This is a genomic window from Glycomyces xiaoerkulensis (assembly GCF_002798405.1).
Lineage (GTDB): Bacteria > Actinomycetota > Actinomycetes > Mycobacteriales > Micromonosporaceae > Glycomyces > Glycomyces xiaoerkulensis.
Genome location: NZ_PGGV01000033.1, coordinates 227,472 through 285,142, shown reverse-complemented (window position 1 = coordinate 285,142; position 57,671 = coordinate 227,472). Strand labels below are relative to the sequence as shown.

The window sequence follows — 57,671 nt, the reverse complement described above, 5'->3', positions numbered from 1 at the left end:
AGGGCAGGACCGCTTCGGCCGGTTCGGGATTGTAGAGGCCGACCACCAGGAGCCCGAGCGCTACCGCCAGCAGGGCCCCGCCGACGAAGTCGACCCGCTCCCGGCCGCGTCCGGCGGTGTCCCGGGGGACGGTGAAGTGGATGGCGAGGGCGGCGAGGACGGCGAGCGGGAGGTTGATCCAGAAGATGCCGCGCCAGCCGATCAGGAACGCGACCCCGGCTCCGAACACCGGGCCGATGACGGCGCCCAGCTCCTGGGCGGCGCCGACCCAGCCGAGGACGACCGCGCGGCTGCGGGTGGAGAACAGGTCGGCGGCGAGGGCCATGGTCACCGGCAGGAGCGCGCCGCCGGCGAGGCCTTGGAGGGCGCGGCCGGCGATGAGCGGGGTGAGGTCGGTCGCGGTGGCGCTGATGAGCGAGCCGACGGCGAACCCGGCCAGGCACAGGTGGATGACGCCGCGCCGTCCGAAGCGGTCCGAGAGCCGCCCGAGCAGCGGCATGCCCGCGACGTAGCCGAGAAGGTAGCCGGTGACCAGGGGGGTGGCGCGTTCGAGGTGGTTGGCGGGGATGCCGAATTCCCGGATCATGTCGACCAGGACCGACACCAGGACGTAGGCGTCGATCGACCCGATGAGGACGGTGGCGCCGGCCGCGCCGATCGCCACCCGCCGCCGGGTGGGGCCGGCCTGCCTAAGGCGCCTCAATCGTCACCGGTTCGTCGTAGTCGGACAGGTGGATGGTGACCGCGGCGTCGCCCTCGGTGAACTCGGCCTTGACCACGCGCAGGTGCTCCTGGTCGAACCAGACGGTGGCCTCGTTCCAGTCTCCTTCCGCGGGAATGAAATCGGAGAAGACCTCGGGGTCGAAGACGATGCGGTAGCGGAAGGCGTCGACGCCGTCGACCTCTTCGGTCCCCTCGGCCTCGGCCTCGTCGTAGGCCGACAGCAGGGTCGCGATCCCGCCGTCGCCGGCGAGGATGATCGTGGGGTTGTACGGCAGCTCGTCGCCGCCGACGGGGACCTGCTGGTAGTCGCCGGTGAAGCCCTTGACGTAGGCGTCCTCGCCGAGGATGACGTAGGACACCTCAACGTCCATGCCCATGGCGGTGATGACGCCGCTGCCCTCGGCGTCGCCGGCGGCGGTGACGGTCCCGTCGGCGGCGCCGATGTCGAGCCCGTCGACCTCGCCGTCCACTTCGAGGGTGAAGAACACGCTCTCGGCCTCGGCCATGGTCTCGGCCGCGTCCGGAATCGTCTCGTCGGCGGCCGGAGCGTCGCCCGATCCGGAGCAGGCGCCGAGTGCCAGGAGCGCGGCGCCGCCGAGGGCGAGGGGAATCTGTCTCATGGCGCCATCTTAGGGTCGGCGGTGCAACGCCGACCCCCGCCGACGCCGCGGGGTGAGGCACGCGGCGTTGCGGTCCGGGGCGTCGGCGGGGTCCGGCGGTCAGCCGAGGGCGTCGAGGAGCTCCCGGCAGGCCTGCTCGCAGTTGCGGCATTCGAAGGCGCAGCTCGCACAGTGGTCCATGGCCTCGTGCTCCCGGCAGACGTCGGCGCAGGACTTGCAGGCCGTGGCGCAGGCTTCGAGGACCGCGCGGGTGAGGTTGGCGTCGTATCCGGTGTGGCGCGAGAGGACCTGGCCGGTGGCGAAGCACACGTCGGCGCAGTCGAGATTGGTGCGGATGCACTTGGCCAGGGCTGCGACGTCCTGCTCGCTGAGGCACGAGTCGGCGCAGGCGGTGCACGCCTGCGCGCACGCGAAGCATTCCTTGATGCAGTCGGCGAGTTTCCGGCGGTCGACGTTGCCGAGGTCGGCCGGGTAGGTCCGGATCATGTCGTCCACGAGCGTCATGAAGGTCTCCTTGTCGGATCGCGATGCGCCGGCGGCGCGGTGCGCGTCGCCGGTTCGGTCTTCACGAGGGCGGGCGAGTCGGCCGGCCCGGTTCCGCGCACGGCGCGGCGTACTGCGGGGCCGTGCGGTGAACCGGAGCGAGCTCCGTAGAAGCCCACGCTATTCGCTCCCGAGGGCGTCTGTATGCGATTCGCCCGAACCCGGCCTCCGGGGCCTCCTGCGCCGGGGAGGGCGCGGCACCGGATGCGACGCCGAGTCCTGCTCAGGCCATGCCGCCGTTGGTGAATATCGTCTGGCCGTTGACCCAGCGGGCGGGCCCGGCGAGGAACGCGACGGCCTCGGCGACGTCCTCGGGCGTGCCGAGCCGGTTCATCGGGTTCATGGAGGCGATCTGGTCGATGAGCTCTTCGCTCTTGCCCTCCAGGAACAGGGGCGTGGCGGTGGGGCCGGGGGCCACGGTGTTCGCGGTGATGTCCTTGCCGCGCAGCTCGCGGGCGAGAACGAGGGTGAGGCCCTCGACGGCGGCCTTCGAAGCGGCGTAGGCGCCGTAGGTCGGAAGCTGCGCGCGCGTGACCGACGTGGAGAAGTTGATGATCGCCCCGCCGGAGCGCACCCGGTTGGCGGCGAGCTGGGAGACGACGAAGGCGCCGCGGATGTTCGTGCGGTGCATCCGATCGAGTTCGGCCAGGTCCATGGTGGCGACGGGCGACAGGACCATGACGCCCGCGGTGTTCACCACGACGTCGAGACCGCCGAAGGCGGACTCGACCGCGTCGAACACGGCGGCCATGGCGTTCTCTTCGGCGACGTCGCCGCCGACGGCGATCGCGCGGCCGCCCTCGCCAGTGATCCCGGTCGCGAGGGTCTCGGCCCCGTCCCGGTTGCCGGCGAAGTGGACCGCGACCGCGTACCCGTCGGCGGCGAGCTTCTCCACGACGGCCTTGCCGATGCCGCCGGAACCGCCCGTGACCAGGGCGACGCGCGTGTCATTGGTGTCCATGTCCGTCTCCTTCGCGATGTGGATCGTGGTGCGCCCGGAAGAGCGACCGGTGGCGCCACCGGCACGGGAGGACCCATCGCCTCCACGACTGCTTCCGGATCAATGGAATCAGCATCTCGATATCAACGATAACACAAGTGCGAACCATTGCACCCCAATATTCGTTATCGTCGATAACATCGGATGGAGCCCGGCGCGGAGCGTGAGGTGCGGAGCCGGGGAGACCGTGGCCGGTGGGCTTCCGCCGAAGGCCGCGCCGCGACCCCGGAGGCTGCGGCAGGTCGGAACAGCCGGCTCCCGCACCCCGTCCACCGAGAGGCTACTTCTCGTTCATTCGGCGAGGTCGTGGAGCAGTTGCCGGGCGGCCAGCAGCAGCGCGCCGCGCATCTCGGCGTCGGGGACACGGTCGACCACCCCGTCGAGCACGGCCTCGAGTTCGCCGAACGCCGACATGACCTCCTGTGACATCGACGGGTCGTACTCGCCGAAGACCGCGTCCGGAATCGCGTCCGCCAGCAGGTCAAGGAACCGCGCGTAGCGCTCGGCGAACTCCCGGCCCAGCGCGTGGTCGGGCATGTCGTCGCGGCTGGCATTGCCGAGGATGTCGGTGATGGTCTGGACTGACTCGGCGGCCAGGCTCAGCCGGTCGGCGGCGTGGAAATCGCTGTCGACTGCGTCCCCGTGGCGCCGGTACGGCCATCGTGGGTTCAACCACAGGCTCCGGCGGCCCTCACGCAGGGTCGCGCGCAGGTTCGAGATCCGGTCGTCCAGCTCCGATGCGCGGGTGACCCACTCCAGGGCCCACTCGCGGCCGAAGCCCTCGCGCAGGCCGGCCGCGAGGTCGCGGAGGATTCCGGCGGTCGATGCGGCGACGTGGCGACGGTGCGACTTGCCCTTGCCGATGTGCACCGGCGGCAGCACCGACAGGTTCACCAGGGTGCCGATGCCTGCCCCCAGCACGGTCTCGAGCAGCCGCCATCGCAGGTATTCCTGTTCGGGCTGGTTGAGCGTGAGCAGGAACAGGGCGGCGAACGGCGCGTAGATGCCTTGGTCGTCCAGTCGGTAGGACCGGCCGATCAGCAGCGTGAGAGGCAGCGCCAAGGCCAGCGCCGCCGTGGTCGACTCGGTCAGGGCCAGTGCGCCGTATGCAAACGTCAGGCCGATCGCCACGGCCGCCACCTGCTGGAGACCCGACAGTATCGACCAGTAGACGGTGTCGCGGACCATGATCATCGCCACCAGCGGGGCGACGTACGGCATCGTCAACTCGAGCGCTTCGGCGGCGATCCACCAGGCCAGGATCGCCGCACCGGTGGCCTTGAGCGTCTGGGCCAGCGTGCGGCGGGCCGAACCGTCGGATCGCGCCAGCTCGCGGACCCAAGAGCCGGCGCGGCGCACCTCGTCGAAAAGAGCCTCGAACGCGCGCCGCGGCAGGCGCAGCATGCGAGATTCCACCACGATCGGTTACCCACCGGCGACAACACCCATGCTCGCCCGACGGGAGGTGCCGACGAGGACGCAAATAGGTACACCCCAGATTGACTGCGACCGCCTTGCCGGCTAGAACACTCCCGCTCGGCGAGCACGACTCCTGAGGAACGGGGCCGCCCGTTTGCAACCGGGAGCCGAGCATCTCTGGCCCGTCGCCGGATTCGGCTCCAGGTTGACCGGCTGTGCGCGGGCGGCGGCGTCGAAGCCCGCTTCGCCGCCACGGCCTGTCCCATCGCTGCCGACGGAGTCGGCGAGAATCTGGCCGAGGAGTGCTTCGATGCCTCGACCGCCGAGATCCCCCGGCACCGCTGTTGGGAGCGGGCCGTGGCAGGCGTTCCCGCATAGCCCCGCGAGGTTTCCACCGCCCCGACCGGGGAACGCTTCTAGCAGGCAGTCCGTTCCAGGAGCGGCCCTCAACCGGAGGTGACAGGCCATGCCACGGCGGAATCCGCGGGACCAGTGGTCGAAGAAGGAAGAGCGGCAGTACGAGAGCATCAGGGACCAGTCCATCGAGCGGGGCACCTCGCGCGAGCGGGCCGAGGAGATCGCCGCGCGCACCGTGAACAAGCAGCGCGCCCAGGCCGGCGAGTCCCGGCGGGCCAGCGAGACCTCGACCGAGGACCGGTCCGCCTACAAGCGCGGCGGTCGGCGCTCGGGCAAGCGGACCGGACCGCAGGGCCGCACCAAGGAGCAGCTCTACGAGGACGCCAAGCGCAAAGGCGTCACGGGTCGCTCGAAGATGAATAAGGATGAGCTCGAACGCGCCCTCAGACGGGCCTGAAGCGAGCGGGGCGGTCGGTCGGACCGCCTGCACCTTCGGGGGGCTCGACGGGACGCTCACCGTGGATACCCGGCGCCGACCCGGCCCTGACTGATTCCCGCAGCAGGCGCTCGGCGGGGCGCGGCGGCCGCGCACAAGGGCACAGAGCGGCAAGAGGACTACAGTATCGACAAGCGGTCCTGGTTCCGCCATCGATTTTGGGGTTCGGCATCGTGGCGGCCTTCCCCAATGCGGCGTCCCGCTCCATTACTCAATCGCTCTCCCCTCGGCTTGGAGCCTGAGCCGCGAACAGCGTCCCGCTGCGGAGCGCTCCCACAGCCAGTCCGGCCGGCTGCCTCCGGTGGTTCACAAGGATCGGCCGCGGGTAGTCAAGGCCGACGAGGCGAAGACGGTGGCCACCGGGAAGGATGACGGATGCGCAAAATGCCGCGTGAGCGGGTTCCCGATAGCACATTGGCGTTGATGCGCGACCCGTACGGTTATATCTCCCAGCACTGTCGCCGTCACCGCTCGGATCTGTTCGAGACCAGATTCCTGCTTCGGCAGGCGATCTGCATGACCGGACCTGAGGCCGCCGGTTGCTTCTACGATCGCGATCGGTTCGTGCGTGCCGGCTCGGCCCCGTCCAGGCTTCAGAGGACGCTGTTCGGGAAAGGCGGCGTCCAGAGCCTGGACGGCCCCGCGCATCGCCACCGCAAGCAGATGTTCCGCTCGCTGACAACCGCGGAAGAGATCGATCGGCTCTCGGATGCGGTAATCGGCCGCTGGTCCGACGAGGCCGCACGGTGGGCGTCGAATGGGCCCGTTGTCCTCTACGTGGACCGACGCACATCGGAGCTGGTTGCGATGTTCCAACACGCCGGGTCGATCGGGATCTTGCATCGCCGGTCACGTCGCGCTCGGAACTCGGCGGAGCGGTGGATCGAGAGCCTGGTTGAGGCGATCCGCACCGGTCGTCTCGACCCGCCGCCCGGATCCGCCGTCGACGTCATCGCCCGACATCGCGAGCTGGACGGCAAGCTGTTGCCGCCGACCGTGGCGGCGGTGGAGGTGTTGAATCTGCTACGGCCAACCGTGGCCATCGCGGTCTACCTCGTCCTCGTCGCTCATGCGCTGCATAACCATCCGGTATGGCAGCGTCGCCTCCGGGAGGGCACCGATGCGGAGCCGTTCGTCCAAGAGGTACGGCGGTACTACCCGTTCTTTCCGTTCCTGCTCGCCCGGGCTCGAGCCGAGAGCGAATGGCACGGCCATCGGTTCCCGGCGGGCCGGTGGGTCCTGCTCGACCTGTACGGCACCAATCACGATCCGCGGATCTGGAAGGAACCCGATCGCCCAGCCGTTCCACCGTTCCCCCGTGCGTCGCCAGATCGCCCGGACGCCGCCATCTGGGGTGATTCGACCTCGCAACGGTCACGACACCGCACGGAGAGCGGCGAGTTCGGCTCGATCACCCGCGGCGGCGAGGCGACGAGGGTCCGATGTCCTCCTGCCATCGGCAATGGAGGTCCACGTTGGGCGGCCTGACCGCAGTCGCGGCACGCGTTCCTAGCCCGCCGGCGTATTCGGGCGCCTCAGTACTCCGGTCAGCACCGAAGCGCCGTTCATGTCGAATCCGGGCCGACAGATGCCTTATAGGCTAAGCAACATCCAGGACGGTCTTGAGCCAGCCGTCTTGGCGCCGGTCGAACGTCTCGTATGCCTCGATGGCGTCGGTGGGCCGCTCGTGCTGAGTGATGAACGCGGTCGGGTCAACCGTGCCGGTCAGCACGAGGTCGAGTAGCCCAGGCAGGTAGCGGCGGTGGTTGCAGTTGCCCATCTTCACGGTGAGGTTCTTGTTCATCGCCGCGCCGATCGGGAAACTCTTGAAACCGGGAGGGAAGACGCCGACGATACCGATGCTGCCGGCCTTGGCCACCGCCTCTACGGCCCATTCGACGGACAGGCTTGGCGCGTCGCCGGGCACCCACCGGTCTCCGCTGGGATCCGCGTCGGGCGCAGCCTGTCGCCGCTCCTCCTCGAAGCGCTCCACCTCGTGGCCGACCTGCGCGGCGGCCGGTCCCGACTTCGGGCGCTGTGCGTCGATGCCCACGGCCTCGATAACACGATCGACGCCGATCCCACCGGTGAGTTCCTTGATCACCGCCACCGGGTCCTCATGGTTGAAATCGATCGCCTCGGCGTTCTGCTCTCGCGCCCTGTCCAGGCGGGAGGCGATCCCATCGACGGCGAACACCCGCCCGGCGCCCTGCCGCTTGGCCGAGGCGATGGCGAACTGGCCCACCGCCCCCGCACCCAGCACCAGCACGCTGTCCCCGTCGCCGACTTCGGCGAGCTTCGAACCGAACCAGGCGGTGGGGAAGATGTCGGACACCAGGATCGCCTGGTCGTCGGTCACCGCGTCCGGGATCCGTACCAGACTGGTCATCGCATACGGCACGCGCGCGTACTCGGCCTGCAACCCGTCCACCGGTCCGGTCGATTTCGGCCCGCCGAAGAAGCACGTGCCCGCGGACGGGCCATTCGGGTTGGAGGCGTCGCACTGCGCGTAGTAGCCGGCCCGGCAGTACGCACACGTACCACAACCGATCGTGGAGGGCACCACCACACGGTCACCAGGCCTGTACCCCCGCACCTCCCGCCCGACTTCCTCGACTACACCGACCGCCTCGTGACCGAGAATCGTGCCCTCGACCATGCCAGGCATGGCACCACGCACCATGTGCAGGTCCGTACCGCAAATCGCGCTGCGCACGATCCGGATGATCGCATCACTCGGTTCCAGAATCTTCGGATCGGGCACCTCATCCAAGCGGATGTCCCCGACCCCGTGCCACACAACAGCCTTCATCGCACTCGCCTCTCGCCTCGATCGTCACCGCCAGGTGCCCGGGTCACCGCCCCCCTAAACACCCGACTGACCGGGAACTCCTCGTTCAGCAGGTCGCCTCGATCGCAGCAGGCATCTGCCGTCGGCCGAGCTCTGAGGCTGGGCTAGGGCCCTGTATGAGCCGAGACGCCGCCCCAGCACAGAGGGCAATCGCTTGATCACCAAGGACGACCGCTTCAAGAAGAGCCGAGCACGATCTGGGATGGCGGCTCGTGGGAGGTCGGCGTCGCGCCTTGGAACGCAGTCCCCAGAGGAGCGAGGCTGTCGAACCATTGGGTCACAATGAGCCCGTTTCAATCTGAGTTGTGCTCGTAGCTGTTGAGGACTTTGGATGGCTTTGGCGATCTGGGTGACCAGTGCGGGTCGCAGCGGACGCGGTCGAAGATCGACCAGGTTTTGAGCTGGGCGAACATTCGCTCGCCGGGTCCGCAGAGGCGGGAATGCAGGCGGTTGTAGGCCTTTTGCCACTCGGGCTTGTCGTTGCCCTTGATCAGTGTGATCACCAGGTCGTGGTCGAGTCCGCCGTAGCCTTTGTCGCCCAATGCGAACAGGCCATACTCGGCCAGCAGCCGGGGGATCTGCCGGATTCCGGCGGCGGTGTCGTGGGTGCGCATTGCACCTGAACGGCGCCTCACGACAGGGCCCGAGTCGAGGATCGAGGTTCGCCCATGGGCCGATCATGCCCATTCGCATTCGGTGCTCTCCGTGGGGCCGCGACCAAGGTCGGAACCCGGTATCGCCGCGCAGACCGAGGCCGGCCGACTCCGGCTGTGATGGGAACCGAGCTCGACGCGCTCCGCGACGCGGCGGCACGAGGCTCGCGCATCACGTCGATCTGCGGGGGCGCGTTCACTCACGCCGAAAAGCATGTCCACTGTGAAGCAGGACGTGCCGCGGACCCAGACCGAACCGGGCCTAAACGACCGGACTCAGATCGCGCCCTCGTGGCACTTGACTCCGTCCTGAACGACCCGGCATGACCCGCTCCTCAGCCGCCCGGCTCCCGCAGCCATTCCAGGACGATCCTCGCGGTCTCGTCGGGGCGGTCCAGGTGCATGAAGTGCCCCGCCTCCGGCAGGATCTCGACCCGGGAACCGGGCGCGAGGCCGACCTCGGCGTCGGCGAAGGACGGCGGCGGGATGCATCCGTCATCCTCCCCGGCGAGCACCAGCATGGGGATGGACGCAGGCGCCTCGGCGGTGGCGGCCAGCTCGGTGAGTTCCGGGTCGTGCAGCGAGGTGTCGAAATTGGCGCGGTAGATCCGCAGAGCGTTGGCCACCAGGGCAGGGTCTTCGTACAGGGCGTGGACGCGCTCGCGGTGCTCACCCGGATCCAGGCCCGGAGACCAGTTCGCCCACAGGTAGTCGACGAGTTTCAGATTCAGCGTCGCCTCACCGATCCCGGGGACATGGAACAGGAACATGTAGAACAACCGCTGCAACTGGGCCGGATCTTCTACCAGACCGGGCAGGGCCGCAGGCGGCGGCACTGCCATGGTGACGGCGTTTCGGACCAGCTCCGGCCACGCGGCGGCCGCGCGGCCCACCATTCCGGCTCCGATGTCGTGCCCGATCATGTCGACGCCGTCGGTGTCCAGCACACGGGCCACCGCGGCGGCGTCTGCGGCCAGAGTGAGACCGTCGGCGTAGGTCATGGCGTCGGCGTGCACTCGATGATGGCCGCGTAGGAACGGGGCCACGACACGTCGCCCGGCGGCCACCAGGCGCTCGGCCAGCGGCCCGAAGGTGGCCGGATGATCAGGGAATCCGTGCCAGCACACCACGACCGGGCCCTCTCCGACCGCCAGCGCAGGGAATTCCAGTCGGTCCGTGGCGATGGCGATCTCCTCGAACTCCATCACGTCACCATATGATTCGGCCCGGTCCTCAGCAATGAGCCTGCCGTCCAGGGCCGGACGTCATCTGCTCGGGGTCCCACTCGCCGGCGGACCAATATTGAGGTGAGGCTTTATGCAGAGGGGCGCTCCGGATCATTGGCGTCTCACCTGGTTCGATCCGGAACTGGAAGCGCGGCTACGCCGATGGCGGCGCAGCCGGGACGGTCTCGGGTCGACCCGGTCGCAGGGCGGGCAAACAGACGCGGCTGTCGGCTTGCGAGTCCGAGGCGCTGGTCGGATCGATCGTGGACTTCGAGCCCGATCTGGGCGGGAAGCTGTGGCCCCGCAAGAAAGTCGTGGCGCTCTCCGAGCGTCTGTTCGAGGTTTCCTTCACCGAACAGGGAATGGGCAAGCTGCTGCGACGCATGGGCATTTCCGTCCAGCGGCCCGACAAACGGGCGATCGAGGCCGATCCGGAGGCGATGCGGGTGTAGTGGTCCCGGTCGCGTTCCTGGGCCGTACCTCCGGCAGGATCCGACGTTGTCGCTGCCCCGGCAGGTGCGCGCCTGCCGGCAGGCGCTGCCGGCCAACACCCGGATCGTGGCCTACTTCTACAACTTCGAATCCGGCCGGACCGCAGTGACCGAGCGGGGACGCGGCCGGGCGCATGAGCAGATGAGCGTCCTGGTGCGGCGGGGCGGCGGGCTGCGGGAGCTGCTCGACGAAACCGAACGCCGACCGCCAGACCCCCCAGCGCCGCCTCAGAGCCCTCGATCACGGCCCCGAACTCAATGTCCTGCACGACCCGCCGCATCACCCTCGTCCACCCGAGCGCCCCAGACCCGCCCCAGGGACCAAAAAGAGCTGCGTAAGTCCGCCAGACTTACGCAGCTCCACACCGCGCCCCCGACAGGATTCGAACCTGCGACACCCGGTCCCGGAAACCGGTGCTCTATCCCCTGAGCTACGGAGGCGAGGACGATGCTACCAGGCGTGCCGAACAGCGGGACAGGCGGTTTGCACGGCGAGGATCACACCATCGGCGGACGCGTCCGTTTCGGCGCGGAAGTGTCGCACCGGGGGCTTAGGCTGACCCCTCGGAAACCTCGGAGTTTAGCGGACACGCTGCGGTTTCACCGCCCGAAACCTCGAAGAACCTCAACATCTTGGGTCGACTGCGAGGATCAACCACTACATGTATGATTCCGGGTTGTCGGGTCGACGTCCGGCCGCCTTCGCTTCACCACCGTGAAAGGGCGGTGGCTTCGGCGCCGGCTCCGCACGCGAATCACGTCACGAGGGGATGCAGAGATGACCGGGCTCGCCAGCACCACATCCGCCGCCACCACCACCGCACCGGCACAGCGGGGCGATCCGTCCGGCGGCGAGGTCGCCGCATCCATCGCCGAGAAGATCCGCGTCCACGCGGCCGGGCTCGGCGACGTCGACGCCGAACGCGTGATCGCCCAGGTCCAAGGCGGGATCTGGCCCGGCGCCACCGTCGGGGACCTCCGCGAACGGGCCATCGAGATCACCGCCGCGTCGGTGGCCTCCGAACCGACGTACTCCAAACTGGCCGCGCGCCTGCTGTCGGAGCACATCGCCGAGGAGACCGCCGCCGAAGGCGTCGCCTCGTTCACCGACGCGATCGGCGCCTGCCGCGACAACGGACTCCTTTCGGATGAACTGGTCGCCTTCGTCGAGGCGCACGGACCCGAGCTGGACGCCGTCATCGACTCGGCCGCCGACGACCGCTTCGAGTACTTCGGGCTCCGCACGGTCTACGGCCGGTACCTGCTGCGGCACCCCGAGCACCGCACGGTGCTCGAGCGGCCGCAGCACTTCATGCTGCGCGTGGCGTGCGGGCTGAGCCAGAGCGTCGCCGAGGCCGCCGAGCTGTACCGCCTGCTCTCGCAACTGGCGTACCTGCCCTCCTCCCCCACGCTGTTCAACTCCGGCACCCGGCGGCCGCAGTTGTCGTCGTGCTTCCTGCTCGACAGCCCCAAGGACGAGCTCGACTCCATCTACGAGCGCTACAGCCAGGTCGCGCGGCTGTCCAAATACGCCGGCGGCATCGGCATCGCCTGGTCGCGCGTGCGGTCCCGCGGCTCGCTCATCCGCGGTACCAACGGCCACTCGAACGGGATCGTGCCGTGGCTGCGGACGCTCGACTCCTCGGTCGCCGCGGTCAACCAGGGCGGGCGCCGCAAGGGCGCCGCCTGCGTGTACCTGGCGACCTGGCACGCCGACATCGAGGAGTTCCTGGAGCTGCGGGACAACACCGGCTCCGAGGACCGCCGTACCCACAACCTCAACCTCGCCAACTGGGTGCCCGACGAGTTCATGCGCCGCGTCGAGGCCGACGCCGACTGGTCGCTGTTCGACCCCAAGGAGGTCCCCGAGCTCGTCGACCTCTGGGGCGAGCGGTTCGACACCGCCTACCGCCGGGCCGAGGCGGCCGGGAAGGCCCGCAAGACCATCCCGGCACGAGAGCTGTACGGGCGCATGATGAGGACGCTGGCCCAGACCGGCAACGGCTGGATGACCTTCTCCGACACCGCCAACCGCGTCTCGAACCAGACGGCCGATCCGCAGAACGTCATCCACCTGTCGAACCTGTGCACCGAGATCCTCGAGGTCACCAGCGACGCCGAGACCGCCGTGTGCAATCTCGGCAGCGTCAACCTCGCCGAGCACTGCACCGGCGAGGGCTTCGACTTCGCGCGGCTCGAGGACACCGTGCGCACCGCCGTCAAGTTCCTCGACCGCACCATCGACCTCGGTTTCTACCCCACCGCGGAGGCCGAGAAGGCCAACCGGAAGTGGCGGCCCATCGGACTGGGCTGCATGGGCCTGGCCGACGTGTTCTTCAAGCTCGGCCTCGCCTTCGACTCGGCCGAGGCCCTCGAGCTGTCGACGAAGATCGCCGAGCACATCGCCGTCACCGCCTACGAGACCTCGGCGTGGCTCGCCGAGGAGCTGGGCGCGCACCCGAACTTCAACCAGACCCGCGCCGCCGAGGGCGTCCTGCACCTCGACCACTACCGGAACGCGCGGATCACTCTGCCCGAGCGGTGGGAGGCGGTGCGCGGCCGGATCGGCGAGACCGGGCTGCGCAACTCGCTGATGGTCGCGGTCGCACCGACGGCGACGATCGCCTCGATCGCCGGCTGCGCCGAATGCATCGAGCCGGTCGTCTCCAACGTCTTCAAGCGGGAGACGCTCTCCGGCGAGTTCCTCCAAGTCAACCGGCACCTGATCGGCGAGCTCAAGGAGCGGGGCCTGTGGAACGAGACCCTGCGGCAGGCCATCGTGGTCGCCGAGGGCTCGATCGAGGGCATCGAGGCGATCCCCGAGGACATCCGCCTGCGCTACCGGACGGCCTGGGAGCTGCCGCAGCGGGCCCTGATCGACCTCGCGGCCGCCCGCACGCCGTTCATCGACCAGGCCCAGTCGCTGAACCTGTTCCAGGCCAGCCCCACCATCGGGAAGCTGTCGGCGATGTACCGCTACGCCTGGAAGCAGGGCCTCAAGACCACCTATTACCTGCGCAGCCGCCCGGCCACCCGGATCAACCAGACCACGGTCGGGGCGCCGCAGCCGGTCGCGACCGCCACCGACGAGGAGGCCTGCTCCCTGGAGAACCCGGAGAGCTGCGAAGCCTGCCAGTAACGCCCTCGGGGAGCGCCCGAGGGCGCTCCCCGACGCATTGACCGCCCGCAGAACCCATATTCGAGAGGACCGCACCTATGCTGCTCGACCCGGGCATGAACCTGACCCTGCGACCCATGAAGTATCCGGACTTCTACGAGCAGTACCGGGCCGCCATCAAGAACACTTGGACGGTCGAAGAGGTCGATCTCGCCTCCGACCTGGCCGACCTGGCGAAGTTCACCCCGCAGGAGCAGCACCTGATCCACCGGCTCGTGGCGTTCTTCGCCACCGGCGACACGATCGTGGCCAACAACCTGGTGCTGAACCTGTACCAGCACGTCAACTCGCCCGAGGGCCGCCTGTACCTGTCGCGGCAGCTGTTCGAGGAGGCCGTGCACGTCCAGTTCTATCTGACGCTGCTCGACACCTACCTGCCCGACCCCGACGAGCGCGCCAAGGCGTTCGCCGCGGTCGACAACATCCCCTCGATCAAACGCAAGGCCGACTTCTGCTTCAAGTGGATCGACTCGGTGTTCGAGATGCGGGAGCTGTCCGGCGCCGAGGACCGGAGGGCGTTCCTGCTCAACCTGATCTGCTTCGCCGCCTGCATCGAGGGCCTGTTCTTCTACGGCGCGTTCGCCTACGTGTACTGGCTGCGGAGCCGGGGCCTGCTCGACGGGCTCGCCACCGGCACCAACTGGGTGTTCCGCGACGAGTCCTGCCACATGAACTTCGCCTTCAGCGTCGTCGACGTGGTCCGCGCCGAGGGGCCGGAGCTGTTCGACGACCAGATGCGCGACCAGGTCACGGCGATGATGGACGAGGCCGTCGAGTGCGAGCTCCAGTTCGCCCAGGACCTCATCGGCGAGGGCATGCCGGGCATGACCGTGAACGACATGCAGTCGTATCTGCAGTACGTCGCCGACCAGCGCCTGGAGCGGCTCGGGATGCCGAAGAAGTTCGGCTCGGAGAACCCGTTCCCGTTCATGGCCCTGCAGGACGTCCAAGAGCTGACGAACTTCTTCGAGCGGCGGCCGACCGCCTACCAGACCGCCGTGGAGGGCACGGTCGACCTCGACGAGGAGTTCTAAGTAAGGACCGGACCGCATTCTCCCCGGTCCAGGTCACCGGCCCGGCGTCCCCACGAGGGGGCGTCGGGCCTTGCTCATGCGCCGCGGGCGAAGGTGACGCCCTCGGCCTGGGAGCCGTCGGCCATCTGCGCGACGCACATGAACGTGCCGTCGCCGGGCAGATGGAGGTCGGTGGCCCAGTCGACCGCGTCGCCGCCGATCAACTGCGACAGCGGTCCTTCCTCGCGCTCACCGTCGAAGCAGGCCGAGGCGATCGTCTCGTCCTCATTGGCGGCGGCTTCGTCGTCGGCGCCCACGCCCTCGGGCAGGGTCCCGGTCGCGTAGGCCTCCCACTGGTGCGCGCCGCTGCACTCGGCCGGGGTCAGCTCGCCGACCTCGCCGTCGAAGCAGGTCGGTTCCTGCACGCAGTCGGCGCCCTCCTGCTGAAGCGAGCATTCCTTGACGTAGTCCTCGACTTTCGACTGGCCCTCGAGGTCGGTCTCGTCGTCGCCGCCGAACAGCCAGACCGCGCCCCAGACGAGCAGGGCGATAACGGCCGCTACGGCGAAGCCCATGCCGAGCAGGCGGCCGAGCCCGGAGCCGCCGTCGCCGGACTGGAGGCGGCGTTCGCGGCGGGTCGTGCCTTCGGCGGGGGGCACCGGCAGACGCGTGCCGGTCTGGCCGCCCTCGAGCGTGCCTCCGGAGCCGAAGGCCCGCCACTGCTCGGTCGGGGCCGGGGCGGGCTCGGCCGGGCGTTCCGGGGCCCGCTCGGGCGCCGGCGGGGCCGAGGGGGCGGCCGCCGAGGCCCGGACCGGTCCCGGCTCGGGCCGCTGGGGCCCGGGGCGGCGGCCCGAGGGGGCCAGGCGCAGCGTCGAGGGCGGCTCGGGCTCCTCGGGCTCGGACGGCTGGGAGTAGGCCGAGAAGACGCCCTCCTGCGGGGGCGACGGCTCGCGCTGAGGCGGGACGGTGACCCTCGGGATGATCCCGGTGGAGGCTTCGGGGATGGAGGCGAGGAACTCGCGGAACTCGACGGCGGTGGGCCGGCCCTCGGGGTTGTTGATGAGCGCCGTTCTCAACATCTCCAGCAAGAGCGGCGATATACCGGGAATCGCCGGGATCGGCTCGTCGTACAGGGCCGCGACCTGGTTGATGTCGACCGCGCCGTCGGTCGGGAAGCGGGGCGGGCGGCCGTTGAGCATCGTGTACAGCGTCGCGGCCAGGGAGTAGACGTCGGCGCTGGTGCCGACCTCGCCCATCTGGAAGATCTCGCGCGGCGCGTACGCCGGGGTCGCCATCGTCGAGACCGGCTCGCCGGGCTGGGGCTGCGGCATCAGGCAGGAGAGCCCGAAGTCGGTGAGGACGGCGTGGCCCTGCTCGTCGAGGAGGATGTTGGCGGGCTTGACGTCGCGGTGGACGATGCCGGACTCGTGGGCGGCGGCGAGCGCGTCGGCGATGCGGATGCCGATCTCGACCGTCTGCTGGGGATGGAGGGTCGTGTAGTGGTCGAGCAGGTCGGCCACCGAGCCGCGGCAGCGTTCCATGACCACGTACGGGTGGGCGCGGCGGGTGAGTCCGGCCGAGAGCATGCCGACCACGCACCGGTGGCTGGAGATGCGTCCGGCGGTCTCGATGTCGTGGCGGAAGCGCTGCCGGGACGCCTCGTCGGTCAGCGGCCGGGACTCGATCTTGACGGCGACCTCGGAGCCGTCGTCGAAGCGGGTGGCGCTGTAGACGACCGAGTAGGCGCCACGGTCGATCTCCTTGTACCCGGTGAGCCGCTCGATCCCGGCCAGGAGTGCTTCGGGGTCGAGTTCGGCACCGGGGACGTGCGTGGCGGGGCCCGGCGGGTGCGGCGCGCCCGGTGCGAGGTGGTCGGCGTACCCGGCGGGCGGCGGGGAGAAGGGTGCGCTGGACTTGGGGTGATGGCCGGTGGGAGCACCGTAGGACGAGATGGTGTCCACTAGTTGCAGCCTCCGTAGTGTCGAGCCTGGGTCGAGGCGGAGCGTGGGTCAGCGTCGGCTGCGCTCCGCCCGGCGTTCGTTTTCGCGTCCTGGGTTCTGGGCCCTCTGCCGGATAACGTTACGGCAACGTGCCCGGGATTCTGTATACGCCTGGACGAAAAGCCAGTCACAACTGACCGAACGGATGATATGTCGCTTCCGCAACGCGTTGTGGCGGTAGCCGATAGTGAGTACGTCCCCCGTGTGACGCGCGGGTGGACGGGTGTGTCGGCGACGGTTCAGGGCCCGCCCGTCCGCCCGCTGCGTCTCGGCGGTCACGCCGTGCCCGCGCGCCACAGTGGCCGATGTTCGGCGGGCCGCGGTCAGGCCAGGTAGTCCTCGGCCCAGGCGGTCGCGCCGGGGTCTTCGCCGAAGGACTTCAGGACCGTCCGGGCCCACCGGCGGGCCTGCTCGGTGCGGCCCTCCTGGTCGAGCAGGCGGGCGTAGCGGGCGACGATGGCGCGCCGCGGGTACCCCAGGGACGGTTCGTCGTAGTGCTCGGCCAGCTCCCCCAGCATGCGCAGGGCCTCGGCCCGGTCGCCGCGGGCGGCGAGGACGTCGGCCAGGAGGGCGGCGCCCGCGGCCCGGCCCGGTTCGAGGACGTCGTCGGTGACCAGTGCGAGGGCCTCCCGCGCGGCGGTCTCGGCGCCGGCGAGGTCGCCGGCCTCGAGCGCGCACCGGCCGCGCAGGGACAGCGCGAGGCTCATGAGCATCGGGTGCCCGGTGGCCTCGCCGTAGCGCTGGGCGGAGGCGGCCAGGTCGGCGGCGTGGTCGCGGGCGCCGATCCGGAGCGCGGCGAGGGAGCGGACGTACTTGGCGAAGCCGCGGCCCCAGTCGTCCTCGATGCGGTCGAAGTCGCGGAAGGACTTGCGGGCGGCGGTGTCGGCGCCCTGGGGGCGGCCGAGCCAGACCGCGGCCGCCGCGCCGGTGGCGCGCAGGAGTCCCACGGCGAAGACGTCGCCGGAGCGTTCGCCGATCGGCAGGAACACTTCGGACAGGCGGCCGGCCTCGGAGAAGCGGCCGGCCATCAGCAGGGCGAACGCGGAGACGCCGCGGACCCAGGCGCGGCCGACCAGGTCCATTTCGCGGGCGAAGGCCTTGGCGGCCCCGCGGAGGACCTCGTCGGCGCCGTCGAAGTCGCCGCGGGCGACCAGGACCCAGGCGCGGTGCTGGAGGGCCCAGGCGCGGCGGCGGTCGTCGCCGACGCCGGTGGCGGTGTCGTAGGCGTCCATGAAGCGGCGCTCGGCCTCCGAGAGGCGTCCGGCGAGGAAGTCGAGCAGTCCGATGCGGCACTGGGCGTCGCAGCGGGGCCCGGCCAGACCCTCGCGTTTGGACAGGGCCAGCGCGGCGGTCCAGGCGGCGCGGGCGCCGTCTACCTCGCCTTTGAAGCGGTGGAGGCGGCCGCGCAGGAGCAGCAGTTGGGAGACCAGTTCGACTTCGGTCTCGGGGAAGTCGTCGCTGTACAGATGCCCGGAGGGGTGCTCGTCGTGGTCCTCGCCGGGGACGGCCAGGCCGATGTCGACCGCGAGGTGCTCGATCTCGGCCTCGGCTTCGGCGGTGCGTCCGAGGCGGGTGAGGGCTCGTCCGCGCAGGAGCCGGTCGTCGGCGGTCAGCGGGGTGAGCGGCTCGATGCCGTTGAACATGGCGACCGCGCGTTCGGGTTCGGAGGCGTCCATCGCGCGGTGGGCCTGCTTGCGGACCGCTTCGAGGGCGAGCGGGAGGACGTTCCAGACCTCGTCGACCGCTTCGATCTCGACTTCCCGGGCCAGTTCGACGGCGCGTTCGGCGTGGTAGACGACGAGATCGTCGGCGCTCTGGCCTTCGAGTTCGGTGTCGGCGGCCCAGCGGGCGATCTCGGCGTGGGCGTGGGCGGCGTCGGCCTTCCCGATGGGGGCGTAGGCGGCCTGGCGCAGCAGGGGGGTGACGAACCGGTAGCCGCCGTAGGAGCGGCGGCGGAGCATGCGCCGGTCGAGCAGCTCTTGGAGGGCGCGGTCGAATTCGCCGGGGACTTCCTTTTCGAGCAGTTGGGTGGCTTCGGGCGGGACGGCGTCGCCGAAGACGGAGGCGGTGCGCAGCAGGGCGCGGGCGGCCGGGGAGAGCGCGTCGATGCGGGCGCCGAGGACTTGGGCGAGGTCGCGGGAGAGGACTTTGCCGGTCAGGGAGCCGACGGCGAGCCGCCATTGGTCGCCGGTGTCGGTGAGCAGGCCCTGCTCGGTGAGGAGGGTGACCAGTTCGGCGAGGTAGTAGGGGTTGCCTTGGGCGAATCCGAGGAGGCGTTCCTCGTCGGGTTTGGGCAGGCGGCCGCCGCCGAGGAAGGCTCGCAGGAGGCGGGCGGCGTCGGCGCCGGCCAGCGGCGGCAGGGGGTGGACCTCGGCCTCGGAGATGCGGGTGAGGACACCGGAGGAGCGGGTGAGTTCGGGGCGGCCGTAGAGGAGGACCAGCACCGGGCCGCGGAGTTCGGCGAGGGCGACGCCGAGGGCGTCGATGCCGTCGGCGGAGGCGGTGTGGAGGTCGTCGATGTTGAGGACGATCGGGCCCTTGCCGGCGAGGTGGCTGATCAGCTCGGCGACCGCGTGCGGAACGGTGTAGGCCTCGGATTGGCGGCCGGTGAAGCCCCCGGGGCTGTCGGCCGCGCCGGGTCTGCCGTGGCCGAGGAGGCCGAGGAGGATCTCGACGTTGAGGCCGCACTCGTCGTGGTCGAGGTGGCCGTCGGCGATGCGGCGGAGTTTGGCCTCGGCGGTGGCCCGGTCGTCGTCGAAGCGGAGGCCGGCGGCCTTGCGGACCAGGTCGGCCAGTGGGCCGAAGCGGCGGCCTTCGCCGTAGGGGGCGGCGCGGACCGACAGGACGCGGGCGCCGCGCTCGGTGGCGATGGTGCGGATCTCGCGGGCGAAGCGGGTCTTGCCCATGCCGGCTTCGGCGGTGTGGATGAGGACGAGCGGTTCGCCGCGGTCGATGACGGCGTCGAGGCGGCCGGTGACGCGGCCGACCTCGGCGCCGCGGCCGATGAACGGCGCGGTGTCGCCGAGACTGGCGCGGGTGCCGGGCTCGTCTTCGAGGCCGAGGAGCTGGTAGACCTCGACCGGTTCGCGTTTGCCCTTCAGGCGCACCGGGACCAGGCGCCGCCAGGCGGCGGTGTGGCGGGTGGCGGCCATGGTCTCCTCGCCGGCCCAGACGGTGCCGACGGCGGCGTTGTCGCAGAGGCGGGCGGCGGTGTTGACCGTGTCGCCGATGACGGTGTATTCGAGGTCGGCCTGCATGCCGGCCACCACGAGTCCGGAGCGGATGCCGATGCGCAGGCCGATGGGCAGGCCGCCGCCGGATTCGGCCTTGAGCAGGCGGCGGACGCGCTTCTGCATGGCCTGGGCGGCGCGGATGGAGCGTTCGGCGTCGTCTTCGTGGGAGAGCGGGGCGCCGAAGACGGCCATGAGGCCGTCGCCGGTGAGCTTGTCGACCTGGCCGCCGTACTCGTTGACGGCGCTGACGCACTCGGCGAGCAGCCGGTCGGTGACCGAGGAGACCCGTTCGGGGTCGAGCGACTCGGACCAGGTGGTGAAGTCGGAGAGGTCGGCGAACAGGACCGTGACGTAGCGGCGCTCGGTCTGCGGGGCGCTGGCCTCCGGAGACAGGGGGGCCCCGCAGTTGTGGCAGTAGCGCGCGCCGGGAACGGTCGGCGCCGAGCAGAACGGGCAGGTCACAGCAGCACCAACACCGCCACCAGGCTGTGTTGTTCCCCACCCCTGGGGAGAATGGGAAAGTTCTTGGCGTTCACGTTCGCAAGGATACGTGGCGCGGCTGACAGATACCTGTGCGACAGAGCACAATTTCCCGAGAGTCGCTTGTAGCTCCATCGCCTCCACCACACGCCCCGGCTTGCAACGACACCCGCCGAAACTCCCGGATCGGTACGATCGACCCCAGACATGCTCGAATAGAGAAAGCCCCGCCCGTGGACCCTTCCTTCTCCCCCGCTTCCCACCCCTCGAATTGGCGGACCGTGCGCCTGAACCGAACGCGGCTCACCTGGAGCATCGTGTTGGCCGCGTATGTACCGATCGCTTGGAGCGTCACCGCCGATATCCAGAACGGGAGCGGCTTCTCCCTCTGGGGCGCTCTTGGTGGGTTCACGTGCGCGAGCCTCTTCCTCGGCCTGATGATCTGGGCTGTCACCAGGGGCCGCCACTTCCGGTACGACCCTCGGACGGGTCGCGTCGAAGCCGGTGGAGGACGAGGGTTCGGGCGAACGATCTACCCGCGCCCGGGCTACGAACGTCTGGAGTTCTCGCCGGTCTTCGGCGAAGTGTGGGAAGTCGCCCGGAACGGAAAGCGCCACCGACTTCCGATAGGGCAGATTGCGGCCAACCGAGACGACTGGAGAGCCTTCGTCGAGAGCTTCCATCCCGAGGCGGGCCAGCCGATCGCGATCTGTCCTCCTCGAGACCGGAACTGAAAGAGAACCGCCGTGGCCTCATACCCCGCCTCAGCGCCCCGCGCCGAACGCCCCGGCCACCGGCCGCGCTGGGTGTCTGTGAGAACAAGTTGGACCCGGAACCACACCTTCGTCGCAGTCTGGGCGGTCTTTCCCCTGAGCGGGATCCTCGACTCGGAGGTCCAACGCGGTGACGATTTCCCGCTGCTGGTCGCCCTCGCGTGGTTCGCAGGTGCCGTCGCCGCGCTCGGATCGGCGGTCCTGGCTGTCCAGAGGCGCCGCCGCTTCAGATACGACACCCGGTCCGGTCGTATCGAAGCGGGCACCCGGTGGGGTTTCGGTCGGACGATCTACCCGCGCGCCGGTTTCCAGCGGCTGGAGTTCTCGGTCGCGCGCAGAGAGATTCACGAGGTTCGATTCGACGGGACTCGCAAGCGGGTCCCGATCGCGGCGTGGATGGCGCGTCGGGCCGACTGGCAGGCATTCGTCGAGAGCTTCCACCCCGAGGCTCGCTCGCCGGTGCCCCTCTTCCCGCGCGCCCCGGATCCGGCACGTGCAGGGCCATCCGACGCTCCTGCAGCGCCGCCGGACATCGGCCCTCCCCCGCAGCAAGGCGGAGGAAAACGTGTGGGCACGGTCGATATGAACCGGCGGCGCTTCCGCCGACTGGCGGCGGTCGCCGTTCCGGCTTCGCTGATGGGCCTCTTCACCGCGTTGTTCGTCATGGAGCCGGACGGACCGTGGGACTTGGCGGTCATCGGCGCCAGCAGCGGAGTGTTCGGTTGGAGCCTTGAACCGCTCATGATGGGGCACTACTTCAGGTATCGCCCGAGCGGCCGGTGGATCGAGGCCCGCGGCTCATGGGGCATCGAACGGCGGTATCCGCGCCCCGGATTCGAGCGCTTGGAGTACTCGGTCGCTCATGCCGAGATTCACGAGACACGCGCCGACGGTAAGCGCCGCCGCCTGTGGATCAGACCCGCCACGGCGAACCCGGACCACTGGCGGCGCTTCGTCGAGAACTTCTACCCCGCAGCCAGGACTCCGATCGTCATCCGCCCGCCCAGCGAGCTGGACTGAACGAGGCCGACGCCGAAGGCCCGTGCGAACTCGGGATCAAGACCGCGGACGCCGCCGTCCGGCAATTTGTAAAGTCGGAGTCCGGCGTTTTGTCAACTACAGGACCGGCAGTTTGTAAACCGGCCCTGGTCAGGCGGTGACCAGGCCGGCCCTCTGGAACTCCTTGACGGTGGTGTATCCGGTCTTCGCCATGGCCCGGCGCAGGCCCCCGAAGAGGTTCTGGTTGCCTTCCGAGGAGTTCGACGGGCCGTAGAGGACGGCCTCCAGGTCGGGCACCTCGATGTCGCCGGAATCGCCCGGGCGGAAGCGGCCCCGCGGCAGCTTCGGGTGCGAGGCGGCCGAGTGCCACCAGGCGCCCTGAGCAGGCGATTCGGCGGCGTCGGCCAGGACCGAGCCGAGCATCACCGCGTCCGCGCCGCACGCGATGGCCTTCGCGATCGCGCCCGAGCCGGTGATCTCGCCGTCGGCGATCAGGTGCACGTAGCGGCCGCCGGTCTCGTCGAGGTAGTCGCGGCGGGCCGCGGCGGCCTCGACGACCGCCGAGGCCATCGGGACGTCGATGCCCAGGACCGAGTCGGTGGTCGACCAGTCGTCGGAGCCGACGCCGACGATCACGCCCGCCGCGCCGGTGCGCATCAGGTGCATCGCCGTCTTGTAGTTGGTGGCGCCGCCGACCACGACCGGCACGTCCAGATCGGCGATGAACTGCTTGAGGTTCAGCACGTCGCCGTTGCTGGAGACGTGCTCGGCGGAGACGATCGTGCCCTGGATGACCAGCAGGTCCACCCCCGCCTCGACCGCCAGCGGCGCGAGCTCGGTGGTGTGCTGCGGGCTCACCCGCACCGCCGTGGTCACCCCGCCGGCGCGGATCTCGGCGATCCGCTCGGTGATGAGCTCGGGCTTGACCGGCTCGGAGTAGATCTCCTGGAGCCGTTCGATCGCCGTCTCCACCGGCGTGTCGGCCAGCTCCTTGAGCAGTGAAGTGGGGTCGACGTAGCGGCACCACAGGCCCTCGGCGTTCAGCACGCCGAGGCCGCCGAGGCGGCCGGTCTCGATGACCGAGGCCGGGCTCATCGTCGCGTCCGACGGGTGCGCCATCGCCGGAATCTCGAACCGGTAGGCGTCCAACTGCCACTCGGTCGAGACGTCGTCGATGTCTCTGGTGCGCCGACTCGGCACGAGCGCCACTTCGGACAGCCGCCAGCCGCGCGCCACGATCTTGCCGGGGCCGATCTCGACCAGTTCCCGCACAGGTCCTCCTCCTACCGGGTTCCCACTACCGAGTCTGGTAGTTGGGCGCTTCTGCGGTCATCTGGATGTCGTGCGGGTGGCTCTCCTTCAGACCCGCAGCGGTGATCCGGACCAGACGCCCGCGCTCGTGCATCGCATCGATCGTACCGGCCCCGGTGTAGCCCATCGCGATGCGCAGACCGCCGGTCAACTGGTAGACCACCTGTGCGAGGGTGCCCCGGTAGGGAACCTGGCCCTCGACGCCCTCGGGGACGAGCTTGTCGTCGGCGTCGACCGCGTCCTGGAAGTAGCGGTCCTTGGAGTAGGACTTCGCCTGGCCGCGGGTCTGCATGGCGCCCAAGGAGCCCATGCCGCGGTAGGACTTGAACTGCTTGCCGTTCATGTAGATCAGCTCGCCGGGACCCTCCGCGCAGCCGGCGAACAACTGGCCCATCATGACCGCCGAGGCACCGGCGACGATGGCCTTCGCGATGTCCCCGGAGTACTGGACGCCGCCGTCGGCGATGACCGGGACGCCGCGTTCGCGCGCCACGCGGACGGTGTCCATGATCGCCGACACCTGCGGCGCGCCCACTCCGGCGACGACGCGGGTGGTGCAGATGGCGCCCGGGCCGACCCCGACCTTCACGCCGTCGGCGCCGGCGTCGATCAGCGCCTCGGCGGCCTCGGCGGTGACGATGTTGCCGCCGACGACGTCGACCTTGTCGCCGAAGTCCTTGCCGACGGTGGCGATCATGTCGAGCACGCCGCGCGAGTGCCCGTGGGAGGAGTCGACCACCAGCAGGTCGACGCCGGCCTCGACGAGCTGCCCGGCGCGGGCGTACTGGTCCTCGCCGACGCCGATCGCGCCGCCGACGCGCAGGCGCCCGGCGTCGTCCTTGGTGGCGTCGGGGAACTCCTCGCGCTTGGCGAAGTCCTTGACGGTGATCAGGCCGCGCAGGCGGCCGGTCCCGTCGACGATCGGAAGCTTCTCGATCTTGTTGCGCTTGAGCAGCTCCAGGGCCTCGTCACTGGAGACGCCCTCGGGCGCGGTCACCAGCTCGCGGCTCGTCATGACCTCGGCGACCCGGGCCGACATGTCGGCCTCGAAGCGCATGTCCCGGTTGGTGACGATGCCGACCAGCCTGCCGTCGGCGTCGGTCACCGGGAGCCCGGAGATGCGGTAGCGGGCGCACAGCTTGTCGACCTGTTCGAGGGTGTCGTCGGCCGAGCAGGTGACCGGGTCGGCCACCATCCCCGACTCCGAGCGCTTGACCAGGTCGACCTGCTGGGCCTGCTCCTCGGCCGGGAGGTTCCGGTGCAGGACGCCGAGGCCGCCGAGCCGGGCCATCGCGATGGCCATGCGCGCCTCGGTGACGGTGTCCATCGGCGCGGTCAGCAGCGGCACCGACAGGCGGATGTTGCGGCTGACGTGCGCGCCGGTGTCGGCCTCACCCGGCGCCACCTCGGACTCGCCGGGCAGCAGCAGCACGTCGTCGTAGGTCAGGCCGAGCGGGATGGCCGCCGGCGAGCCGAGCGGCACCGTGGTGCCCCCGACGCGGCCGCCGCCCTGGCCCTCGGCTCCTGCAATTCCGAAATCCCCTGAGAACGCCATGGACCAATCGTAGTGCGGCGACCTGCGCCGCTCCGAGCCGCACACGGCTCCGGGAGTGTGATCCGGGCCGGATCACTCCGGCGGTCCGCCGGTCTCCTCGGAGCGGTCGCGCAGCGGAGGGGTGCCCGCCCGGCGCACGGGCGATAGGCTGGGGGTGTGCATGAGGAGCCTCGCGACCCGTTCGCCGACGACCCCGAGCACATGGACCACTCCATGGTGTTCGAGCCCGAGCTCGACGACGCGGACCGCGCCGACCTGCTGGAGGACCTGCACGAACTCGAGATGTTCGAAAAGGTCCTGCAGCCCCTCGGGTTCCGGGGGGTGGTGGTCGACTGCGCCGACTGCGACGAGCCGCACTACTTCACCTGGGGTCTGCTGATGTCGAACCTGCGCGCCCTGCTCAAGGACAACAGCGCGCAGGTCCACGAACCCGCCTACGACCCCGACCCGGCGCAGTACGTGACCTGGGATTACGCCCGCGGGTACTCGGACTGCTGGCTGCGGCACCACGGCAGCGCCAACTGACGGCCCGCGGCCTTCGCCGGAAGCGAGGCCGGGGCCGCCGCCGAACGGCGGGCGGGCATCATCGGGGGAACACCGGAGAAAGGAGTCCGTCCCGTGACCGATCCGTTCGTCCCCTGGATCCCGCTGCAGGAACCCGACTTCATGCTGACCGGCCCGCTGGCCGGGCTGCGGCTGGCGGTGAAGGACCTGTTCGACGTCGCCGGGATGCCCACCGGAGCGGGCAACCCGCGCTGGCTGGAGACCCACCCGGCGGCGGCCGACGCCGACGCCGAGGCCGTGGCGCGGCTGCGCGGGGCCGGGGCGAGCCTGATCGGCAAGACCGTCACCGACGAGCTGGCGTGGAGCCTCAACGGCACCAACGCCCACTACGGGACCCCCGAGAACCCGGCCGCGCCGGGCCGGATGCCCGGCGGGTCGTCGTCCGGATCGGCCTCGGCGGTCGCGCTCGGGGCCGCCGACGTCGGCCTCGGGACCGACACCGGCGGCTCGATCCGGTTGCCGGCCTCCTACTGCGGCCTGTTCGGGCTGCGCCCCAGCCACGGCCGCGTGCCGCTGGAGGGCGTCGTGCCGCTGTCGCCGTCGTTCGACACCGCCGGCGCGCTCGCGCGCGACGCCAGGACGCTGCGCGAGGCGTGCGAGGTGCTGCTGGGCACGTCCTCGGACGCCCCCGAGCCGTTCACCGGTGTCCTGGCCCCGCGGGACGTCTGGGACGAGGCGAGCCCCGAGGCGCGCCGGGCGCTCGAGCCCGCCGTGGACCGCCTCGGGCTCGAGATCGACACCGCGCCGCTGTTCGACGAGCCCGACGGGCTCGAACGGGCCCGCGTCGCCTACGCGATGATCCAGGCGTTCGAGGCGTGGCGGAGCCACGGCGAATGGATCGAGAAGGCCGAGCCCGAGTTCGGTCCGGGCGTGGCCGCGCGGTTCTCCAGGGCCGCCGATGTGAGCGCCGAGACCGAAGCCGAGGCGACCCGCCATCGGGACCGGGTCACCGAACTGCTCTCCGAACGGCTCTCGGGCGGCGCCGTGCTCGCGATCCCCGCCGCGCCCGGCCCCGCCCCCGAACCGGAGGCGAGCATCGACCGCGAAGCGGTGGTGCGCCTGACGTGTCTGGCCGGTCTGACCCGCGCTCCCGCCCTCGCCCTGCCGTCGGGCGACGTCGCGGGTCTGCCGGTGGGCCTGCAACTGGTCGGCTCCCCCGGCGACGACGAGGCGCTCCTGGCGCTCGGTGAGGCCGCCGGGCCGGGACGGCGCTCAGCAGACCAGGCCTGAACGGAACGCCTCGGCGACGGCGTGAGCGCGGTCGCGGGCGCCGAGCTTGCGGAACATCCTCCTGGCGTGGGTCTTGACGGTGTCCTCGGAAACGAACAGGTCCCGGCCGATCTCGGCGTTGGACTTGCCCTCGCTCATGCCGCGAAGGACCTGGAGCTCCCGCTCGGTGAGCTTCATGCCCTGGAGCTGCGAGCGCTGCCGGGGCACGGCGTCGCCGAGGCGGACCAGGTTCGGCGAGGCGAACATGATCGCCTGCGCCAGTGCCACGAGCAGCTCGTCGGAACTGTTGGACGGGGAGCGGATGACGCCTCGGGCGCCGGCGGCGACGACCATCGCCGTGGTGCGGGGGTCGGCCGCGCCCGAGAGGAGGACGCCGGTGCGGGGGGACCGGGCGCGGACGGTCTTGGTGAACTTGACCGGATCGGGGGCCGCGAGCGCGATGTCGACCAGCACCACGTCCACCTGGCGCCGCCCGAGTTCGACGAAGAGCTCGGTGGAACCCTCCACCGGCTTGACCGCCTGCGCCAGGCCCATTCGGGTCGCGCAGGCCGAGATCTTCTGCCCCGCTTGAGGAGTCTTGATACAGACCAGTACGGTTCTCACTTTTGTTCTACCTTTCACTGCGGCAGACCGGATGGTGACTCTCGGATATGTCACGGAACCGGTGAGCCGCCATGACGCGACTTGCGCGAACTTTTTTGAGTGACTTTTCGTGGATTCCCGGATGAGGTGTGGACGCATACGATTCGGGCCCGGGCACGCGCGGTCGACGCCGCCCGATGCGAGGATGGGCACATGACGAAGGGAAGAGGGGGACAGCGTCACCGGAAGTACAGTCCCCGTTCAATTGATGACCAACGTTCATATCCACCTCGCCATGACCTGTCTAACGAACTAACGGCCCTGGAGGGTGCGAGTTACGGCCGATATAAATCGCTGCGTGGCAAATGGTGGACAGGCGAGGCGGAACTCGACATCGTCAAGGTGCAGTCCGACCCGTTCGCGCCGCCGAGCCGCCTCGAGCTGCGGTTCGCGACCGAGCCGGCCGACCTGCTGGACGACTGGTTCGCGACCCCGGCCCGGCGCCGGGCGGTGGCGGTGCTGCTGGCGAAGCGGTTCCGGCGCGCCTGCCGCACCAAGGACCTGCGGATAGACGCCGGCGGGCAGGAGATCCTGCAGCGCTCCTCGTGCGAGGTCGGCGAGGACGGGTCGGTGGTGTTCCGGCTGGGCGCGCAGATGCCCGGGCGGGGCCGCCGCATCGACGGCCGGGGCGCGGCGCGGCTGCTGTGCACCGCCCTGCCGGACGCGGCCGACGCGGCGCTGGGGGTCGAGGACGACGAAGCGTGGCGGTGGGTGCGGCACGCCGACGACGTCGAGGCGCTCCGGGAGGCGGTCGCCGAACGGGGCCTGGTGGCGTTCGTCGCCGACGGCTCGATGCTGGCCCGGCGCTCAGGGGTCGACGACCGGCAGATGGAGGGCGGCGTGCCGTTCGAGAGCCCGGAGTCGCTGGCGGTCACCGTCGAGCTGCCGCACACCGGGACGGTGCGCGGCATGGGGATCGAGCCGGGCGTGTCGCTCGTGGTCGGCGGCGGCTTCCACGGCAAGTCGACGCTGCTGCGGGCCTTGGAGACCGGAGTGTGGGACCACGTGCCCGGGGACGGCAGGGACCTGGTGGTGACCGACCGTTCGGCGGCGAAGATCCGGGCCGAGGACGGCCGCGCGGTCACCGGCGTCGACGTGCACGCCTTCGTCGACCACCTGCCGTCGGGGGACGACACGCGGCACTTCACCACCGAGAACGCCTCGGGCTCGACCTCGCAGGCGGCCGCGATCGTCGAGGCGATCGAAGCGGGCTCGAAGCTGCTGCTCATCGACGAGGACACCGCCGCGACGAACCTGATGATCAGGGACGCGCGCATGCAGGAGCTGGTCGCCAAGGACCGGGAGCCGCTGACGCCGCTGGTCGACCTGATCCGGTCGATGGCGGACCGGCACGGGGTGAGCACCGTACTCGTCATGGGCGGTTCGGGCGACTACATGGACGTGGCCGACCGGGTGCTGCTGATGGACGCCTACCGGCCCCAGGACGTGACCGCGAGGGCCAGGTCGCTGGCGGCCGAGCCGACCGGGCGGGTGGCCGAGGCCGACGCGTTCGACCTGCCCCGGCCGCGGGTGATCGACTCGGACTCGGTTTCGGCCGAGTTCCGCGGCAAGCAGAAGATCAAGGCCTCCGGCACCGACGGGCTCCGCTTCGGCGGCTCGGACGTGGATGTGCGGTCGGTCGAGCAGATCACCGACGCCTCCATGACCGCCGGGATCGGCCTGGCGCTGGAGGCGGCGATGCGCCGCGGATGGATCGACGGCAAGACCACCGTGGCCGGAGCCCTCGACCGGCTCGAGGCCGCCCTGGAGTCCGAGGGGGTGGGCGCGCTGCTCGACATCCGGAACGCGGACCTGGCGATCCCCCGGCGCCACGAGGTGGCGGCGACACTGAACCGCATGCGGCGGTTGCGGGTTCACCAGTCGGGCGACATGCGGGCATGAAAAGTGCCTTCGCGGCTCCGATCCCCAAAGGCCGCGAAGGCACTTGAACTCTATCGGGTTGCCGACAGTGGCGCGAGGAAGTGTCGGGATGTTGACACTTCCGATTCTCAGGGCCGCCGCCCGAGACGAAACGGGGCCGCCGACATCGTCGGCGGCCCCGCGGTGCGTTCGTCGGGTCAGAATCCCGGGCCGTGCTGGTGGGAGTGGCCGTGACCGTGGCCGTCCTCCTCGTCGTCCTCGGGCTTGTCGACGATGGTCACCTCGGTCGTCAGCAGCATGCCGACGATCGAACCGGCGTTGAGCAGCGCGTTGCGCGTGACCTTCACCGGGTCGATGATGCCGGCGTCGACCAGGTCCTCGTACTGGCCGGTGAGGGCGTTCCAGCCCTCCCGGGTCGAGCTCTTGGCGATGACGGCCTCGACGACCACGTCGCCGCGGGCGCCGGAGTTGGCCGCGATGCGGCGCAGCGGCTCGGTCAGGGCCTCGTCGACGATCTTGATGCCGACGCGGGCCTCGACGTCCTCGAGCTCGACCTTCTCCAGGGCCGAAGCGGCGTGGACCAGGGCGGCACCGCCGCCGGGGACGATGCCCTCCTCGACCGCGGCCTTGGTCGCCGAAACGGCGTCCTCGATGCGGTGCTTGCGCTCCTTGAGCTCGACCTCGGTGGCCGCGCCGACCTGGATGACCGCGACGCCGCCGGAGAGCTTCGCGAGGCGCTCCTCCAGCTTCTCGCGGTCCCAGGAGGAGTCGCTCTGCTCGATCTGGGTCTTGATCTGCGAGACCCGGCCGTCGACGTCGGCCTTGGTGCCGGCGCCGTCGACGATGGTGGTCGAGTCCTTGGTGACCGTGACGCGGCGGGCCGTGCCCAGGTGCGACAGGTCGGCCTGCTTGATGTCGAGCCCGACCTCCGAGGAGATCACCTCGGCGCCGGTCAGCGTCGCGATGTCGCCCAGGATGGCCTTGCGGCGGTCCCCGAAGGCCGGGGCCTTGACCGCGCAGGCCTTCAAGGTGCCGCGCAGGGCGTTGACCGACAGGGTCGCCAGCGCCTGGCCTTCGACGTCCTCGGCGATGATCAGCAGCGGCTTGGAGGACTCGATGACCTTCTCCAGCACCGGCAGCAGGTCCTCCACCGAGGAGATCTTGCCGTTGGTGATGAGGACGTACGGGTCCTCGAAGACCGTCTCGCGGGCCTCCTGGTCGGTGATGAAGTTCGGCGAGATGTAGCCCTTGTCGAACTGCATGCCCTCGGTCACCTCGAGGGTGGTCTCCAGGCTGGAGCCGTCCTCGATGGAGATGACGCCCTCGGCGCCCACCACGTCCATGGCCTTCGCGATCAGCTCGCCGATCTCGGGGTCCTGCGCCGAGATGGAGGCGACCTGGGCGATGCTCTCGTGGCTGGAGATGTCGACGGCCTGGTCGAGCAGGGCGTCGGACACGGCCTGGGTGGCCGCTTCGATGCCCTTGCGGATGGCCACCGGGTTGGCCCCGGCGGCGACCGCCTTGATGCCGGCCCGGCTCATCTGCTGGGCCAGGACGGTGGCGGTGGTGGTGCCGTCGCCGGCCACGTCGTTGGTCTTGGTGGCGACCTCCTTGACCAACTGGGCGCCCAGGTTGGCGTAGGGGTCGGACAGTTCGATCTCCTTGGCGATGGTGACGCCGTCGTTGGTGATCACCGGCGGGCCGAAGGAGCGTTCGAGGACCACGTTGCGGCCCTTGGGGCCAAGCGTGACCTTGACGGTGTCGGCGAGTTCGTCGATGCCGCGCAGCAGTTCGCCGCGCGCGTCCTCGGCGAAGTTGAGAATCTTCGGCATGGGTTTCCCTTCGTTGGTCGAGCGGAGAGCACGAAAGGGCCCCTACCGGGCGCGCCGGGCGTCGCCGCAGGGGCCCGGCGGCGCTACTGCTCGACGACCGCGAGCACGTCGCGGGACGAGAGGACGAGGTACTCCTCGCCGGCGTACTTGACTTCGGTGCCGCCGAACTTGGAGTAGATGACCACGTCTCCGACGTTGACGTCGACGGGGATGCGGTTGCCCTTGTCGTCGGTGTTGCCCGGGCCGACGGCCAGGACGGTGCCTTCCTGCGGCTTCTCCTTGGCGGTGTCCGGAATGACGATGCCGGAGGCCGTGGTGGTCTCGGCCTCGTTGGCCTGGACTACGATGCGGTCGCCGAGCGGCCTGATTGCAGCCTTGCTCACTTGGTCTTCTCCTCATGTGAGAGTTCGTTGCGGTGAACCGCCACGACAGCGCGGGTCTCGTCGTCGCGGGTGCCGAGGCACCGGCCCGTGGCTTCTGGCACTCTCCGCTCGAGAGTGCCAAGCTCATTCTAGCGCTTAGCAATCTCGGCTTGCGAGTGCTAGGTCGAGATTAGTTCGCGCAGGTGAAGACGTCAACGGCGGGGGCTGTGACGCGATAGGGAATCATTGGGGTCGTGGATACCAGGCTGCTGAAGGCACTGCAAGCCGACCCGGGACTGCAGCGGCGGGCGGCCGAGGCGCTGCGCAGCGCCGGCCGCCGGGCGGCGCTGGAGCTGCGCCGCGACGGCACCGACCCGGAACTGGCCGCGGCGGCGCTGACGCTCGCCGAGCTCCGGGTCAAGGCGCGGGCGAAATTCGGCGAGCGCGCCGACGAGCTGTACTTCACCCGGGAGGGCCTAGAGCAGGCCACCAGGTGGCCGGTGGCCGAGCGCCGGGCGGCGCGGCTGGCCCGCCACGCCGACGAGGTGAGCGACCTGTGCTGCGGCCTGGGGACCGACGCGCTGGCGCTGGCTCAGGCGGGCCTGCGGGTCGAGGCGGTCGAGGCCGACGCCGCCACCGCGGCCCTGGCCGGGGCGAACGCCGAGGCGCTGGGGCTGGAGGTCGAGGTCCGGGTGGGGGACGCGCTGGCGGCGCCGCTGCGGGCGGCGGTGTTCTCGGACCCGGCCCGGCGCGGCGGCGCGGGAAGGACCTTCGATCCGGCCGCCTACGCCCCGCCGCTGGACCGGCTGCTCGACCGCCTGGCGGAGGCCGGGGCCGCGGCGGTGAAGCTGGGCCCGGGCGTGCGGCGCGAATGGCTGCCGGGCGGCGCCGAGGCCGAGTGGGTGTCGGTCGACCGGGACGTGGTGGAGGCCTGCCTGTGGCTGGGCGGGGCCGCGGAGGTGCCGCGCCGGGCGAGCGTGTGCAAGGACGGGACGTGGCACGAGCTGACCGGGACCGGTGAGCAGCGGGCCGAGACCGGCGGCGTCGGGCGGTACCTCTACGAGCCGGACGGCGCGGTGATCCGGGCGGGCCTGGTGGCCGAGCTGGCCGAGCGCCTGGGGGCGCACACGGCGCATCCCGACATCGCCTACCTCTACGGCGATGAACTCCTGCGGAGCCCGTTCGCGAGGGTGTGGAAAGTCGAGGAGATCTGGCCACTCAACGCCAAGAAGGTGCGGCGAATGCTGGCCGACCGCGGCATCGGCACTCTGACGATCAAGCAGCGGGGCACCGGTATAGACCCGTCGAAGTTCCGCAACGAGCTGAAGCTGAAGGGGAGTGAGGAGGCCACCCTGGTCGCGACCAGAGTAGGGAAGACCCACGCCGCGATCCTCTGCTCCGAGCTCTAGGCCGTGGACGCCTCAGCGTTGATTCACATGTCGTCCGGCAGCAGACGAAACGCGTTGTACTCGGCGAGCGGTTTGATCGCGCGGAAGTCCCGACGATCGAGCGTCAGGATCGCGTCCGTCTCGAACTCGGCCGCCACGACCACGTTGACGGCATCGGCGATGTCGAGATCGAGATCGCGGTATTTGCGACGAACCTCCTGCGCCAAGGCCACGATGCGGGACGTGATGTGCGGGATGCACGCTCGGCCCTCGTCGACCCTCACTCGCAGATCATCGACCACCTCAAGGGCGGCATCCTGACCGAATTCACGGTCGACCAGGTGGTCGAGTTCCGACAGGAGGACCGGGGAAACGACGAGCAGACCTGCGGTGTGCATGACGGTCCGAGCACCTTCGCCGTCGGGATGCTCGGCATCCAGCGCTGCGACCAGTCCAGAAGTATCCGCGATGACGACGATCACGAGTCGCCGTTCCGCGTTGCACGATATCTGTCGAGCTGTTCCCGCCAGACTGCTTCCTTCGCCTCCTCGTAGCCTTCATTTCGGATCCGCTTGTAGGTCTTGCTGAAAAACGGTTCGTCCCAGATCCGGCTCGACATCGCGGCACGGTGGATCGCCTTGCGGATGAGCTCGGCTTCGGATACGCCGTAGCGCCTCGCAGCTTCCTTGATGATCGCGAGATCCTCTTCATCGGCGTAGACCATGGTCCGCTTCCTAGCCATATGCGTATGCTACCACACGCATATGTAGCGACCGGGCATTATTCGGCGACCAACCGGGCCGTGAGGTCGACTTCCACGAGTTGGTCGCGATAGCCGAGCGGTCACTCCAGAACGGTGCCGGCGGCTTCCAGAGCCGGGGCCAGCGGCGTTCGTTCGGCCAGGCGGTGCCAGGCACAGCCGACGAATCCGACCAACGATGCACCTCCGTAGTAACAATGCTGGTAGTAACAGCAGTGTTAGTAACACCGGCGTTAGTATCACCATCGGCAGTGCCGTTGTTGTAAGTGGCTAGTGCGAGAGTTTGTAGCGGAGGTTGGAGTCCTTCTCCGAGACCAGGCGCTCCAGGTCGACCTGGTGGTTGGACATACGCTCCCGCAGATCCGGGTCGGAGGCGCCGAGGATGCGGACGGCCAGGAGGCCGGCGTTGCGGGCGCCGCCGATGGACACGGTCGCGACCGGGACGCCCGCCGGCATCTGCACGATCGACAGCAGCGAGTCCAGGCCGTCGAGGTTCGACAGCGGGACCGGGACGCCGACCACCGGCAGCGGTGTGGCGGCGGCGACCATGCCGGGCAGGTGGGCGGCACCGCCGGCGCCGGCGATGATGACCCCGATGCCGCGGGAGGCGGCCGACTCGGCGTAGGCGAGCATCGCGTGCGGGGTGCGGTGCGCCGAGACCACGCGGACCTCGAAGGGGACCCCGAACTCCTCCAGGGCCCCGGCGGCGGCCTCCATCGTCGGCCAGTCCGAATCGGAGCCCATGATCACGCCGACTCGGGCGCGTTCGTTCTCAACCATGTGCACAGCCTACTTGCCTTCGGTCAGGTGCCGGGCCGCTCGCTTGGCGCGGGCGCGAAGGGAATCCAGGTCGTCCCCGCGGACGGTCACGTGGCCGATCTTGCGGCCGGGCCGGACGGCCTTGCCGTAGAGGTGGACGCGCGCGCCCGGGTCGCCGGCCATCAGATGCTGCAGCCGCTCGTCGAGGCGGGGCCCGCCGGCCTCGCCGCCGAGGACGTTGGCCATCACCGTGATCGGGGCGGTCGGCGCGGTCGATCCGAGCGGGTAGTCGAGCACGGCCCGCAGGTGCTGCTCGAACTGGCTGGTCTCGGCCCCTTCGATGGTCCAGTGGCCGGAGTTGTGGGCGCGCATCGCCAGTTCGTTGACGAACAGGCCGTCGGCGGTCTGGAACAGCTCCACCGCCAGCATGCCGCAGACGCCGAGCTCGTCGGCGACGGTACGCGCGATGCCGGCGGCGGTCTCGTTCAGCTCGGGGCCGACATCGGGGGCGGGGGCGATGACCTCGGTGCAGATCCCGCCGCGCTGCACGGTCTCGACCACCGGGTAGACGGCGGTCTCCCCGCGCGGGGAGCGCGCCACCTGGACGGCCAGTTCGCGTTCGAGGTTCATCGTCTCCTCGGCGATGAGGCGGACGCCGGAGGCGAGGACGGCCTGGGCGTCGCCGGGCCGGTCGACCATCCACACGCCTTTGCCGTCGTAGCCGCCGGTGGCGGCCTTGAGGACGCAGGGGAAACCGAACGCCTCCACATCGGAGATCGAGTCGACCGGCGCCCAGCGCGGCATCGGCAGTCCGAGCTTGCCGAGCCGCTCGCGCATGGCCTGCTTGTCCTGCGCGTACCGCAGGGCCTCGGGCCGGGGCTGGAGGTCGACACCCTCGGACCCCAGCGCCCGGAGGGCCGCCTGGGGCACGTGCTCGTGGTCGAAGGTGACCACGGTGGCGTCGGCGGCGAAGGCGCGCAGGTCGTCGAGGTCGCGGAAGTCGCCGATCTCGACCCGGGAGGCGACGGCGGCGGCGCTCTCGGCGGGGTCGGCGGCGAGGACCTTCAGGCTCTGGCCGAGCGCGATGGCGGCCTGATGGGTCATGCGGGCGAGCTGGCCGGCGCCGATCACGGCGACGGTCGGAAGTTGGGTCGCGGCGTCCACGGCTGTGAGCCTAACCCGGTCGCCACCTGCGGCGGCGGCGATCGGGTCCGGGCGTGACGCGGATCGTCGCGGCGGCTGCGGTCGGCCCGCGCGTCGGATAGGTTCGACGGGTGATCGAGTACTACTCCCCTGCAGAGATCGAGCGGATGCGCCCGGCCGGCCGCTTCGTCGCCCAGACCCTGACCGAGCTGGCCGAGGTCGCCGACGTCGGCGTGAACCTGCTGGATCTGGACGAACTGGCCGCCCGCCGCATCAAGGAGGCCGGCGGGCGCTCCTGCTATGTCGACTATTCGCCGCCGTTCGGGTCGGGCCCGTTCGGGAAGGTGCTGTGCACATCGGTCAACGACGCGGTCCTGCACGGGCTGCCGCACCGCTACCGGCTGCGCGACGGCGACCTGCTGAGCCTCGACTTCGCCGTCGAGGTCGACGGCTGGGTGGCCGATTCGGCGATCAGCGTCGCGGTCGGCGAGCCGCGCGAGGAGGACCTGCGGCTGATCGATACGGCCGCGCGGGCGCTGGAGGCCGGGATCGGCGCGGCGCGGGCGGACAGCCGGCTCGGCGACGTCTCGGCGTCGATCGCGGAGGTGGCGCGGGCCGAGGGCCTGTCGGTCAACACCGAGTTCGGCGGGCACGGGGTGGGGCGCACGATGCACGCCGACCCGCAGGTGCCCAACGACGGGCGGCCGGGGCGGGGGCTCCGGCTCAGGCCGGGCCTGGTCATCGCGATCGAGCCGTGGTTCCTGCACACGACCGACCGGATCCGCTTCGACGCCGACGGGTGGACGCTGCGCAGCGCCGACGGCTCGCGCGGGGCGCACATGGAGCACACGATCGCGGTCACCGAGGGCGACCCGATCGTGCTGACCGACCGTTCGGCGCTGCCGCAGCCGGTCAGTGGTTCGACTCGGCGCGCCTGAGCCGCTCCATCCGGTCGATCATGCGCTCGGCGGCGACCTCCTCGGCGGTGACGGCGTAGCCGTAGTGGTCGCGCCAGCCGCCGTCGATGTAGAGGTAGCGCTTGTGCAGGCCCTCGCGGCGCAGTCCGAGTTTCTCGGCGATGCGGTTGGACGGTGCGTTCTCGGGGCGGACGTTGACCTCGATGCGGTGGAGGCGGCCGACGGTGAGGGCGTGGTCGATGACCAGGGCCAGCGCGGTGGCGGTGATGCCGCGGCCGGCGTGGCCCTGGTCGATCCAGTAGCCGGCGTAGGCCGAGCCGAAGGCGCGGCGCACGATGTTGCCCACCGTCAGCCCGCCGACCAGTTCGCCGCGGTGGCAGACGGCCAGCGGCCAACTGGTGCCGTCCTTGACCGAGCGTTTGAGGCCCCGGAGCATGGCGCGGAACGCGGCCGGCGAGTGGGCTTCGTGCCAGGTGGTGCCGGTGCCGGGCTCCCAGGGCGCGAGCCAGGCTTCGTTGGCTCGGCGCAGGTCGCTCCAGCGCCGGGCGTCGCTGCGGCGAAAGGGTCTCACGCCCACGTCGCCGTGGGCGAGTCGCACCGGCCAGCCGGGGTTGGAGAGGGTCATCTATTTCGGTCCAGGTGCAGTGTGTCGTGGCGGTTCATCGGTTTCGATCCAGTAGCAGCACGTCTACGGTGGACCCGGCGGGCACCCGGGTCGCGTTCTCCCCGATGGTCATCAGTCCGGTCGCCTCGGCGATACCGGTGAGGGTGTAGGAGGTCGATCCGAGCGGTGCGACGGTGTAGCCGCCGCCGCGCCGTTCGGCGACGCGGACCGGCCGGAATTCGCGCAGCCCGTTCGGTGAGGATACGGGCTCGGTCAGGTTGGCCCGCACGCTGGGCCGGAAGACCGGTTCGGCGCCGGCGAGGCGCTGGATGAGGGGCCGGGCGATCACTTCGAAGGCGACCATGGCCGCGACCGGGTCGCCGGGGAGGCACACGACGGGCACCTCCTCGGGGCCGATGGTGCCGAAGCCCATCGTCTCGCACAGGTAGACGGCGACCGGGTCGAACGCGACCGCACCGTCGCGGGAGAAGGTGCGCCGGACCATGTCGCCGGGGCCGGTGCCGGTGCCGCCGGTGGTGACGACCAGGTCGGCGCGGAGGATCTGGTCGTCGAGGACCATGCGGAGGGCGTCGGGGTCGTCGTCGCAGATGCCGACCCGGTAGGCGTGGGCGCCGGCTTCGGAGGCGGCGGCGGTGACCAGGTGGGAGTCGACGTCGACCAACTGGCCGGGCTGGGAGGGCCGTCCGGTGTCGACCAGTTCGTCGCCGGTGGCGATGACGACCACGCGCGGGGTGGGGCGGACGACGACGTCGGCGACGCCGGCGGCGGCGAGCATGCCGATGAGCTGGGGGGTGATGCGGCGGCCCTCGTGGGCGAGGATCTCTCCGGAGGTGCGTTCGGAGCCCAGGCGGCGGACGCCGTGGCCGCGGCGGGGCACCTGCCGGACCTCGACGGTGGCCATGCCTTCGTCGGTCCAGGCCAGGGGCACGACGATGTCGGCGCCGACCGGCAGGGGCGCGCCGGCGGCGACCGAGAAGCAGGCGCCCTTGACCAGGCGGACGGGCCGCCAGGAGGAGGCGGCTAGGTCGCCGAGGACCTTGAGGCCGACGCCGCGCTCGGGGCTGGCGCCGGCCAGGTCGTCGGCGGCGGCGGCGTAGCCGTCGATCGCCGCGTAGTCGAAGGCGGGGAGCGGGCCGGAGCTGGTGACGTCCTCGGCGAGCACCGACCCGGTCGACCGGGTCATGTCGACGTCGGTGGGCGGCAGGGGCCGGACGAGGGCCAGCGCCTTTGACAGGAAGTCCGCCAATGGCGTCGCCTCACCGCTGCCCTTCACTTCTCAGCCCCCCGTTTGTCGAGTCCCCGCCATCGTCCGACCAGCGTCGCTAGTCCAGTGTCGCACCGAATTCCCGCAGCCAGGCGTTGAAGCCGGGCAAGTCGTCGCGTTCACTCGCCAGTTCGACGATGGTCTGCAGGTAGGCGGCCGGCTCGCCGGTGTCGTAGCGGCGGCCGCGGAAGATCACGCCGTGGACGGGGGTTCCTTTGGCGCGCATGGTGTCCATGGCGTCGGTGAGTTGGATCTCGCCGCCGCGGCCGGGCGGGGTGTCGTGGAGGACCGGGAAGATCGAGCCGGGCAGGACGTAGCGGCCGATGAGGCTGAGGTTCGAGGGGGCCTGGTCGACGGCGGGTTTTTCCACCATTCCTGTGACCTCGACGACGTCGTCGTCGTCGGTGGCGTCGACCGAGGCGATGCCCCATCGCGAGACGTCCTCGCGCGGCACCTCCATCAGCGCCAGCACGATCCCGCCGGTCTCGGCCTGGAGTTCGATCATGCGCGGCAGGAGCTTGTCGTCGAGGTGGCAGAACTCGTCGCCCAGGAGGACTGCGAACGGCTCGTCGCCGACGTGGGCGGCGCCGCGGCCGACCGCGTGGCCGAGGCCGAGCGCGCCGCCCTGGCGGACGGCGTGGATCTCGGCGGTTCGCTCGGGTGCCCGGATCGATTCGAGGGCGTCGTCCTTGCCCTTCGCGGCCAGCGCCTCCTCGAGGTCGAATCGCGAGTCGAAGTAGTCGACCATCGAGTCCTTGCCGCGGGCGGTGACCAGCAGGACGTCGTCGGCGCCGGCCTCGGCGGCCTCCTCGACGATGTACTGGAGCACCGGCTTGTCCACGATCGGCAGCAGTTCCTTCGGGACGGACTTGGTGACCGGGAGGAATCGGGTGGCGTTGCCGGCGGCGGGTATGACGGCCTTGGTGGCCCGACGCGAGGTTTCAGACATAGGGCGAGCGTATCGTGACGACGCTGCGTCAGATGTCCGCCACCCGGACGCGGGTCCGGGCCGGTCTACCTGCGGCGGAGCGTCCGAGGGCGGCGTCCGGCCCGGCCGAGGGGGGCTCAGGTGGCGGCGACCCGCCAGGTGTCCCTGCCGGCGGCCTTGGCCGCGTACAGCGCCTCGTCGGCGGCGGCGAGGACGTCGGCGGCGGTGTCGGCGTGCTCGCCGAGGACGGCGATGCCGACCGAGACGGTGACGCTCAGCTCCAGGCCTCCGACCTTGAACGGCCTGCTCGCCAGGGCGCGGGCGAGCCGCTCGGCGACCGCGGTGGCGCCGGAGGCGTCGGTCTCGGGCAGCAGCACCATGAACTCCTCGCCGCCGTGGCGGAAGGCGAGGTCGACCTCGCGGATCTGCCCGGTTATGCGGCGGGCCAGCTCGACCAGGACCTGGTCGCCGATCGGGTGCCCGTAGGTGTCGTTGACGATCTTGAACCGGTCGAGGTCGATCGCCAGCAGCGCCGACGAGCGCCGGTAGCGGCGCACGCGTTCGGCCTCGCGGCGCAGCGAGGTCTGCATGAACCGGTAGTTCCACAGACCGGTGAGCGGGTCGGTCAGGCTCAGCCGCTGGGCGCGGCGGTGGAGGAGCACGTTCTCGACCGCGACCGCGACCTGCCCGGCGAAGGTCTTCAGGGTCTCGACGTCGCCGTCCTCGAAGTCGAGGTCGGCGACCCGGTTGTACAGCACCAGCACGCCGAGCACGCAGTGCTGGCCGCGGCCGGCCTCGTCCTCGGAGGCGCCGCCTCTGCGGGCGCCCGGATGCTCGGGCTCGGGCGTCTGGCGGCTGCTGAAGGGCACCGCGACGATGGTCCGGGCGTCCGGTTCGGTGGCGACCCGCCGCCACGGCCCGAGCCGGCCGTCCACGATGCGGCCGTGGGCGGGGGCGCCGCTGGCGGCGATGCCGCCGATGACGCCCTCCCCGAGGCGGACGGAGGCCGGCTCGTCGATGCCGAGGGCGCCTTCGGCGGCGCGCTGGCCGAGCCGGTCGGTGTCGGCCACGTCGGCGAGCATGACCAGTCCGGCCTCGGCACTGGTGGTGACCATGGCGGTGTCGAGGATGACCTCGAGGATGCGGTCGAGGTCGAGGGTGGCGGTGAGGGTCTGGCCGAGCCAGCCGAGCTGGCCGCGCATCTGGTCGCGGGAGGTGGTCAGGGCCTGGACGTAGGACTGGGTCTGGGCGGTCATGCGGTTGAAGTTGTCGGCGAGCTGGGCGAACTCGTCGCCGCCCTGGACTTGGACGCGGACGTCCAGGTCGCCTTCGCTGATGCGCTGGGCGGCCCCGGACAGCTCGGCCAGGGGGCGGGTGGTGGAGCGCGCGAGCCAGGAGGCCAGGGCGACCGCGAGCACCCCCGAGGCGGCGACCATGGCCGCGAGGGTCCAGTACATGGGGGTGACGTCGGTGGAGACGGTCCCGATGCGCAGCGGGAGGAAGGCGTCGGTGCGGGCCCAGACGGCGGGGTCGGCGCCGCGGGCCTCGAGCGGTTCGAAGCGGCCGTCGTCCAGGACCAGGGAGGCGTCGGCGGCGTCGGCGAGGGAGGCGAGGAATGCCTGGTCGACGACGCGGAAGGCGGTGAAGGCCGCAGTGGAGCCGTCGTCGTTGCGGACCTCGGCCTGGGCGCCGAGGGCGACGACCGGGCGGGCGCCGGCCCGGATGGCCTCGGCCCCGCAGTCGGCCCAGGCGCCTTCGGGGGCGGGGTCGCCGACGCTGGTGGCGTGGCCGGCGGCGTCGTCGATGCCGGTGAAGGCGATACCGTCGACGACGGCGCGGTCGACCAGGAGCTCGGCCATGTCGGCGCCGCCGTCCCGGCCGCCGCTACCGTGGTTGAGGGCCACCGCAGCCGCGGAGGCCTGAATGCGCTCGCAGATGGTACCGAGGGTGGAGTCGACCACGGTGACCGCCGAGTCGGCCGCGGCCTCGCCGCGGGAGTCCGCCAGATGGGACATGATGGCAGCAACGAAGACGGCCCCCACCAGGACCGGCCCGAGCACGACGACGAGGAACGCCGTGGTGAGCCGTGAGCGCAGCGACACCGAAGCCCCCTCAAGTTCACTCCCTAGAAGACTACCTAGCGCAACCGTCTCGACACGACACGGCGGGGCGTTTCCGAGGCGATGCCGCCCGAAAAGGTGAACAGATTTAGCTATTTGGTGGAATCGGTGCTGGTTATAGGTCGAACACAGGAGGGACGATCATGGCTATAGACAAACACATCGTTCGAACCAAGCTGCTGAGCAGCCGAAAGGCCCTACCGGCGGCCGACCGGGCCTCGGCGGACCGGGCGACCTGGATCGCGCTGCGGGGCTATTTGGACGAAACGCTGACCGCGGGCGCGACGGTCGCGGCCTATCGGCCGTTCGGGGCCGAGCCGGGGGCGACGCTGCAGCCCGAACTGCCCGAGCGCCTCGCCGAGACCTACCGGGTGCTGCTGCCGGTGACGTTGGCGGACAACGACCTCGACTGGGTCGTCGTCGGCACCGAAGTGCCGCAGTCGTCGTCGGATCCGGCGCGGCCGAGAACGGCGCTCAGTGGACCGAAGGGGACGGAGAAGGTCGCCGCCACCCGCGGCCCGGCGGCGATCGGGCGGGCCGAGGTGGTCATCGTGCCCGCCCTGGGCGTCTCACATTCCGGACTGCGCCTGGGCCGGGGCGGCGGCTCCTACGACCGGGCGCTGACGCGGCTGCGGCCGGGGACCCCGGTGGTCGGGCTGCTGCGCGACGGCGAGTTCGGAGTCGCGGTCCCCGCCGAGGACCACGACCGGCCGGTCACCGCGATCGTGACCCCCTCGGGCGGCTACGCCACGCTCGAGTGACCGTCACCGCAGGCCTGGACGCCATTAGCACTCCGGGCCGCTGAGTGCTAATCTCGATCGGGGTCCGACCGCGACCCGCCCACGGCCGACTTTGCGAGCCGTGTCGCGACCCGGCCATCGCTGGAGGTTAGCCGTGCCGACGTACGAATACCGCTGCAAGGAGTGCGGTTACGAGTTCGACCAGCACCAGTCGTTCTCCGAACCGCGCCTGACCGACTGCCCCTCGTGCCAGACTGCGGGCGCCCTGCGCAAGGTCTTCGGCAACGTCGGGGTCACCTTCAAGGGCAGCGGCTTCTACCGCACCGACTCCCGCTCGTCCGACTCCAGCACGCTGAGCGAGAACGGCTCGCAGAACGGCGCCAAGAGTTCCGAGTCCACGAGCGAGTCGAAGAGCGAGTCCAAGCCCAAGAGCGAGAGCGCGTCGGGTTCGGCGGCCGCCTCGGACTCGAAGGCGGCTTAGGCCAGCGCGACGACCGTGGTCAGCACGAGCTGGCCGAGCGCGGCCGGCACCAGCCCCTTCCAGCACAGCGCCTGGATCTGGTCGACCCGCAGCCGCGGCCACGCCACGCGCAGCCAGATCACCACCGCCGAGAGCGCGCCGGTCTTCAGCAGCGTCCACAGCCAGCCGAGCGAGTCCGGTCCCGGACCCTTCCAGCCGCCCAGGAACAGCACCGAGGTGAGTGCGGCGATGACGACGATCCCGGCGTACTCGGCCAGCAGCAGCAGCGCGAAGCGCAGCCCGGCGTACTCGGTGAGGTAGCCGAACACCAGCTCGGAGTCGGCCACGGGCGCGTCGAACGGGGGCCGGCGGATCTCGGCGAGCCCGGCGATGAAGAAGATCAGCGCGGCCGGGGCCTGCCACAGCAGCCACCAGGGGTGCCAGGCCTCGACGATGCCGGAGAGGTTCAGCGTTCCGGCGGCGACGGCGATCGAGGCGGCCGCCAGCACCAGCGGCAGTTCGTAGGCCATCAACTGCGCGGCCGCGCGCAGCGCCCCGACCAGCGTGTACTTATTGGCCGAGGCCCAGCCCGCCATGAGCACCGCGAGCACGCCGATGCCGACCAGCGCCAGCACCACGAACAGGCCCATCTCCAGGCCGGAGCCGACCAGATCGCCGGGCCCGAGCGGGATGAACAGCAGCACCAGCAGGTAGGGGACGAGCGCGACCGCCGGGGCGAGCTTGAAGACCGGCCGGTCGGCCGCGGCGGGAACCAGGTCCTCCTTCTGCGCGAACTTGACGCCGTCGGCGATCAGTTGCGCCCAGCCGTGGAAGCGGCCGGCGTGCATGGGGCCGAGCCGGCCCTGCATGTGGGCCATGAGCTTGTGCTCGGTCTGGCCGACCAGGAGCGGGAGCAGCAGGAATGCGGCGATGACGCCGGCGAGTTTGAGCGCGATCTCAAGCATCGGGCTCCTCGCCGGCCGGTTCCATCCATCCGTCGGGCACGCCGGGGGGTTTCTTGGGGGCGCGCTTGCGGGCGCCGGGGCGGCCGCCGCCGGGCTCCTTCTCCCCCGGCCAGGGCTTGACCACGCGGGAGGCGAGGACGAAGTCCTTGCGCAGCGGGTGGCCCTCGAACTCGGGCGGGAGCAGCAGCGGTTCGAGCCCGGGGTGGCCGGCGAAGTCGGCGCCGAACATCTCGTGGGTCTCGCGCTCGTGCCAGGACGCGCCGGGGTAGAGGTCGGTGACGGATTCGAGCGGTCCGGCCGCGGCGGTGCGGAGCAGGACCCCGCGCCGGGCGCGGATCGACCAGAGATGGGCGATGACCCGCAGGCCCGCGCCGTCTTCGATCTCGCTCTCGTCGACCGCCGACAGCCAGTCGAAGAAGTCGCAGCCGAGCTCGTCGCGGCAGGCGCGGGCGGCCTCGTGCCAGCGCTCGGGCGGGACGTCGGCGACCGCGCGCGCGGCGTCGGGGACGACCTCGACCGCCAGCGCCGCCCGCACGCGCTCCTCCCAGGGATCAGGCACGGGCCCTCCCCGGCGGAATGAATCCTATAGGATATTTCCTATAGGAAATAGGATCACGCATCGCGCCTCCTCAGCGCCGCCCGCAGCCTCGACGCCGGGCGCAGCGGCTCGTCGCCTATCTGCTTCTGCAGTTCGCCGATGCCGTACAGCAGCGCCTCCGGGCGCGGCGGGCACCCGGGCACGTACACGTCCACCGGGACGATCTGGTCGACGCCCTTGGTGACGCAGTAGGAGTCCCAGTACGGGCCGCCGGAGTTCGAGCAGGCCCCGAAGGAGATGACGTACTTCGGTTCGGGCATCTGGTCGTAGAGGCGCTTGACCGCGGGGGCCATCTTGTCGGTGACCGTGCCGGAGACGACCATCAGGTCGGACTGGCGCGGCGAGTGCGCGAACGGGATCACCCCCAGCCGCATGAAGTCGTGGCGGCTCATCGAGGCCGCGATGAACTCGATGGCGCAGCAGGCCAGCCCGAAGTTGAACACCCACAGCGAATAGCGGCGGCCCCAGTTGAGGATGAACCGGATCGGCTCGCCCAACGCACCGGCGCCCTCGGCTGCGGCGCCGGACTTGGACGGGTACGGCAGCCTCACTGCCATCGCAGGACCCCCTTCCTCCAGGCGTAGGCCAGCCCCAGGACCAGCACGCCGACGAACACGCCCATCTCGGCCGCCGCCGGCGGCCCGAAGGAGGCGGCGACGGCCGCCCACGGGAACAGGAACACCGCCTCCACGGCGAACAGCACGAACAGGAACGCGTAGACGTAGTAGCGGATCTGGACCTGGGCCCAGTCCCCGCCGACCGGATCGACCCCGCACTCGTAGGTCAGGGCCTTGGCCGCCGACGGCGCGTGCGGCCTGAGCAGCCGGTTGGCCGTCATCGCCACGGCCACGAACGCGAATCCGGCCAGCAGCAGCACCCCGAAGACGGCGTAGTCGCCGAGCAGGGAGGAGTTCATGGTCACACCATAGTGCGCGAGGCGGAAGGAGGGAAGCGCCCGCGCGCCCGGTCCGGCCGGGGGCCGAATTGTTTCCCGAGATCCGCAACCGAGCGGGCCGGTCGGGCGTGTTGGTGTGCGAAGAGGATCAACACCGAGTCCGATGATTTCGGACTCCCCACCCATCGGAGAGCTTCGCAGATGACTCCCGCCGGCGCCCCGCCGCAGCGCCCCCGGTCCGCCGGGCGGGGCTGCGCGTTCCGCTCGGCCGCGGTCCGGCCCGTCTTGGGGGACACCCCGCTTCGTTCCACCGGGGTATCGGGCGCGAGAATGGGTGAGGCCGGGTCTGCCCACTCGGCACGGTTGACGAGTTGCCTGATCCCCCCTACCTGTGCTGGAGCGGATGTGCGAACGGAGGCGGAGTTCACCGACCTCTACGAGAATCACTTCTCGGAGCTCGCTGCCCAGGTGTGCGCCTATCTCGGTGACGCCACCGAAGCTCAGGATCTGGTCCAGGAGGCGTTCCTGCGCGCCTGGCAGCGCTGGGACAAGGTGGGCGGCTACGAAGAGCCGGTCGCCTGGGTCCGCCGGGTCGCCTGGAATCTCGCCACCAGCCGCCACCGCCGCAACCAGGTGGTCCGCAGGTTCCTGCAGAAGTCGGCGCCGCCCGAGCCCGCCCCGGCCGCGGGCCCGGACCACGTCGCGCTGGTGGAGGCGCTCGGGCAGGTGCCCGCCAGACGGCGCCGGGCGCTGGTCCTGCACTACATGGCCGATATGTCGGTCAGCGCCATAGCCGAGACCACCGGGGCCCGGGAGGGCACGGTCAAGTCGTGGCTCCACCGCGGCCGCAAGGAGCTGGCGGCGCTCCTGGCCGACGACCTCGGCGGACCGGGACCCGAGGCGGCCGATGGCGACACCATGGCGATACGCGTCCGGGGCCGCAAGCCGACCGGCACCGCGAAAGTGCCCCGGACGACCGACCCGGCTTCGGTGAAGGAGGACCGCTGATGAACGCCGACCAATACGGCGACCACGTCGCCGAGCCCGGCGACGAGGCGATCCGCTCCGCCTTCGCGTCCTACCGGGAGGAGGCGGCCGCGAACTTCCCGCCGCCCCCGGTCGACGACCTGATCATGTCCGGCCCCGCGGCGCTGCGCCGCCGGCGCCTGGTCTCCCTGGCGGCGGTGGCCGGCGCCTGCACGGTGGTCACCGCCGGCGGCTTCGCCGTCGCGCAGACCCTCGGCTCCATGCCGGAGCGGACCGAGCCGGAGGACCCGCCCCCGGTGGTCAACGGCTCCACCTCGCAGGACCCGTCGGAGGGCACGCAACTGGGCGACCCGGCGCCCCCCGAGACCGAGCCGGCCCCGGGCGGAGACGAGGACGACGGCTCCGGAGACGAGGGCGAGACCCTCACGATCGTCATCGACGACTGGTCCCAGGTGTGCGAGGGCGGGTCGTTCGAGGTCGACCAGGACCTGGAATTCACCGGCGAGCCCGACTGGGCGATCGAGCAGGCGGTCGTGGCCGACGTCGACGGCGACGACGCGTCCGACACGGTGATGGCGCTGACCTGCCAGGACGCGACCGCGGTCGCGGCGTTCACTGGCTCGGAGGCGGGCCTGGAGCATCTGGCGTGGGTCTGGCGTCCCGACGGGTCACAGGAGCTCGAAGAGATCGCGGGCACCGACGGCGGGGTGGTTACACTCCAGGGTCTCAGCGACGCCTCCGAGACCTGGACGGCGAGCTTTGAGTGGGACGGCGAGGCCTTCGTCGAGATCGACGACGAACCGTCGACCGAGCCGAGCCCGTCCGAGGACTCGGAGACCCCCGAGCCCGACGAGACCCAGACCACCGAGACGGCGCCGTCCAGCGAGACCCGGGACTGACCTTCCGCGGGCCGCGAAGGGCCCGTGCGAACTTCGCTTTCCCACGCATTGGGAGCCGGGCCGGATAAGGGTGTCACCTGCGTCGCTGACTGGACGCGCCGTTGGCAACCGGACAGGCTCCGCGCGTAGCATCGCAATTGAAGAACCCAATGACGGAGCAGTGCTCCGGCATCCCGAACACACCGCGTGAGAGCGCGTGCCCGCAAACCCGCATGAGGAGAACTTGGTGAATACCGTCCGGCAGCTCGACCGGGTCGTCATCCGCTTCGCAGGGGACTCCGGTGACGGGATGCAACTCACCGGCGACCGCTTCACGGCGGAGACGGCCAAGCTCGGCAACGACCTCTCCACCCTCCCGAACTTCCCGGCCGAGATCCGCGCCCCCGCCGGGACCCTCCCCGGTGTGTCGAGCTTCCAGATCCACTTCGCCGACTCCGACATCCTCACCCCCGGCGACCAGCCCGAGGTGCTGGTCGCCATGAACCCGGCCGCCCTCAAGGCGAACCTGCGCGACCTCAAGCCCGGCGGGATCATCATCGTCAACACCGACGAGTTCACCAAGCGGAACCTCAAGAAGGTCGGCTACGACGACAGCCCCCTCGAAGACCACACCCTCGAGGACTACCAGGTCATCGAGGTGCAGTTGACCAGCCTCACCGTCGCCGCGCTCGCGGAGTACGAGATCGGCAAGAAGGACGCCGCGCGCAGCAAGAACATGTTCGCCCTGGGTCTGCTGTCGTGGATGTACTCGCGCACCACCGAGGTGACCGAGGAGTTCCTGCGCAAGAAGTTCACCAAGAAGCCGCAGATCGCCGAGGCCAACGTCGCCGCGCTCAAGGCCGGCTGGAACTACGGCGAGACCGCCGAGTCGTTCGCGGTGCAGTACGAGATCCCCCCGGCGACGCTCCCGGCCGGCACCTACCGCAACGTCACCGGCAACACCGCGCTCGCCTGGGGCGTGCTCGCCTCCGGAGTCGCCTCGGGTCTGCCGCTGTTCCTGGGCGCCTATCCGATCACCCCGGCCAGCGACGTCCTGCACGAGCTGTCCAAGCACAAGAAGTTCGGCGTGACCACGATGCAGGCCGAGGACGAGATCGCCGCCGCGGGCGCGGCCCTGGGCGCGGCCTGGGGCGGGGCGCTGGGCATCACCACCTCCTCGGGGCCGGGCGTCGCGCTCAAGTCCGAGACGATCTCGCTAGGCGTGTCGCTGGAGCTGCCCCTGATCGTCATCGACGTGCAGCGCGCCGGGCCGAGCACCGGAATGCCGACCAAGACCGAGCAGGCCGACCTGCTGATGGCCATGTTCGGCCGCCACGGCGAGGCCCCGGTCGCGGTCCTGGCCCCGCAGTCACCGTCGGACTGCTTCGAGACGATGCTCGAGGCCGCCAGGATGGCGCTGCAGTACCGGACGCCGGTGATGCTGCTGAGCGACGGCTACATCGCCAACGGCGCCGAGCCGTGGAAGCTGCCGGACCTGGCCGAACTGCCCGACCTCGGCGTCGAGTTCGCGACCGAGCCGAACGCGACCGACGCCTCCGGCGAGCCGACCTTCCTGCCCTTCCAGCGCGACCCCGAGACGCTCGCACGGCCGTGGGCCGTGCCCGGCACGCCGGGGCTGCAGCACCGCATCGGCGGGATCGAGAAGGCCGACGGGACCGGCGACATCTCCTACGACCCCGCCAACCACGACCACATGGTCCGCACCCGCGCCGCCAAGATCGCCGGGATCGACGTCCCCGACCTGGCCGTCGACGACCCCGACGGCGAGGCCGAGGTGCTGGTGCTGGGCTGGGGCTCGACGTGGGGCCCGATCGGCGCGGCCGTGCGCGGCCTGCGCGACCGCGGCATCCACATCGCCCGCGCCCACCTGCGCTATCTCAACCCGATGCCCGCCAACGTCGGCGAGGTACTCGGCTCCTACAAGAAGGTCGTGGTCCCCGAGATGAACCTGGGGCAGTTGGCGCTGCTACTGCGCGGCAACTTCCCGAGCGCGGACGTGATCGGCTACAACAAGGTGCGCGGGCTCCCGTTCACCTCGAACGAACTGCAGGATGCCCTCGAGGAGGTCGTCAAGAATGGCTGACGCCGTCAAGATGGACGCGCCCAAGCTGAAGGCCAAGGACTTCAAATCGGACCAGGAGGTGCGCTGGTGCCCCGGCTGCGGGGACTACGCGATCCTGGCGGCCGTCCAGTCGTTCCTGCCCGAGCTGGGGCTGGAGCGGGAGAAGATCGCCTTCGTCTCCGGCATCGGCTGCTCCTCGCGGTTCCCCTACTACCTGAACACCTACGGGATGCACTCGATCCACGGCCGCGCGCCCGCGATCGCGACGGGCCTGGCCACCAGCCGCCCGGACCTGTCGGTGTGGGTGGTGACCGGCGACGGCGACGCGCTGTCGATCGGCGGCAACCACCTGATCCACGCGCTGCGCCGCAACGTGAACCTGAAGATCCTGCTGTTCAACAACCGGATCTACGGGCTCACCAAGGGCCAGTACTCCCCCACCTCCGAGCCGGGCAAGCTCACCAAGTCCAGCCCGATGGGCTCGGTGGACGCCCCCTTCAACCCGCTGTCGCTGGCGCTGGGTTCGGAGGCGTCCTTCGTGGCCCGCACGCTCGACTCCGACCGGGCGCACCTCAAGGACGTGCTGCGGGCGGCCGCCGAGCACGAGGGCAGCGCGTTCGTGGAGATCTACCAGAACTGCCCCATCTTCAACGACGACGCCTTCGAGGTCCTCAAATCCCCCGAGACGCGGGACATGGCGCTGATCCGCCTGGAGGACGGCGAGCCGATCCGCTTCGGCTCCGAGGGCGGCGAGCAGGTGGTGGTCCAGTCCGGGTACGGCCTGCAGGTCAAGCCCGCCGACGAGGTCGACCCGGCCGACGTCGTGGTCCACAGGTCCGATATCGACGACCCGGCCTACGCGTTCGCGCTCTCGCGCCTGTCGGGCACGGTCCTGGACCACACCCCGATCGGCGTGTTCCGCAGCGTGCGGAAGCCCACCTACGACGGGCAGGTCCGCAGCCAGGTGGAGGAGGCCGCCTCCGGCGTCGACCGCGCCGCGGCGCTGGGGGGCCTGATGCACTCCGGCGACACCTGGACGGTGCTTTAGCAGGAGCGTCCCCGGCCCCGGGATCGGGGCCGGGGCAGACGCATGACCGGGACGTTCCCTCTGGCGGACAGCGATGTCATCTTGAACGCGCGGACTGATCAGCGGTACCTGGACCGGCTGCGGACCCGATCGTCCCGGACGAATACCGGTGAGGCTCGCAACGGGTCACTGCGCACTTCCGGTCAACTCAGTACCCGATGAGTTCATCGAACTCGGTGGGAGTGAAGTGGACCTGAACGGCGGCACGGGTCCGACTCGACGCCGTTCAACCTGCATCACGTTGCTACGGTTATGCAGTCAGCTTAGATCCACTGTACCCACTCAGCGTCAAGACACCTCTCACACCCAAGGGAGCGTTCTCATGGTCGATATGGTCCCGGACCAGCTCATCAAAGCCGGGGAAGAGTTGTTCCAGCTCGAGGACGACATCTACCAACCCACGTACAACCGACTCGCATTCGACACCATCGAGGCGCGCACCACCATGACCGACGACGGCCTTTCCATGGGCGAGGCTCTCGGCGAAGCGAGCGCCGCGTGGATGGAGGATCGAGTCGACCCCATCCGCACCCTCATCACCAATCTGGCGGAGTTCCTGGTCGTGCACTCGCAGGACATGACCGAGATCGACGAGTTCAACGGCACCGAGTTCGACCAATATTCGGATCTGGTCGACCAGCCGAGGCAGAACCACTACACCGACTACGCCTACGGAAACTGACGATCCCGATGAGCGAACTGACCTGGGAGCAGATCAGCCTGCTCGACCTCGATGCGATCGACGACGCGGCCTCGAAATGGGCGACCTACAACGGACAGATGGGCGATGTCGCCGAGGCCATCGAGAGCGACGTCTCCTCGACGATCGACGAGGACTCGTTCGGTGACCAACTAGGTGAGGACAGCCGGGCGCAGTTGCGCAACATCTCCAACGAGTTGCAGGATCACATCGACGAGGCGGCCAAGAAGATCAAGGTGATCCTCGAAGATGCGCACGAAGAGTTCGAGACCTGCAAGAACGACATGCAGGACCTGATCGACGAGGTGCTGGAGGCCAAGCTCCGGATCGAGGAGGACGGGACGGTCAAGATCTCCGACGCGCGCATCGAGGAGATCCAGACCTGGGCCCAGCAGAAAGCCGAAGACGAGGGCGGCCACGCGCTCGGCCACGCGATGGAGAAGAAGGAGCAGATCGAGCAGGACGAGTGCCAGCCGCTCACCGAGCGAATTCAACAGGTCATCGAATCCGCCCGCGGCCACGACGACGACTTCACCCAGCGGCTCAACTCGATCCGCGATGCGCATGTGGAAGGGCCACCGCCGCTCGGCTCCGACTGGCACGAGGACGTAGCCCAGTACTACGCCGACCGGGCCGTGGATCTCCTCAACGGCGGTGCCGACGGCGAAATGAGCCCTGAAGAGCTCGACGAGTTCAACGAACTCGTCTCGGAACGGTCCGACAACCCCGTCTTCGCCACGACGCTCATGAACGAGCTCGGGCCCGACGGGTACACCGAAGCGCTCGCCGACGTCGCCCTCGACGTGTACGGACACGGTGGCAACGAGTCCGATTTCACGCCCGAGCAGGTCGATGCCTTCTACGAGGCGATGGGCGTCAGCCTCGCCACGGCCACCGACACCGACAATCCGCAACATGTGGACGAGGAATGGGTCACCGGACTGATGAACTTCGGTGACGAGAACATCGCCACCGTAGACGGCAACGCGTACGGCTACCAGCTACTCGGTCCGGCCCTCGAACACGGTGAGTACCACAGCGACTTCATCGTCCCCGTCACCGACCACATCCTGGCCATGGACAACGGCGACGTACCCTATTTCGACAGCTCGACGACCGGTCTCGAAAGGGGCCTCGGCTCACCGTTCTCCCACAGCCCGGTCAACTCCGCACTGACCGCGCTCGACAACAGTCCCGAGGCCGCCCTGGACTTCTTCACCGAGTCCGGAACGCGTCTCGACCACATGGACGGGGTCGGCCTGGAGCACGCCAACCCCGTGGACGATCCCATGGACTATCTGATGGACGCGGCCGACGACGCCGGCAGGTACATGGACTACATCGATCCGAACCTGGTCGGGAACGCGCTCGAGGCGGGGGCGACGGGAATCTCCACGAGCGACGAGTTCGACCCCGACAACCCTCCGCACCAGACGCCCCAGATGTCGATGCTCGCCGATAGAGTCATCGAGACCGTCACCGACGACCCCGACAGGTTCACGACCGGTGGACTGAACGAGATGACCGACAACTTCGGCGGCATCACCGCCTCCTACATCGACGACTTCCAGCGCTCGATGGCCTCCGACCCCGATTCGGACATGTGGATCGACAGTGGGGGCGACCTCAGCTCGATCGCCGGCGACCAGGAACTCGCCGGGGAGTGGCTCAAGGTCGTCGGCCATGACGAGGGCGGTATGTCGCAGGTCTGGGGAGCGAGCGAGGCGCTCATGTACGACCAGATGACCAACGCCGCCGACAACCATGACGGCCAGAGCAGCAACGCCTACAACGAGTCCTTCGAGCTGCACGGTCGACTTACCGGCGCACTCACCGTCGGTGCTCTGGAAGGTATAGCGGACGGCGTCTATCAGGAGCAGTCGGACCAGAACGGGGCGGTCGACCGGTTCGCCGAGGGCGCGAAGTACGGCGCCAGCGTCGCCGGCGGTGCGGCCACGGGCAACCCGTTCAGCGGTGCGGCGATCGGACAGGGAGCCGGATACGGCATCGACTTCGTCGCCGATTACTTCCGGATGTCCGACGAAGAGGCGCAGCAGCAGATCTCGGATCTCGCGAACGACCAGACCTCGGCCAATGAGGACCGGATGCGGGATGCAACGACACTCAACCACATCGAGGGGATCCTCGACGAGGACTCCAACCTCACTGCCGAGGACAAGAGCGTACTGATGGACAACTACTACGAGCGCTATTGGGACAACGTGTCCTGGGTGGCGAACGGGTACGGAGCGTAGCGGAGTCATGGGATTCCTTCGGGGCCTCAGCAGCAAGGTGAAACTCGCCGTCGCCGTTGCCGCGGTGGTCCTTGTCGCCATCCCTGTCGTCCTCTACCTCCTCACCGGGCCGCCCGGGTCGGTGGACGGCGATCTCTGCAGGCAGGGCACGTTCGACGACGGCGAGTCGACAGTGCTCGAGCGGGTGAGTGAATACGAACCCGACCAGCTCTCCGAGTACGGTTCGGGCCCGGCTGCCGACGCCGCCCTGCTCGCCGACGACCTGAAGGGAACCCGACATGTCCTGATGGACATGCAGTCCTGCACAAAACCCGGCCTGGCCGGAGTCCCCTTCTCCCTCACAGAGGTCATCGATGCTCCCGGCCACAACAGTCCCGGCCTCCCGGCCGCCCCCGCCGATCTGGAAACCGCCTGGTTCGACGAACTTCGCCCTGAAGGTCTGGTCACCGGTTGGGGACTGGGTGCGACGATGCATCAAGGCGGGGCGTTCTGGGAAACGGACAACGGGTCCGACTCGCCTCCCGATTTCGCTGCGGAGGTGCAGGAACTGCTCGGGACCGGTCTCGCGCACGCGACGAACCCGGATCGAACATCGCTGATCGACGAGGGCAATTACACCGAGATCGTCCTCGATCCGGAGTACCACCTGGGCGAGGAGTACACCGGCCGCTTCATCGAACTCGGCTCGTCTGAGGTGCCCATGGTGAAGTACACCGGCGCACCGGTCCTCGGTCGGGACGACGAGCACACCGAGGACCTGGTCGAACGCCACGGCGGCGAGTGGCGGATCGACGCGGTCGGACCGACGGTGCACGGCTGGTCGGTGCTGGCGCCGCTGCTGCGGTACGGGGACTTCCACGAGGAGTTCCTGGTGCCGGTGGCGACGGCGATCATCGAGTTCGACGTCGCGGTCGGCGGCGACTGGACCGTCGAGGGAGAGGAGCCCCTCTCGTTCGACCTCGCCGGCGACGATCCGTCGAACGCCATGTCCGCTGTGCTGGAAGCACTGTCGCGCAATCCGTCCGCCGCCGCGGCGGTGCACGAGGCGACCGGGGACGATCGGGTCGCCGATCTGCTGTCCTAGGACCGAGGAGGGCCATCGATGTCCGACCCCCACCGACGGTCGGGCCGCAACCGAGACTACGGCTCGATTCCGGTCGAGCGCGCCTACGAGGTCTCGCGCTACGCTATGCCGGTCGCCGGCCGGTGCGCCAACTTCGCGATCGTATTCAACGCGATGATCACGGGCTTCATCGGCGTCATGGGCCTGCAGGTCTCCGGATCGGAGGCGGCCGCCGACTACGAAGGCCCCGCCGCATCCGATGTCGACCCTCAAGTGCTGCAGCCGCTCAGCGTGGTCCAACTGGTGCTCGCCGCTGCATCCATCTGGATCGTCTTCCGCATCATCCGGCAGCGGCGAATCGCACTGTTCACGGCCTTCGTGGTGACCGGCTTCATCACCCTGATCGACGTCGCCCTGCTCGTGCTCGTGAAGGCCCGGATCAGCGGCTTCGACGACTACGACCTCCAGTTCCAGGAAGCCGCCGAATTCATCCCGTTGGCGCTGAACGGACTCGTGTATCTCCTGCTCTGCATCCCGAGCCTCTGGGAGTGGTGCGACGAGTGATCCCGCCGGGTGCGGGCGAAACGAACCGGCGGCCTGTTGGTGCCGGCGCCGTTGAATCCGCCGGGTCGCCCCGGGGTGAGACCCCCTGGGGCGACCCGGCGTCCTCACATGCGACCGCGGCACCTAGGCCATCAACTGTGAATTACGACACTCATTTGTAGACTTGGTTATGTTTCGGGCGAATCTGGCCCTATTGCCCTTTAGGCCGATGGCGAGGGCCTGGCATGGTGGGGTGCAAGGGAATCGCATTCCTTTGGAACCCGTTGACACCGGCGCCGATTCCCCCGGCGCCGCCACCCCACGCAAGGAGCCGCCTTGACAGTCACACAACGATGGCGACGGGCATTCGCCGCCTCGCTCGTGGGAGCGCTATCAACCACCTTTGCCGTCGCCGCACCCGCCTCGGCGCAGACCGATACCGGCGCGACCGCACTGCTGGAGCAGAAGGCCGATCCCGAGCTGCTGGCCGAGATCGGCGCCGAAGGCGAAGCCGAACTCTGGATCCGGTTCGACGGCGGTCCGGACTATTCGGCCGCGTACAGCGCCGAGACCAAGGCCGACAAGGGAGCGGCCGCCGTCGAAGCGGCGATGGCGTTCGCCGAGTCCTCCCAGGCCGAACTGACCGCCGCCCTCGACGAGGCGGGCGTAGATTACGAGTCCTACTGGGCCTCATCGACGGTCAAGGCGACCGGCGGGATCGAGCTGCTCGAGACCGTGGCCGCCTTCGACCAGGTCGCCGAGGTCGTCGACGCCCCCGAAGTCGAGACCGTCGAACCGGTCGAGACCGCCGAGCCCGCCTTCGAGCAGGCCTCCACCGAATCGGGCGTCAGCGACATCAACGCACCCGACGTCTGGGACCAGCTCGGCGTCACCGGCGAAGGCATCGTGATCGCCAGCATCGACTCCGGCGTCCAATACGACCACCCGGCGCTCGTGGAGCAGTACCGGGGCAACAACGGCGACGGCACCTTCACCCACGACTACAACTTCTACGACGTCGAAGGCGGTTGCGGCGGCACGCCGTGCGACCTCAGCTACCACGGCACCCATACGGTGGGGACGATGGTCGGCGACGACGGCGCGGACAACCGGATCGGCGTCGCTCCCGGCGCCGAATGGATCGCCGCCAACTACTACGGATCCAGCATGGACTCAGTGCTGCTGGCCGGCCAGTGGGTCGCCGCACCCACCGACTCGCAGGGCGGCAACCCCGACCCGTCCCAGGCGCCCGACATCGTCAACAACTCCTGGGGCAGGGACACCACGACCGATGACGATCCGTACTACCAGGACATCGTCGACCTGTGGCACGCCGCCGGCATCATCCCGGTGTTCTCCGCGGGCAACAGCGGTCCGGACTGCGGCACCAACGATCCCCCCGGAGCCTACTCGGACGTGATCGCAGTAGGCGCCTACCGTTCGAGCGGCGAGATCGCCGAATTCTCCTCCCGGGGCCCCACCAGCGACGGCCGCCTCAAACCCGACGTGTCGGCCCCCGGCGTCCGCGTCCGCTCTTCGATGCCCGGCGACGACTACGGCGTCGACAACGGCACCTCCATGGCCGCACCGCACGTGGCCGGAACCATCGCCCTGATGATGGAGGCCGAACCCGCCCTCCAAGGCGACTTCGACCTGGTCTACGAAATGCTCACCGACTCGGCCCGCTTCACCGAGAACGACCAGTGCGGCGGCAACGGCGAGGCGAACAACGTCCACGGACACGGGCGAATCGACGCGCTCGCGGCCGCCCAAGCCCTCCCCGAGGGCGAATCCGGTGCCATCACCGGGACCGTCACCGACACCGACGGAACGCCGCTGGAAGGCGCCGAACTGGTCTTCGACGGCGATTTCGACCGCACCGCCACCACCGGCGCCGACGGCACCTACACCGTCTCGTTCGCCCTGACCGGGCAGCACGCGGTGAGCGTCGAGAAGTTCGGCTACGAGGCGGCCTCCGGGACGGTGACCGTGGCGGCCGACCAGACCGCCGAATTCGATGCGGCGCTGACCCCGATCGAGACCAACGAGGTCACCGGTACGGTCGTCGACGGCTCCGGCCACGGCTGGCCGCTGGCGGCGACGGTCGAGACCAGCGGCGGCGAGGTGTCCACCACGACCGACCCGCTCACCGGGCGGTTCGAACTGACGCTGCCCGTCGGCGGCGTGGAACTGGTCGTCGAGACCGAATACGGCGGGTACCAGACCGTCCGAGTCGACGCGGACTCGAGCGACCTCCTCATCGAGGTGCCGGTGGAGCAGGGGTGCACCGCTCCCGGCTACGCCTTCGACCCGCTGGGCACCGGTTTCGAATCCGGGGCCGCGCCGATCGGATGGACCGTGGTCAACCGCGGTCCCGCGCCGTGGACGTTCGACGACCCGGGCGGCACCGGCAACCGCACCCCGGGCTCGGGCGGCTTCGCCTTCGCCGACCCGCCCGGCGGCGGCATCATGGACACCGACCTCATCTCGCCGGTGTTCGACCTGGCGAGCGCCCCCGAACCGGTCCTGTCCTTCGCCACCGACTTCTACATGTACGCCCCGCATTCGCGAGCGGACGTGGCGATCAGCGTCGACGGCGGACAGACCTGGGAGGAGGTCTGGGCGGCCGAGGAATCGGTGCGCGACACCACGGTCACGGTCGACCTGTCCGCTTGGGCGGGGGCACAGGAGGCCCAGCTCCGGTTCCACTACTACCACGCCTACAGGTCGGGCTACTGGTGGCAGATCGACGACGTCCTGGTCGGCGGCGCGGCCGACTGCGCTCCGGTTCCGGGCGGACTGGTGCGGGGCACGGTCACCGACCAGAGCGGAGCGCCGGTCGCGGGCGCCCAGGTCACCCACACCGCTTCCGGCCATCACGGCACCACCGACGCCGACGGCCGGTACTCGACCTTCGCGCCCGGCGGCGGGCCGTCCCAGTTCGAAGCGGTGGACGACGAGTCCGGGTCCGCGACCGCGGAGCTCGATGTCGTCCCCGACTCGGTGATCGAGGCGGACTTCACGCTCGGCACTCAGTCCGCGGCGTCCTTCAAGACGACCGAGCGGGAGTTCGCGGTGCCT

The 57,671-nt window shown here is 70.1% G+C and carries 50 protein-coding genes and 1 tRNA gene (2 of these 51 cut by a window edge); 23 read left to right on the top strand and 28 right to left on the bottom strand.

The genetic code is table 11. From position 1 onward, the window contains the following. From CUT39_RS14905 to CUT39_RS14880, 5 genes are all read right to left on the bottom strand, one after another. On the bottom strand, window positions 1–703 hold the 5' end (the start) of the coding sequence (locus CUT39_RS14905; RefSeq protein ID WP_100447921.1) for an MFS transporter. It extends 782 nt beyond the left edge of the window; only the first 703 of its 1,485 coding nucleotides appear in the window; it begins with the start codon at window positions 701–703; its stop codon lies beyond the left edge, outside the window. Beyond that, window positions 690–1,343 (bottom strand): LppX_LprAFG lipoprotein, encoded by a 654-nt coding sequence (locus CUT39_RS14900; protein ID WP_100447919.1) that lies wholly within the window; start codon window positions 1,341–1,343, stop codon window positions 690–692. Before CUT39_RS14900 ends, CUT39_RS14905 begins: the two co-directional genes overlap by 14 nt. Window positions 1,344–1,442: 99 nt before the next feature. Beyond that, window positions 1,443–1,847, bottom strand: a complete 405-nt coding sequence (locus CUT39_RS14895; RefSeq protein WP_100447917.1) for a four-helix bundle copper-binding protein — start codon at window positions 1,845–1,847, stop codon at window positions 1,443–1,445. Window positions 1,848–2,109: 262 nt separating this feature from the next. Next, on the bottom strand, window positions 2,110–2,847 hold the full coding sequence (locus CUT39_RS14890) for an SDR family oxidoreductase (protein ID WP_100447915.1): 738 nt from the start codon (window positions 2,845–2,847) through the stop codon (window positions 2,110–2,112). Window positions 2,848–3,177: 330 nt separating this feature from the next. Then, on the bottom strand, window positions 3,178–4,290 hold the full coding sequence (locus CUT39_RS14880) for an FUSC family protein (protein ID WP_100447911.1): 1,113 nt from the start codon (window positions 4,288–4,290) through the stop codon (window positions 3,178–3,180). Between the two features lie 481 nt (window positions 4,291–4,771). On the opposite strand from CUT39_RS14880, the gene CUT39_RS14875 reads away from it, so the two are divergent. Next, a complete protein-coding gene (locus CUT39_RS14875; RefSeq protein WP_100447910.1) occupies window positions 4,772–5,119 on the top strand; it encodes a plasmid stabilization protein in 348 nt (115 codons plus the stop codon). A 414-nt stretch (window positions 5,120–5,533) separates the two neighbouring features. Beyond that, window positions 5,534–6,646 carry a cytochrome P450 family protein gene (locus CUT39_RS14870; RefSeq protein WP_100447909.1) on the top strand — a complete coding sequence of 371 codons (1,113 nt, stop codon included), beginning with the start codon at window positions 5,534–5,536 and terminating at the stop codon, window positions 6,644–6,646. Between the two features lie 112 nt (window positions 6,647–6,758). Here CUT39_RS14870 and CUT39_RS14865 read toward each other — a convergent pair whose 3' ends face one another. The 3 genes from CUT39_RS14865 to CUT39_RS14850 form a co-directional block, all read right to left on the bottom strand. Next, the gene (locus CUT39_RS14865) at window positions 6,759–7,970 is read right to left on the bottom strand and encodes a zinc-dependent alcohol dehydrogenase (protein WP_100447907.1); all 1,212 of its coding nucleotides are present in this window, start codon (window positions 7,968–7,970) and stop codon (window positions 6,759–6,761) included. Window positions 7,971–8,302: 332 nt separating this feature from the next. Continuing rightward, a complete protein-coding gene (locus CUT39_RS21860) occupies window positions 8,303–8,623 on the bottom strand; it encodes a transposase family protein (protein WP_100447905.1) in 321 nt (106 codons plus the stop codon). Window positions 8,624–8,997: 374 nt separating this feature from the next. Continuing rightward, window positions 8,998–9,867 carry an alpha/beta fold hydrolase gene (locus CUT39_RS14850; protein WP_100447903.1) on the bottom strand — a complete coding sequence of 290 codons (870 nt, stop codon included), beginning with the start codon at window positions 9,865–9,867 and terminating at the stop codon, window positions 8,998–9,000. Between the two features lie 284 nt (window positions 9,868–10,151). On the opposite strand from CUT39_RS14850, the gene CUT39_RS20410 reads away from it, so the two are divergent. Further along, the gene (locus CUT39_RS20410) at window positions 10,152–10,340 is read left to right on the top strand and encodes a helix-turn-helix domain-containing protein (RefSeq protein WP_157930702.1); all 189 of its coding nucleotides are present in this window, start codon (window positions 10,152–10,154) and stop codon (window positions 10,338–10,340) included. A 407-nt stretch (window positions 10,341–10,747) separates the two neighbouring features. On the opposite strand, the gene CUT39_RS14840 is transcribed toward CUT39_RS20410, so the two are convergent. Next, a tRNA-Arg gene (locus tag CUT39_RS14840) sits at window positions 10,748–10,820 on the bottom strand. A gap of 337 nt (window positions 10,821–11,157) precedes the next feature. Here CUT39_RS14840 and CUT39_RS14835 point away from each other — a divergent pair. Next, the gene (locus CUT39_RS14835; RefSeq protein ID WP_100447899.1) at window positions 11,158–13,518 is read left to right on the top strand and encodes a ribonucleoside-diphosphate reductase subunit alpha; all 2,361 of its coding nucleotides are present in this window, start codon (window positions 11,158–11,160) and stop codon (window positions 13,516–13,518) included. A 77-nt stretch (window positions 13,519–13,595) separates the two neighbouring features. Then, entirely contained in the window at window positions 13,596–14,591 is a 996-nt protein-coding gene (locus tag CUT39_RS14830; protein WP_100447897.1) for a ribonucleotide-diphosphate reductase subunit beta, read from the top strand. Window positions 14,592–14,665: 74 nt separating this feature from the next. Here the strand turns inward: CUT39_RS14830 and CUT39_RS20860 are convergent, their stop codons facing one another. Both CUT39_RS20860 and CUT39_RS14820 read right to left on the bottom strand, forming a co-directional pair. Beyond that, complete coding sequence (locus CUT39_RS20860) at window positions 14,666–16,531, bottom strand: serine/threonine-protein kinase (protein WP_100447895.1); 1,866 nt, start codon at window positions 16,529–16,531, stop codon at window positions 14,666–14,668. Between the two features lie 362 nt (window positions 16,532–16,893). Beyond that, window positions 16,894–20,265: an adenylate/guanylate cyclase domain-containing protein gene (locus CUT39_RS14820; RefSeq protein ID WP_198587159.1), complete on the bottom strand. Its 3,372-nt coding sequence runs from the start codon at window positions 20,263–20,265 to the stop codon at window positions 16,894–16,896. Window positions 20,266–20,564: 299 nt separating this feature from the next. Here CUT39_RS14820 and CUT39_RS14815 point away from each other — a divergent pair, with 299 nt between their 5' ends. Together CUT39_RS14815 and CUT39_RS14810 are read left to right on the top strand one after the other, a co-directional pair. Beyond that, window positions 20,565–21,017 (top strand): hypothetical protein, encoded by a 453-nt coding sequence (locus CUT39_RS14815; protein WP_100447891.1) that lies wholly within the window; start codon window positions 20,565–20,567, stop codon window positions 21,015–21,017. Between the two features lie 606 nt (window positions 21,018–21,623). After that, entirely contained in the window at window positions 21,624–22,076 is a 453-nt protein-coding gene (locus CUT39_RS14810; protein ID WP_100447889.1) for a hypothetical protein, read from the top strand. Between the two features lie 129 nt (window positions 22,077–22,205). Here CUT39_RS14810 and CUT39_RS14805 read toward each other — a convergent pair whose 3' ends face one another. Together CUT39_RS14805 and guaB are read right to left on the bottom strand one after the other, a co-directional pair. Beyond that, window positions 22,206–23,327 carry a GuaB3 family IMP dehydrogenase-related protein gene (locus CUT39_RS14805; RefSeq protein ID WP_100447887.1) on the bottom strand — a complete coding sequence of 374 codons (1,122 nt, stop codon included), beginning with the start codon at window positions 23,325–23,327 and terminating at the stop codon, window positions 22,206–22,208. 25 nt (window positions 23,328–23,352) lie between these two features. Further along, window positions 23,353–24,921 (bottom strand): IMP dehydrogenase, encoded by a 1,569-nt coding sequence (gene guaB / locus CUT39_RS14800; protein ID WP_100447885.1) that lies wholly within the window; start codon window positions 24,919–24,921, stop codon window positions 23,353–23,355. A 156-nt stretch (window positions 24,922–25,077) separates the two neighbouring features. Here guaB and CUT39_RS14795 point away from each other — a divergent pair, with 156 nt between their 5' ends. Continuing rightward, complete coding sequence (locus CUT39_RS14795) at window positions 25,078–25,446, top strand: DUF5319 family protein (RefSeq protein WP_100447883.1); 369 nt, start codon at window positions 25,078–25,080, stop codon at window positions 25,444–25,446. 93 nt (window positions 25,447–25,539) lie between these two features. Next, window positions 25,540–26,715, top strand: a complete 1,176-nt coding sequence (locus CUT39_RS14790; RefSeq protein ID WP_198587158.1) for an amidase — start codon at window positions 25,540–25,542, stop codon at window positions 26,713–26,715. Here CUT39_RS14790 and CUT39_RS21265 read toward each other — a convergent pair. Further along, window positions 26,698–27,318: a response regulator transcription factor gene (locus tag CUT39_RS21265; RefSeq protein WP_100447881.1), complete on the bottom strand. Its 621-nt coding sequence runs from the start codon at window positions 27,316–27,318 to the stop codon at window positions 26,698–26,700. The genes CUT39_RS14790 and CUT39_RS21265 overlap by 18 nt on opposite strands. 192 nt (window positions 27,319–27,510) lie before the next feature. On the opposite strand from CUT39_RS21265, the gene CUT39_RS14780 reads away from it, so the two are divergent. Further along, window positions 27,511–29,259, top strand: a complete 1,749-nt coding sequence (locus CUT39_RS14780; RefSeq protein ID WP_100447879.1) for an ABC-ATPase domain-containing protein — start codon at window positions 27,511–27,513, stop codon at window positions 29,257–29,259. A 176-nt stretch (window positions 29,260–29,435) separates the two neighbouring features. Here CUT39_RS14780 and groL read toward each other — a convergent pair whose 3' ends face one another. Both groL and groES read right to left on the bottom strand, forming a co-directional pair. Continuing rightward, on the bottom strand, window positions 29,436–31,070 hold the full coding sequence (gene groL, locus CUT39_RS14775) for a chaperonin GroEL (protein ID WP_100447877.1): 1,635 nt from the start codon (window positions 31,068–31,070) through the stop codon (window positions 29,436–29,438). An 83-nt stretch (window positions 31,071–31,153) separates the two neighbouring features. Then, on the bottom strand, window positions 31,154–31,453 hold the full coding sequence (groES, locus tag CUT39_RS14770; protein ID WP_100447875.1) for a co-chaperone GroES: 300 nt from the start codon (window positions 31,451–31,453) through the stop codon (window positions 31,154–31,156). Between the two features lie 233 nt (window positions 31,454–31,686). Between groES and CUT39_RS14765 the strand changes: the two genes are divergently transcribed. After that, window positions 31,687–32,841 carry a THUMP-like domain-containing protein gene (locus CUT39_RS14765; protein ID WP_100447873.1) on the top strand — a complete coding sequence of 385 codons (1,155 nt, stop codon included), beginning with the start codon at window positions 31,687–31,689 and terminating at the stop codon, window positions 32,839–32,841. A gap of 23 nt (window positions 32,842–32,864) precedes the next feature. Here CUT39_RS14765 and CUT39_RS14760 read toward each other — a convergent pair whose 3' ends face one another. The 4 genes from CUT39_RS14760 to CUT39_RS14745 form a co-directional block, all read right to left on the bottom strand. Then, entirely contained in the window at window positions 32,865–33,302 is a 438-nt protein-coding gene (locus CUT39_RS14760) for a PIN domain-containing protein (protein ID WP_100447871.1), read from the bottom strand. Continuing rightward, a complete protein-coding gene (locus CUT39_RS14755) occupies window positions 33,299–33,562 on the bottom strand; it encodes a ribbon-helix-helix domain-containing protein (protein ID WP_100447869.1) in 264 nt (87 codons plus the stop codon). Before CUT39_RS14755 ends, CUT39_RS14760 begins: the two co-directional genes overlap by 4 nt. Window positions 33,563–33,850: 288 nt before the next feature. Beyond that, window positions 33,851–34,360, bottom strand: coding sequence for a 5-(carboxyamino)imidazole ribonucleotide mutase (gene purE, locus CUT39_RS14750; RefSeq protein ID WP_100447867.1), 510 nt, complete (start codon window positions 34,358–34,360; stop codon window positions 33,851–33,853). 9 nt (window positions 34,361–34,369) lie between these two features. Further along, the gene (locus tag CUT39_RS14745) at window positions 34,370–35,503 is read right to left on the bottom strand and encodes a 5-(carboxyamino)imidazole ribonucleotide synthase (protein WP_100447865.1); all 1,134 of its coding nucleotides are present in this window, start codon (window positions 35,501–35,503) and stop codon (window positions 34,370–34,372) included. Window positions 35,504–35,613: 110 nt separating this feature from the next. On the opposite strand from CUT39_RS14745, the gene map reads away from it, so the two are divergent. Next, window positions 35,614–36,420, top strand: coding sequence for a type I methionyl aminopeptidase (gene map, locus CUT39_RS14740; RefSeq protein ID WP_100447863.1), 807 nt, complete (start codon window positions 35,614–35,616; stop codon window positions 36,418–36,420). On the opposite strand, the gene CUT39_RS14735 is transcribed toward map, so the two are convergent. From CUT39_RS14735 to CUT39_RS14720, 4 genes are all read right to left on the bottom strand, one after another. Then, entirely contained in the window at window positions 36,395–37,024 is a 630-nt protein-coding gene (locus CUT39_RS14735; RefSeq protein ID WP_100447861.1) for a GNAT family N-acetyltransferase, read from the bottom strand. The two genes, map and CUT39_RS14735, sit on opposite strands and share 26 nt — an antisense overlap. A 34-nt stretch (window positions 37,025–37,058) precedes the next feature. After that, window positions 37,059–38,297, bottom strand: a complete 1,239-nt coding sequence (locus CUT39_RS14730) for a molybdopterin molybdotransferase MoeA (RefSeq protein WP_408611153.1) — start codon at window positions 38,295–38,297, stop codon at window positions 37,059–37,061. 49 nt (window positions 38,298–38,346) lie between these two features. Then, window positions 38,347–39,237 (bottom strand): UTP--glucose-1-phosphate uridylyltransferase, encoded by an 891-nt coding sequence (locus tag CUT39_RS14725; protein ID WP_100447859.1) that lies wholly within the window; start codon window positions 39,235–39,237, stop codon window positions 38,347–38,349. 116 nt (window positions 39,238–39,353) lie between these two features. Continuing rightward, window positions 39,354–41,318 (bottom strand): sensor domain-containing diguanylate cyclase, encoded by a 1,965-nt coding sequence (locus CUT39_RS14720; RefSeq protein WP_100447857.1) that lies wholly within the window; start codon window positions 41,316–41,318, stop codon window positions 39,354–39,356. A 161-nt stretch (window positions 41,319–41,479) separates the two neighbouring features. On the opposite strand from CUT39_RS14720, the gene CUT39_RS14715 reads away from it, so the two are divergent. Together CUT39_RS14715 and CUT39_RS14710 are read left to right on the top strand one after the other, a co-directional pair. Next, on the top strand, window positions 41,480–42,097 hold the full coding sequence (locus CUT39_RS14715; RefSeq protein ID WP_100447855.1) for a 5-formyltetrahydrofolate cyclo-ligase: 618 nt from the start codon (window positions 41,480–41,482) through the stop codon (window positions 42,095–42,097). 133 nt (window positions 42,098–42,230) lie between these two features. Next, window positions 42,231–42,557, top strand: coding sequence for an FmdB family zinc ribbon protein (locus CUT39_RS14710; RefSeq protein ID WP_100447853.1), 327 nt, complete (start codon window positions 42,231–42,233; stop codon window positions 42,555–42,557). On the opposite strand, the gene CUT39_RS14705 is transcribed toward CUT39_RS14710, so the two are convergent. Genes CUT39_RS14705 through CUT39_RS14690 form a run of 4 tightly spaced genes read right to left on the bottom strand, consistent with a single transcriptional unit; the run spans window position 42,554 to window position 45,015 of the window. Beyond that, entirely contained in the window at window positions 42,554–43,501 is a 948-nt protein-coding gene (locus CUT39_RS14705) for a complex I subunit 1/NuoH family protein (RefSeq protein WP_100447850.1), read from the bottom strand. The genes CUT39_RS14710 and CUT39_RS14705 overlap by 4 nt on opposite strands. Further along, window positions 43,494–44,060 carry an NADH-quinone oxidoreductase subunit C gene (locus CUT39_RS14700; RefSeq protein WP_100447848.1) on the bottom strand — a complete coding sequence of 189 codons (567 nt, stop codon included), beginning with the start codon at window positions 44,058–44,060 and terminating at the stop codon, window positions 43,494–43,496. Before CUT39_RS14700 ends, CUT39_RS14705 begins: the two co-directional genes overlap by 8 nt. 53 nt (window positions 44,061–44,113) lie before the next feature. Further along, the gene (locus tag CUT39_RS14695; protein ID WP_269799166.1) at window positions 44,114–44,656 is read right to left on the bottom strand and encodes an NADH-quinone oxidoreductase subunit B; all 543 of its coding nucleotides are present in this window, start codon (window positions 44,654–44,656) and stop codon (window positions 44,114–44,116) included. After that, on the bottom strand, window positions 44,647–45,015 hold the full coding sequence (locus CUT39_RS14690; RefSeq protein ID WP_100447846.1) for an NADH-quinone oxidoreductase subunit A: 369 nt from the start codon (window positions 45,013–45,015) through the stop codon (window positions 44,647–44,649). The genes CUT39_RS14695 and CUT39_RS14690 overlap by 10 nt, the downstream gene beginning before the upstream one ends. Before the next feature lie 384 nt (window positions 45,016–45,399). On the opposite strand from CUT39_RS14690, the gene CUT39_RS14685 reads away from it, so the two are divergent. The 9 genes from CUT39_RS14685 to CUT39_RS14645 all read left to right on the top strand — a co-directional run. Then, window positions 45,400–46,002: an RNA polymerase sigma factor gene (locus CUT39_RS14685; RefSeq protein ID WP_198587156.1), complete on the top strand. Its 603-nt coding sequence runs from the start codon at window positions 45,400–45,402 to the stop codon at window positions 46,000–46,002. Then, complete coding sequence (locus CUT39_RS14680; protein WP_100447842.1) at window positions 46,002–46,880, top strand: hypothetical protein; 879 nt, start codon at window positions 46,002–46,004, stop codon at window positions 46,878–46,880. The genes CUT39_RS14685 and CUT39_RS14680 overlap by 1 nt, the downstream gene beginning before the upstream one ends. A 226-nt stretch (window positions 46,881–47,106) precedes the next feature. Continuing rightward, entirely contained in the window at window positions 47,107–48,963 is a 1,857-nt protein-coding gene (locus CUT39_RS14675) for a 2-oxoacid:acceptor oxidoreductase subunit alpha (protein WP_198587155.1), read from the top strand. Further along, entirely contained in the window at window positions 48,956–49,990 is a 1,035-nt protein-coding gene (locus CUT39_RS14670; RefSeq protein WP_100447837.1) for a 2-oxoacid:ferredoxin oxidoreductase subunit beta, read from the top strand. The genes CUT39_RS14675 and CUT39_RS14670 overlap by 8 nt, the downstream gene beginning before the upstream one ends. A gap of 361 nt (window positions 49,991–50,351) precedes the next feature. Further along, a complete protein-coding gene (locus CUT39_RS14665) occupies window positions 50,352–50,711 on the top strand; it encodes a hypothetical protein (RefSeq protein WP_100447835.1) in 360 nt (119 codons plus the stop codon). Between the two features lie 8 nt (window positions 50,712–50,719). Beyond that, complete coding sequence (locus tag CUT39_RS14660) at window positions 50,720–52,984, top strand: hypothetical protein (protein WP_100447833.1); 2,265 nt, start codon at window positions 50,720–50,722, stop codon at window positions 52,982–52,984. A 7-nt stretch (window positions 52,985–52,991) separates the two neighbouring features. Further along, a complete protein-coding gene (locus CUT39_RS14655; protein WP_100447831.1) occupies window positions 52,992–54,068 on the top strand; it encodes a hypothetical protein in 1,077 nt (358 codons plus the stop codon). An 18-nt stretch (window positions 54,069–54,086) separates the two neighbouring features. After that, window positions 54,087–54,611 carry a hypothetical protein gene (locus tag CUT39_RS14650; RefSeq protein ID WP_100447829.1) on the top strand — a complete coding sequence of 175 codons (525 nt, stop codon included), beginning with the start codon at window positions 54,087–54,089 and terminating at the stop codon, window positions 54,609–54,611. 315 nt (window positions 54,612–54,926) lie between these two features. Next, window positions 54,927–57,671 carry the 5' portion of a S8 family serine peptidase gene (locus tag CUT39_RS14645; RefSeq protein WP_157930701.1) on the top strand. 27 nt of this gene lie beyond the right edge of the window, so the window shows 2,745 of its 2,772 coding nt (coding positions 1–2,745); the start codon lies at window positions 54,927–54,929; its stop codon lies off the right edge, out of view.

Excerpts from the sequence above, each read along its gene's own strand:
- CUT39_RS14670 (WP_100447837.1), top strand. The coding sequence starts at position 48,956 with ATGGCTGACGCCGTCAAGATGGACGCGCCCAAGCTGAAGGCCAAGGAC.
- CUT39_RS14725 (WP_100447859.1), bottom strand. The coding sequence starts at position 39,237 with ATGTCTGAAACCTCGCGTCGGGCCACCAAGGCCGTCATACCCGCCGCC.
- CUT39_RS14870 (WP_100447909.1), top strand. The coding sequence starts at position 5,534 with ATGCGCAAAATGCCGCGTGAGCGGGTTCCCGATAGCACATTGGCGTTG.
- CUT39_RS14875 (WP_100447910.1), top strand. The coding sequence starts at position 4,772 with ATGCCACGGCGGAATCCGCGGGACCAGTGGTCGAAGAAGGAAGAGCGG.
- CUT39_RS14865 (WP_100447907.1), bottom strand. The coding sequence starts at position 7,970 with ATGAAGGCTGTTGTGTGGCACGGGGTCGGGGACATCCGCTTGGATGAG.
- CUT39_RS14665 (WP_100447835.1), top strand. The coding sequence starts at position 50,352 with ATGGTCGATATGGTCCCGGACCAGCTCATCAAAGCCGGGGAAGAGTTG.
- groL (WP_100447877.1), bottom strand. The coding sequence starts at position 31,070 with ATGCCGAAGATTCTCAACTTCGCCGAGGACGCGCGCGGCGAACTGCTG.
- CUT39_RS14895 (WP_100447917.1), bottom strand. The coding sequence starts at position 1,847 with ATGACGCTCGTGGACGACATGATCCGGACCTACCCGGCCGACCTCGGC.
- CUT39_RS14690 (WP_100447846.1), bottom strand. The coding sequence starts at position 45,015 with ATGAACTCCTCCCTGCTCGGCGACTACGCCGTCTTCGGGGTGCTGCTG.
- CUT39_RS14830 (WP_100447897.1), top strand. The coding sequence starts at position 13,596 with ATGCTGCTCGACCCGGGCATGAACCTGACCCTGCGACCCATGAAGTAT.
- purE (WP_100447867.1), bottom strand. The coding sequence starts at position 34,360 with ATGGTTGAGAACGAACGCGCCCGAGTCGGCGTGATCATGGGCTCCGAT.
- CUT39_RS14695 (WP_269799166.1), bottom strand. The coding sequence starts at position 44,656 with ATGGCAGTGAGGCTGCCGTACCCGTCCAAGTCCGGCGCCGCAGCCGAG.
- CUT39_RS14890 (WP_100447915.1), bottom strand. The coding sequence starts at position 2,847 with ATGGACACCAATGACACGCGCGTCGCCCTGGTCACGGGCGGTTCCGGC.
- CUT39_RS14900 (WP_100447919.1), bottom strand. The coding sequence starts at position 1,343 with ATGAGACAGATTCCCCTCGCCCTCGGCGGCGCCGCGCTCCTGGCACTC.
- CUT39_RS14735 (WP_100447861.1), bottom strand. The coding sequence starts at position 37,024 with ATGACCCTCTCCAACCCCGGCTGGCCGGTGCGACTCGCCCACGGCGAC.
- CUT39_RS14655 (WP_100447831.1), top strand. The coding sequence starts at position 52,992 with ATGGGATTCCTTCGGGGCCTCAGCAGCAAGGTGAAACTCGCCGTCGCC.
- CUT39_RS14660 (WP_100447833.1), top strand. The coding sequence starts at position 50,720 with ATGAGCGAACTGACCTGGGAGCAGATCAGCCTGCTCGACCTCGATGCG.
- CUT39_RS21860 (WP_100447905.1), bottom strand. The coding sequence starts at position 8,623 with ATGCGCACCCACGACACCGCCGCCGGAATCCGGCAGATCCCCCGGCTG.
- CUT39_RS14835 (WP_100447899.1), top strand. The coding sequence starts at position 11,158 with ATGACCGGGCTCGCCAGCACCACATCCGCCGCCACCACCACCGCACCG.
- CUT39_RS14650 (WP_100447829.1), top strand. The coding sequence starts at position 54,087 with ATGTCCGACCCCCACCGACGGTCGGGCCGCAACCGAGACTACGGCTCG.
- CUT39_RS14780 (WP_100447879.1), top strand. The coding sequence starts at position 27,511 with ATGACGAAGGGAAGAGGGGGACAGCGTCACCGGAAGTACAGTCCCCGT.
- CUT39_RS14715 (WP_100447855.1), top strand. The coding sequence starts at position 41,480 with ATGGCTATAGACAAACACATCGTTCGAACCAAGCTGCTGAGCAGCCGA.
- guaB (WP_100447885.1), bottom strand. The coding sequence starts at position 24,921 with ATGGCGTTCTCAGGGGATTTCGGAATTGCAGGAGCCGAGGGCCAGGGC.
- CUT39_RS14680 (WP_100447842.1), top strand. The coding sequence starts at position 46,002 with ATGAACGCCGACCAATACGGCGACCACGTCGCCGAGCCCGGCGACGAG.
- CUT39_RS14755 (WP_100447869.1), bottom strand. The coding sequence starts at position 33,562 with ATGGCTAGGAAGCGGACCATGGTCTACGCCGATGAAGAGGATCTCGCG.
- CUT39_RS14880 (WP_100447911.1), bottom strand. The coding sequence starts at position 4,290 with ATGCTGCGCCTGCCGCGGCGCGCGTTCGAGGCTCTTTTCGACGAGGTG.
- CUT39_RS14705 (WP_100447850.1), bottom strand. The coding sequence starts at position 43,501 with ATGCTTGAGATCGCGCTCAAACTCGCCGGCGTCATCGCCGCATTCCTG.
- CUT39_RS14850 (WP_100447903.1), bottom strand. The coding sequence starts at position 9,867 with ATGGAGTTCGAGGAGATCGCCATCGCCACGGACCGACTGGAATTCCCT.